Below are 57,671 nucleotides of genomic sequence, written 5' to 3'. Positions count from 1 at the left end.
GGATCGTTCGTCGCCGAACCGCGACCTGGGCTGGCAGCAGGATTCGGCGAACATCCTGCTCGATCTGCTCGGGCTGGCCATCCGCAGCTCGGCCAGGGGTGCGCCGAATGCGCAGCGATCGCTCGTCGAGCGGATGAAAACGATCGTCGAGGCGCGCATCTACGAAGACGATCTGAACGCGGCGACCATCGCCGATGAGCTTGGCGTCGCCGTGCGGACCGTGCAGCACTGGTTCGCCGGCCAGGCGATGACGCCCGGTACCTATATCCGGCAGCGCCGGCTGGAGCGGGCCGCCGAGCGGCTGGCCGTCGATGACGGCGAGTCGATCACCGACATCGCGCTCGAACACGGGTTCAACGATTCCTCCTATTTCACCCGCTGCTTCCGGGAAACCTTCGGGGTCGCGCCGAGCGCGTGGCGCAGGGGCGAACGGCACTAGGCACCTTTGCGTTCCGCTCCGGTCGCGTTGCGCAAATCTCCGGGCGGCGGCTGGCCCGTCTGCTAGGAAGGGTGCTTGTCCGGATCGTCGGACGGATCGCGCACCAGAAGGCCGACCGCTGGCGATTCCCAGGTGGAGGATGCCAAAAATGACCGAGATCCTGATGACCGCCCCGCCATCGACGGCGCGCAAGATCGTCGCCGTGCCCGAGCTGTTCCAGACGTTGATCGATGCCCGCGGGACCAAGGGAAAGTTCGTCGGCGCCGAAGAAACCGACAGCCCCTGGGTGCCGTTCGGGGAGAATGCGGCGATCAAGCATCTCGCCTTCGACGTGCGCAATAACATCTATTCGAACATCCTGTGGATGAAGGGTCCGAGCGTCATCGGCACGCACAAGCATCGCGGCACGGTCGTGATGGTGTGTCTCGAAGGCAGCGCCCGCTATCTCGAATATGATTGGGTCGCGACGCCGGGCTCCTTCATCTACGAAGTCCCGGGCGAAGCGCACACCCTGGTCACCGATCACCCGGAGGGCACGAAGCTGTTCGGCTGGATGCAGGGCGCGAACGAATTCTATGACGAGAATGCCGAATTCGTCATGACGGCCGATGTGTGGTGGTTCATGAACCACTACGAGACTTATTGCCGGGAGAACAATATCCCGATCAATCCGCAACTCTATATATAATTCCAAGTATATGGAGAGCCGCCATGAATGAAGCAGCTAAGAAATATCTGCGCAATACCTGGTATATGGCCGCATGGGCCAGCGATCTCGGTAGTGATCTTTCCGGCGTCACCATTTGCGAAGAGCCGATCCTGCTGTTTCGGAAGACGAACGGCGATGCGGCGGCGATCGGCGGCCTGTGTCCGCACCGTTTCGTGCCGCTCACCTTCGGCAAGAAGATCGGTGACGACGTACAGTGCGGTTATCACGGCATGGTCTTCGACAGCAGCGGGAAATGCGTGCTCAATCCTCATCATGGCGGCACCATCTCGCCGGGCATGAAGGTGCCGAGCTACCCGGTCGTCGAGCGATACGGCATCATCTGGCTGTGGATGGGTGTCGCGGAAGCGGCAGATGCGGAACTGATCCCCGATTTTTCCTGCTACGACGATCCGGCCTTCGAGACGCTGCACGGCGTGATCGACATGAAGGCGAATTACGAGCTCATCACGGACAATTTGCTCGACCTGACTCACGGGGAGTTCGTCCACGAAGGCCTGTTGTCGAGCGAGGCGATCACGATCAGCAAGCTCGAAACGCTCGAATCCGGATCGACCGTCTGGGCCAATCGCTGGTGCCCGAACGATCGCGCGCCGCCCGTCTGGGGACAGGTGCTGCGTGACGTGCTTGGGCTCGATCTCGATACGATCGTCGATCATTGGCTCTACATGCGCTGGGACGCGCCGGCCCATCTGTTGCTCGACGTCGGCATCACGCCGCTCGGCAAGACGCGGGACGATGGCATCTGGGTCTATGCCGCGCATCACATCACCCCGGTCGACGCCACCCGCAGCCTCTATCACTGGGCGATCGTGCGCGATCACGGCCTGGGCGATCCGGCGATCGACGCCTTCTGGCGCGCCTCGATCGACGCGGCGTTCGTCGGCCAGGATCAGCCCATCATCGAGGCGCAGCAGGCAGCGATCGGCCATCGCACGATCGAGGAAATGCGGCCTGTCGGCATTCCCGCGGATATTCCCGGCGGCAAGGCTCGCCGCGCGCTGCGGCGCCTGATGGCCAGCGAAGCGGGCGGCCAGCGGCCGGAACGGTCGATCAAGTCACTGCGCGCGATCCTCGCCGAAGGCGCGCAAAGCCGCGAGCCGGTGCTGCCGGCGGTGTGACCCGGCTGCGGGCGTGTGCCCGCGGTCTCGCCGTGTTTTCCCTCGTTCCGGTCATCGCTGACGGGCAGCGAGATGACGATTCTCGTCCCGGCGTTTGCCGGGGGACGCCGCTTCTCTTTTTCGACGCGCGATTGAAGGCGCACGGCCGGCGGCGGCCGTGCGTGATACGCCGTTTCCGCAAAATTCCAGATATGATGCAATGCAGGCGATTTGCCGCAGTGCAGAATAGTTTCGATTCCTGTTCTATTATCGCGCGGCAATAGCAAGTGTCCAAAACGGATATAACTTAGTGATATCTTGTGCGGGCACGTTCCTTGACGAAAATAGAGATAATGATTAAGGTTAAGCGACTCGACACCTCTTGCCGCTCGTACCAAACCTTGAGTAAACATGAGAGGAGTGAACCATGACGAAGCACATGCGCATTGATTCCCGGAATCAGAACTCCAATGTGACGACCAGCGCAAATCCCAAAGACTTTCTGTCGTCCATGGGAATCGAGATCGACGCCAATACGGAAGCATTGCTTCAGACGAAGCTCGCGGCGGCGACCAACGGTCAGCAGGCAGCGGCGATCATCCACGCGGATGGGTGAATAACCGTCCTCGCTAGGATGCTCACGTCTGGCTTTCGGAAAGGAAGTTCGAATGAAAGGCTCAATCACCGTGGACCTGGCGAAGGCCCAGGCGGCGGTCGACGCACATAAGGCCAATCCGCCCAGTGGTGACGAAGTCGCCAAGGATCCCCGCGCTTTTCTCGCTAGCCTGGGTATCGAAGTGGATGAAGATGCGCTGGCGCTCCTGAAGGCCAAGATGGCTTCGAATCCCGGCTTGGCGGACGCCCCGAAACAGGCCGCGATCCTCCACGTGGACGCGTGATTCCAGGCAGCATTTGATTCCAGACCGCATTGGTTTGCGAAAAGGCGCGTCCTGCAGGGACAGGACGAAGCGGCGGAGTGCCAGATATGGGACTATCTGTCGGCCCGTCCGGCACTGAAGTGCAACAGGTTCTGAACCCGCTGAAAACGCTGGTGCTGAACGTTACACTTCAGTGTCCCCTGCGATGCGCGCATTGCTGTTTTTCTTCCGACATGTTCAAGGGCGGATGCCTGTCCGCCGCTGACGTCGAACTCGCCATCACTCAGGCGAGCCGGACGCCCGCGCTCGATACCGTGTGCTTCGTCGGCGGAGATCCGCTGCTGCACCCCGCGCTGGTCGCTGACGGTATCGCCTTCGCTGCTTCGCTCGGGCTCAAGACGAGCATCACCACCAGCGCCTTCTGGGCGAAATCGCCTGTAAAGGCGCGGTCGGTATTGAGCGACTTGCGCGCTGCGGGCCTCACCGACGTGACGATCTCCTACGACGATGCTCACGCCGCCTTTGTGCGCGAATCCTATATCGCCAACGCCGTTGCCGAGGCGCGCGCGCTGGGCATCAAGGTCCGGGTCGCGGTCGTGGTCGAAACCGGTAGCATCATCACCGCCGACAGCCTCAGGAAATCGCTCGGGCTGGAAGGCGATCGCTCCGTGAAGGTCTATCAGACCGTGGCGAACTCCACCGGCCGGGCGGCTGAAACCGCGGCCGGTGCGGTCGATCGGCCGGTCGCGCATCCCGATGCGTATCGCGGGCCGTGCCAGTCGGTGCTGAACACGGTGGAGATCGATCATGAAGGCGGCATCCGGCCCTGTTGCGGCGTCCTGCCGCATCACGATGCGCTCGCCATCGGCCATATCCACGGCAACGGTATCGGCGAAGCCATCAGCGCCGCCGCCGCCGATCCCCTGTTTCGCTGGATCAGCCTCGAAGGACCCGTGGCGATCCTCGCGCAGGTGACGGCCGAGGACGAGACGCCGCTGCGGCGTGAGGATTTCGACGGCATCTGCACGGCCTGCGATCTCCTGTTCGGCAACCCCGCGTTGCTCGCGAGGGTCCGCGCCGCGGCCGAGCTGCGGCGCGAGCGGATCGGCCATATCGAATCTTTGCTGATGCGCGTGGCGCAGGGCCAGCGCGAGATGGTCGCGGCGGAATGACGATGGACGTCCTCCTGTGCTGCGCGCCGGTCATGTCGGTCGTCCGGCCGTCGCCGGCGCTGGGCCTGTTGCAGGCGACCTTTCGCGACCGGGACGTCAGCATCAGGTCGCTGTACCTGAACCTGATCTTCGCCGAGCGCATCGGGATCGACCTGAACGAAGCGCTCGCCGAGGATATCCCCACGCACCTCCTCACTGGCGACTGGCTGTTTGCGCCGCTGCTCGGCAAGGTGCCGCAACGCGCCGAGATCGCGCTGCACCGCGCCGAACTGGACGAGACATTGCGGCGCAAGGAGCTGGAGCGGCTTTTCGACGTTCGCGCGCAGATCGCAGCGCCGTTCGTGGAGGATGCAGTCGATCTGATCCTGGAGAACGATCCGCGGATCGTCGGCTTCACCACGATGTTCGAACAAACCGCAGCCTCGCTGGCGATCGCCGCCGGCGTTAAGCGGCGCGCGCCGGCGACCAGGATCGTCTTCGGCGGCGCCAATTGCCACGGGCCGATGGGCGCGACGCTGCTGCGGCACTATCCCCAGATCGATTATGTCTTCACCGGCGAGGCGGAGCTCGATTTCGCGCCCTTCGTCGAGGGTCTGTTGCGCGGGAGCGGGGATGCATCGCCCGTTCCGGGATGCATCGGCCGTGAAGCGCCGGCCGCGCTCGCCGCGGTTCCGGTCAACAATCTCGATGTGCTGCCCGTCCCCGACTATGCCGATTATTTCGATCAGCTCGCCTGCTTGTCCGAGCGGGAGCGTGTGCGGCCGTCGATCCCGTTCGAATCGTCGCGCGGCTGCTGGTGGGGCCAGAAGCATCACTGCACCTTTTGCGGCCTCAACCCGACCGGCATGGCCTATCGCGCCAAATCGGCGGAGCGGGTGGTCGACGAGATCGAGGCGCTCGGCGCCGCTCATGGGATCGATCGTTTCTTCGCGACCGACAATATTCTCAGCATCCCCCATATCGACGGCGTGATGCGCAAGCTGGTCGAGCGGGACGGTAACGCCAGGTCGCGCCGGCTATTCTATGAAATCAAGGCGAACATGGATGAAGCCCAGCTCACGGCCCTGGGCCGGGCGGGGGCGACCTGGTTGCAACCCGGCATCGAGAGCCTGTCCGACGCCGTCCTGAAGATCATGCGCAAGGGGGTGAGCGCGCTCACCAACCTCAAGCTGCTGCGCAACAGTCGCGAAATCGGCGTCGGCACCATCTGGTCGATCCTGTACGGCTTTCCGGGCGAGCCGCCGGAAGATTATGCGCGACTGGCGGTGCAATTGCCGCTGTTCGAGCATCTTACGCCGCCCAACAGCTGCCTGCGCATCCGGCTGGACCGTTTCAGCCCCAATTACGATCAGGCCGCGACGATCGGTTTCGACAACGTCGTTCCGATGCCCGCCTATGGCGCGCTGTTCGATATTCCCGAGGCCGATCTCGCCGATATGGCCTATTTCTTCCAGGGCAGCGCGCCGACCTCGGCAAGCGAAGCTGACCTGGCGCCGCTAAAGGCTGCCGTCGCGCTATGGCGCTCGCATTGGGAGCGCGGCCGTGTCACCCCGCAACTGACCATGGCCGAGGCAGTACACGGGAAGCTGATCCGCGATACGCGCAGTTGCGCCGATCAGGAGTATTTCTTCGCTGAAGGCGCTGATCTCGCAGTGCTCGATCTGCTGCGCGCGCCATTTTCCCGCGTGACCATCCATGAACGGCTTGATGGGCGGTACGGCGCCACCGACACCGAACGGGCGTTGTGGGAGATGCGCCGCCGCGGCTTCCTGATCGAGATCGACGGCGTGCTGATGACCCTCGTCACCGAGGGTGGCCGCGAGATCTTCGACGCCGATGGGCGTGCCGACATGCCGCATGGCTATCTCATCGCGATTGACGACGCGGCCGAGGCGAAGCGGGACGCCCTGCATCGTCCGCGCCACAATGCGATGAACGCAATGGCGGGACTATCGGCATGACGGTCGAGGTCCGTCCGCTCGGCGACAAGTGCAATATCAAATGCCGATATTGTTATCAGGAGAATGTCCGTACCGCCGGCAACATCCCCGCCGGCTACGATATCGATGCCGTGATCGAGCGGCTTGCCGATATCGGGCAGCCGTTCAGCCTGTTCGGCGGCGAGATCATGATGACGCCGCGCCGCGATATCGAGCGCCTGCTTGCCCTGGGGCTCGATCGCCACGGCGGCACCGGCCTGCAGACCAACGGCACGCTGGTCGAACCGGACGATATCGATCTGTTCCGCACCTACCATGTCCGCGTCGGCATTTCGATCGACGGGCCGGGCCCGCTCAACGATGCGCGGTGGGCGGGCACGCTCGCAGCGACTCGCCGCGCGACCGCGCGCACCGAAGCGCTGATCGAAACCCTGTGCCGCGAAGGCATGCCCCCGAACATCATCGTGACGCTGAACCGGATCAACGCTGGTGCCCGCCTGGACGAGCTGTGCGAGTGGCTCGAATTCCTGGACGGGCTCGGGATCAGGCGGGTCCGCCTGCACACGCTCGAGAAGGACGATACGGTGGCGGGCGATGGCCTGCCGCTCAGCGATGCCGAGAATATCGCGGTATTGCGCCGGATGCGGACGATCGAGCGCGGCTTCGGTTCGATCGCCTTCGACCTGTTCGGCGAGATGCGTGCGCTGCTGCTCGGCGACGACCGGGACGCATCGTGCATTTTCCACGCCTGCGATCCCTATGCCACCCAGGCAGTTGTCGGGGTCGAAGGCGACGGTTCGCTCGGCAATTGCGGGCGGACCACCAAGGACGGAGTCGGCCATCTCCAGGCGGCCAACCCGGGCTATGAACGGCAGCTCGGCCTGTACCGCACGCCGATGGCCGACGGGGGCTGCGCCGGATGTCGCTTCTTCCTGATGTGCAAGGGCAATTGCCCGGGCACTGCGCTCGCTGGCGACTGGCGCCTGCGATCGTCCGACTGCGCGGTTTGGTTCGCGCTGTTCGAGGATATCGAGAGCGAGATGACCGTGCAGGGCAAGAGCGCGCTCAGCCTGTCGCCCGCCCGCCCGGCGATCGAGCGGGCGCTGGTCGAGGCGTGGGAAATGGGGGCGAATCCGTCGCTGGCATCGCTCTGCGAGGTCCGGGCATCGGCATGACGACGCCCTGGCTGAGCTGGCCGCGGCCCCCGCTGTCGGCGACGCAGGCGGAAGCCGTCACGGCACAGGCCGTACGGCACCGGCTGTCCTATGCGAGTTCGCGCACCCGGACGATCTGGGAGCCGAGACTGGCCAGGCTCGCTGCGGCGGCAGTCGAGACCGAGCTGCACCTGATCGCCGCGGGCAGGATCGGGGCCGGCGTCATCTGGTGTTCCTATGCGGCCTTGCCCGGATTCGTCGAGCGGCTGCAGGCGCTCGGCCTTGCCCGAAAGGCAGGCCGGCCGACATTGCGCGCCATCGAAATCGGCGACGGCGCGGGGAATCGCGCCGATCCGCTCACGCAGATGACCTTCCCGTTCGTCGTGGCGAAGTCTGCATCCGAGGCGGCATGGCTGTCGCGGGAAGAGGATGCGTCGATCGCGGCGGCACTGGCCGGCGGCTATCCCCCCTGTTGCGCGCAGGCCTGGATCGCCCGGATTCGCGGCGGCGCATCGGATCCGCTGGCGGCGCTGCTGGCGGATCGGGCATGGGCGGATCATCCCGCCGCGACCGGCGTGATGATGGGCGCCATGGGGTTTGGACCCGTTCGTCACTTGCCCTGCGGCCCCGACTGCACCGCCTCGCACAAGCTGGCGGACGATTTTCTGGCGACGATGCGTGCGCTCGGGTGGCGTGACGAAGCGGACTGGCTAGCGGACATGGTCCAGTGGCGCGCCAGGGCCTCGGTTGCCGCTGGCGTGGCGCAGGTGGAAACCGGCGCGTTTCGCTTCATCCATTTGTCGGACTCGCAAAGCCCGCCGCCGCCTCCCGTCACCAGCGGCGCGCTCGTGCCCGAAGGGGCACCCGCCGGCCTGTCGTCGATCTTCGCCGCGCCGACGATGCCGGATCGGGTGCGCGCCCTGCCGGGCGCCGGCGACCTCGCAGTGGCGGACGACAGTCACGTCGCCGCGGGTTTCGCCACCCGGTTCGCGCAGCGGTCGCGCTGGAGCTGCATCCTGTGGGAGCAATCGGCGCTGATCCGGAAATCGAAAACGGCGATTCATCTCGGCTGCGGCAACGGACTCCTCCTTGAACTGCTGGCCCAGAGCAGGCCGTCGCTGCGCATCTGCGGGATGGAAGCTGATCGGGCCGCTGCCGCGCTTGCGCGGGACCGATTGGGCGAGGGGCGGGCCATGATCGTCGAGGCCGACTGGATGGCCGAGGCAAGCGGGTGGCGAGAGGCGGCCGATCGCTATGATCTCGTTCTGGTCGATCCCGAACCGCTGCTTGCCCTGTCCGGGGCGGCCCGCGACGCGATCGTCGCCGGCCTCACCGCGCTCGGGCGGTCGATCGTCCCGCTCGCCAGCGATCGCGCCCTCCGGCGCTTCGGGTCGCTCGAGGCGATGGCGACAATGCTCGGCATGACGCTCGAGCCGGGTCGTGCACATCGAATCTCCGCTGCCATGCTCGTGGCGGAACAGGCACCAGTGCCGCGCGTGGCGGCGGAATGAGCTCGGGCATCGACTGGGCCCGGATGAGCGAGCCACAGCCGGACGGCAAGGACACGGCGACTCTGCTGGCGCTCGATCGGGCCTCGCGCGCATCCACGACGTCGCCCGAACCGGGGCCGACGGTGTGCGACGGGCGGGTGACGTTGTCGTGCGAAGGCCCGCTTATGCCGTCGCCCCCCTATGTGGCGGTAGCCGGCACCCCCGAGGTGCTGGCGCGTGCCATCGATTATGTCGGGCGCTGGCCCCCCATGGCGGCGCAATGGCCGCAGATCGTGCGGGTCATCCAGCCATTCACCGATCCCGTCGGCGGTGGGCCGCTGCGGTCATCCAGCCATTCGGTCGATACCCGGCCCGGCGTCATCGCCCTTACGGTCGATTGCCCGCTGGCGACGGCACAGGCGATCGTTCACGAAACCGCCCATTTGAAACTCCGCATCATGGGCGTCCGCAACCAAGCCGCCGACCGGATCGTCATCAATCGGCCGGAACAATTGTATGAAAGCCCGGTGGTGATCGAGATGCTGCGGCCCATGACCGCCGTGCTGCATGCGCAATATTCGTTCATGCATATCCTGCAGCTGGATCTGGAAATGCTGCGGCAGGAGGAAGATGCCGCTGTGCGGCGGGACATCAAGTCTCTGCTGGCGCGCAACGTTCCGCGGATGACGAAGGGTCTGGCAACGTTGCGGCGTGACATTCAGTGCGACGAAGCGGGCGCGAAATTCTGCGAGGGCTTTTTTGGATGGTGCGAAACCGCGATCGCAAGCAGCCGGGCCGCCCTGGCGCAATCATGACCCGGTGAGGAAGGGCGTACCGACGATCAGGAGGCGTAAAGCGTAAGCGTCTGCGCTGCGATTGCGACCTGGGTCCGGTTGCGCACGTTGAGCTTGCGCATCAGCGCTGTCATATGCGCCTTCACCGTCGCTTCGGCGATGCCCAGGTCGAACGCGATCTGCTTGTTGAGCTGGCCCGAACGAACGCCGCGCATCACCTTGATCTGAGTCGGCGTAAGCCGCACCGGCGTGCTCGCGCGCTCGATCGCGCACGGTTTCACGGCTGGTGTCGCCGCCATCTGACGAGCTTGCTGGAAATCGCCCTTCATATCATCCTCCCTCGGCTCTTTGGCCCCGTCATTGTGGCGGATCGGTCTCGCCGCGCGTCCGGTCCATGTCCCGGTTGTGCCGGAATCGGTTGGACAGCTTTCAGTATGTTCTTCAAATGAGTGCTTGATCAAGCCTTTTTTGCGGCTGTGTTGCAAAAACCTGTCCTACAGATATGATACATGATCCGTGGGCGAAGACACCGCGGGAAAAGGGGAGGACGGGAATGCCCGTAACGATGAACGGCCGCACGACGCGGTGGGGACCCTGCCGATGACCGGCGCCGATATCCGGCTGGTGATGGCCGCCATCGCCGGTATTGCGCTCGCGATCGTGATGATCGTCCGGGGCCGCCTTCATCCCTTTATCGGCCTGTTGTGCGGGGCCTTCGCCGTCGGCATCCTGGCCGGCCTGCCGCTCGGGGATACCGCCAAGGCAGTGCAGAAGGGCGTCGGCGACATCGTCGGCGGCACCGGCCTGGTCGTCGCGCTGGGCCTGTCGCTTGGGGCGATGCTGCATCTGTCGGGCGCGGCGGCGTCGCTGGCCACCGGCGCGCTGCGGTTGACCGGGCCGAAGGCCGCGCCCTGGGCGACGCTCGGCATCGCCATCATCATCGGCCTGCCGCTCTTCTTCGAAACCGGGCTGGTGCTGCTGTTGCCGATCGTGGTGGCCGCGGCGGCGGCGATGCCCGACGATGGCGATCGGGACGCGGCCAAGCTGCGGCTGATCATGCCCGCCTTGGCCGGTCTCGGCGTGGTCCATGCACTGGTGCCCCCGCATCCCGGTCCGCTGCTTGCGGTCGAGGCGCTGAACGCCAGCCTCGGCCTCACCATGCTCTATGGCATCATTATCGCGATCCCTGTCGCCATTCTCGCCGGCCCGGTGCTGGCGAAGTTCACGACGCGCGGCGTGAAGCTGACCGAACCGGTGCTGAGCGATCACGCGCTTGATCTGACGCCCCCGCGGCGGGCCGTCTCGCTGTTCATCGTGCTGCTGCCGATCGTGCTGATCGCAGCGGGCGAACTCGGCAAGCTGGCGCCGGGGCTCAAGGACGCGGCCTGGCTGACCGCCGCGAGCAATCCGGTGCTGGCGCTGCTCGTCACCAATCTCCTCGCTTTGCCCTTGCTGTTTGGGCGCCGGCTGACGGACGCGGCGATCCAGGATGCGGTCTGGTTCGAGACGATGGGCCCGGCCGGGGCGATCCTGCTGGCGATCGGCGCCGGTGGCGCCCTGAAGCAGGTGCTGGTGAGCGCCGGCCTGTCGGATCTGCTCGCGCGGGTGGTGATGATGTATTCGATATCGCCGCTGCTGCTCGGCTGGCTGGTCGCGGTCGGCATCCGGCTCGCCGCCGGCTCGGCGACGGTGGCGACGATCACTGCGGTCGGCGTCATGCCCGGCGTGGTCGCGGCCTCCGGCGCGTCGCCCGAACTGGTCGTGCTGGCGATCGGGGCCGGCTCCGTGTTCTTCAGCCATGTCAACGATCCCGGCTTCTGGCTGGTCAAGGGCTATGTCGGCACCAGCACGGCCGACACCTTCCGCACCTGGTCGATGCTGGAGACGGTCATATCGGTGGCGGGGCTCGCCGCGGTCGTGGCGCTCAGCTACGTCATATGATCGTGGCAGGCACCCGCATCGGCATCGAAAGGCCCGTCGTGCAGGAGGGGAGGCTGGCGGATCGCGCCTACACCGCGATCGTCCAGATCATCAACGACGATGATCTGGTGGCCGGCGACCGCCTGCCGTCCGAGGCGCGGCTCGCCGAAATGTTCGGCATGTCGCGCACGATCGTGCGCGAGGCGCTGGTGCGGCTCGCTGCCGACGGCATTACGGAGGCGCGGCGCGGCGCAGGCTCCTATGTGAAACGCCGTCCCTCGGAACGGCTCGGCTCGCACATGCCGATGCACGGCCTGGCGGCGACGCTCGGCACTTTTGAAGTCCGTTTCGTGCTTGAGGCCGAAACCGCCCGGCTTGCCGCGCAACGCCGCTCGCACGAGCAGATGGAGGCGATCGAGGCCGCCCTCGCCGCCCTGCGCGCCGCACTCCTGTCCAGCGACCCGGCGCATGCTGAGGACTGGCTGCTGCACCGCGCCATTGCCGAGGCGACCGGCAACAGCGCGTTCGTTGCGACCTTCGATTGTTTGGAGGAGGAGGTGATCCTCATCCTGCGGGCCGGCGTCGATATCTCGCGCTCGCGTCCCCCGGAGGTGATCGGGACGATGATGGACGAGCACGACGCGATCGTCGATGCGATCCGCGCGGGGGATGCGGACGGTGCTGCGCTGGCGATGCGCTGGCATTTGTCGCAGGGCCGCAAGCGGCTGATGCCATAGCGAGACGGGGCCGCACGAAGGCGAGACACGCGGGAAGGGTTAGAAAAGTTTCGTTTTGATCGATTCAACCGCGATCGAGGTCGTTGCACGGCGGACTGGCCGGGTTTGGTGAAACCTCGGCTCGCTCTTTCCCATGGTGAAGCGTCGATTCCTCGCCCCCGACCCCGTGCAGAACTGTTCCCTAAGAGGCTCGTCTGCCCCGTTTTCACTGAGTTTTTCCCCTGTTATCCAATAACAGGGAAAAATGCTTTTAAGCTATTGATATTAATCAGGAAAATATCCAACAAAATTGACCATAACAGGGGAAAAAAATTTCGCTCCACCCACCGGCGGGAACGCGGCTAGCCAGCAGCCAGGATCACGCCGCTTCGTGCCCAGGCAAGGACGTCACGGCCAAGCTCCTCGACCGGCGCATAGCAATGCAATGTGAGGGCGCGCTCGTCGGCGGCCGGACGTTCCAGCACGGCGAACTGGCTGTCGAGCAGGCTTGGCGGCATGTAATGGCTCTTGCGCTCGGCGAGCCGCGCCGCGATTTCGGCACGATCGCCGTCGAGCAGCACGAACAGCAGCGGCACGCCCGCCGCCTGTTCGAGCCGTTCGCGATAGCATCGCTTGAGCGCCGAACAGGCCGCGACCACGATGCCGTCCTCGCGCACGGCCAGGCCGATCGCGGCGCCCAGCCGATCGAGCCAGGGCCAGCGGTCAGCATCGTCCAGCGGCTGCCCGATCCGCATCTTGGCGATGCTTGCTGCGGCATGGAAACCATCGCCTTCAAGGGCGAGGCAGGACAGAATGGCGGCGAGGTGGGTGACCAGCGTCGATTTGCCGCAACCGCTCACCCCCATCACGACAATCGCGCAGCGCGGCAATCCGGTCTTGTTCCGCTGTGATGGCACTGCTCGTCCTCAGCTTTCGTCACGTCGGCGCGAATTCGAGCCACGCGTCCGGATGCGATGCTATTGGGCGCGTCGCCGGCTTTGACCATTGCGACCTTTGTCGCGGTCGCGGCTAGGCCGGCACACGCTTATCGGGCTGGTAGCTGAAAATGGGTTCAGAGAAGGGTGGAGAGGCATGATGGCCAACGCAGCACGCGCGATCGCGCTATGCCTGATTGCCGCAGCGATGCAGATCGGCCCAGCCGCCGACGCTCAGCCCGTCCGCTCGGTCTCGGCGTTCTTGGTGGCGCCGACGGATCCGGGCGCGGTCACCGTCAAGGCGCGCGGCGACGGCCTGGCCGACGATAGCGCGGCGATCCAGGCGGCGATCGATGCGGCGGCGGCAAAGCCCGGCGGCGGCATCGTGTTCCTGCCCTCGGGCCGGCATCGGCTCACCCGCACCCTGTATATGTGGCCCGGCGTGCGCCTGTTCGGCGTGGGCAGGACGCGCCCGGTGCTCCTGCTCGCCCCGAACACGCCCGGCTTCCAGAACGGTGTGGGCAGCATGGTTTTCTTCACCGGCAACCAGCCCGGCGGCCGTGCCCCGGGGCCCGGTGGCGTGCCGCTGCGCGGCAAGGTGCCGGTGCCGCCGCCGACCAGCGTGCCCTTCGATCCGGACATTGCCGATGCCAATTCGGGCACCTTCTATTCGGCCATGGCCAATGTGGATTTCGAGATCGGCGCGGGCAATCCGGCGGCGACGGGCGTGCGCTTCCACACGGCGCAGCACACCTATCTCAGCCACATCGATTTTCATCTCGGTTCGGCGCTGGCGGGTATCTATCAGGTCGGCAATCTCGGCATGGACCTGCGTTTCTATGGCGGGCGCTACGGCATCCTCGCCGAGAAGACCTCGCCGGCCTGGCAATATACGCTGCTCGATTCGGTGTTCGAGGGCCAGCGCGACGCTGCGATCCGCGAGCATGAGGCCGGGCTGACGCTGGTCAATACCGTGTTCCGCAACGTGCCTGTCGGGATCGAGATCGATCGCGGCTATGGCGACTGGCTGTGGGGCAAGGATGTCCGCTTCGAGAATGTCTCGCGGGCCGGCGTGATCATCAGCAATGAAGGCAACAGCTACACCCAGATCGGTTTCGACAACGCTCTGGCCAGTGGCACCCCGGTCTTCGCGCGCTTCCGCGACAGCGGCAGGACCGTGGCGGGGCCGGCGGCGCGCTACCGGGTCAAGGAGTTCACGTACGGGCTGACCCTGCCGGGGCTGGGCCAGCCCGGCACCTATGCGACGCGCATCGACGCGGCGCCTTTGTCGTCCCTGCCGCGCCGCCGCGATCCGGCGATCCGCGCCTTTCCCGGGACCGCGGCCTGGACCAACGTCCGCGATCTCGGTGTGAAGGGTGACAATGCGACCGACGACACTGCGGCTCTCCAGCGCGCGATCGACTCGCACCGCGTGCTCTATTTCCCAACCGGCTTCTACCGCGTCACCGACACGCTGAAGCTGCGTCCGGACAGTGTGCTGATCGGCCTGCATCCCAGCCTGACTCAGATCGTGCTGGCGGACGATACACCCGCCTATCGCGGCGTGGGCCCGGCCAGGGCGCTGGTGGAGAGCGCCAGGGGCGGCGACGCGATCGTCTCCGGCCTTGGTCTCGCCACCGGCGGCATCAACCCGCGTGCGACGGCGCTGTTGTGGCGTGCGGGCGAACGCTCGCTGGTCGACGACGTGAAGTTCCAGGGCGGCCACGGCACCAATCTCGCCGATGGCAGCCGCTTCGATCCGTACAATGCCAACCACACGGCCGATGCCGATCCGAAGAAGCGCTGGGACGGGCAATATGCCAGCCTGTGGGTCACCGATGGCGGCGGCGGCACCTTCAACGGTCTGTGGACGCCCAATACCTACGCCCAGGCCGGGCTGTACGTGTCGGATACGGCAACGCCTGGTTATGTCTACGAGATGTCGGCCGAGCATCATGTACGCGCCGAGATCGTGCTCGATCGCGTGCGCAACTGGGAATTCCTCGCGCCGCAGACCGAGGAGGAGGCAGGCGAGGGCCGCAGCACCGTGGCGCTGGAAGTACGCAATTCGCGCGACATCCTGTTCGCCAATTTCCACGGCTACCGCGTCACCCGCTCGCTCCAGCCGGCACCGGCGGCGGTCAGGCTCTATGGCTCGACCAACATCCGGTTCCGCAATGTCCATGTGAACGCTGAGAGCGGTTTCTCGACCTGCGACGCCAATGGCTGCGGCACCTATCTGCGCGCGAGCAAATACCCTTATTCGAACGCGATCCAGGATTTGACGCGCGGTGCAGAGGTGCGCGAGCGCGAGTTCGCGGTGCTCGACGTGACCGACGCTGCGGTTCCCGCCGCGGCTCCCGCGCTGACACCCGTGAAGCGGCTTGCCGGAGACTTTTATGCGCTCGGCGGCGGCGCGGTGGACTCGGCCGGCAAGCTCTACTTCGTCGACCGGCAATATCACCGCATCCATGGCTGGTCGGAACAGGAGGGGCTGTCGATCGTCGCCGATGCGCCGCTCGATCCGATCAACCTCGCGGTCGATCGGTCTGGCAATCTGCTGGTACTGTCCTCGGACGGGCCGCAGGCGACCGTCTACAGCGTCAAGCCTGGCGCGCCCGACGCCGTCCGGGTGATCGCGCCGACTCCCGCTACCGACCGCTCGGGCGCGCGCATTGCGCTGCCCGGCAGCTATTGGAACAATGGCGAATTCCGCGACCAATATGATCCGGCCACCGATCACTTCACCACGCTCGCCGAGATGTTCGCGCGCGACATGGCCGTGCCAAAGCAGCGCGATTATGTGTCGCCCGACGGCAGCCTGGTCCTGCCCGCCTTCCGCGTCTGGCAGCAGGGGCCTGCCAACCACCTTGGCTGGCGCTTCTCCGATACGCTCGATACTTATGGCTGGGTCACCGGCAGGGTCGGCGAGCGAATCTATATTGCCAACGGCTCCGAAAACCGGACCTATTCCGGCCTGCTCGGCGCCGGCGGCGCGGTGACTGACCTGAAGCCCTTCGCGGCGCGCGGCGGAGAGAGCGTGGCGGCGGGTCCGGATGGGCGCGTCTATGTCGCGAACGGCCAGGTGTTCGTCTATGCGGCGGACGGCAGGGAAGTGGGCCGGATCGACGTACCCGAGCGGCCGCTGCAGTTGCTGTTCGGCGGCGCCGACGGGCGCACGCTGTTCATCCTCACTCATCACGCGCTCTATTCGGCGCTGCCGTGAGCGCAGCATCGGCACGATCGCGTCTGCGACCATGGTCGTAGATGATGGAGGCGGCCTGATCCGGTAAGCAGGGGCGCGTACCGGCGAAGTGCTTTGGCTGAATGCACGCGCCCATGACAACAAATAGGGGATGGATGATGGGGAATGTTTCGTTTGATCGTCGCACTTTGACGCTGATTCGTGGTAGCGCTACCAGCCTGGCGGCACTCGCCGCCGCGCTGGCGTTTGCTCCGGCTTCGGCGCAGACCGCGCCTGCTGCGCGGGACACGGTCGCGCCAGCCCCGCTCCAGTCCACCCCGCCCGCCGAAACGCCGGAGCGTGACATCATCGTCACCGGCTCGCGCATCATGTCGAGCGGCTTCAACGCGCCGACTCCGACGACGATGATCGGCGAAGAGCAAATCGCGAACAACGCGCAGCCCAACATCTTCAACACCATCGCCCAGCTGCCGTCGCTGCAGGGCTCGACTGGCGCCGCGACCGGCACGTTCAGCACCTCGAGTGGCCAGCAGGGGCTCAGTTCCTTCTCGCTGCGCGGCCTTGGGCCGATCCGCACGCTGACCTTGCTCGACGGCCAGCGGGTCGTCGGCGCCAACGTGACGGGTGTTCCTGATATCAGCATGTTCCCGCAGCTGCTGGTGAAGCGGGTCGACGTGGTGAACGGCGGTGCCTCGGCATCCTATGGTTCGGACGCGGTCGGCGGCGTGGTCAATTTCATCACCGACACGCGGTTCACCGGCTTCAAGGGCAACGTCCAGGGCGGCATCACCAACTATGGCGATGACGAGCAGGTGCTCGTCCAGGGCGCCTGGGGCGGGGCCTTCCTCGACAACCGCCTGCACGTGATCGTCAGCGGCGAGTTCGATCATGAAGACGGCGTCGGCCCGGGCGATTTCGGCACCGACCTGGCTGGCGGCCGCGACTGGTATCGCGCCACCACGCTGATGGATACCGGGCAGTCCAGTAATGGCCGGCCGCGGTTCAACTACCGCGACTATGCGCAGCCTTATCAATATGCCCGCTATGGCCTGATCAACAACGGCCCGCTCCAGGGCATCGCGTTCGACCAGAACGGCGCACCCTATAATTTCAATTACGGGTCGGGTGGTACGCCCACGGGCACCGGCACTGTCACGGGCTGCTTCGCCGGCAACGGCTTCTGCGTCGGCGGCGATCTGACGGGCGCGCCGGGTTCGGGCGCATCGCTGAAGTCGGCGCTCGAGCGCATCAACGGCTTTGGCCGGATCGGCTACGACTTCGCCGAAAACAACGAAATCTACCTGACCGTCAACGTTGCCAAGGTGACGACCAGCAATCAGCCAAGCCCGGGTTACAATCGGCAGAACCTGGCCGACGTCCAGTGTTCGAACGCGTTCCTGCCGCAGCTGGTGAAGGATCGGTGCGTCACTGCCGGCATCACGAAGTTCAACTTCGGCTCAAGCAACGGCTATTTCCCGGATCCCAAGGTCTCTACCGATCGCCGCCAATACCGCTTCGTCGGCGGTCTCAAGGGTGAGTTCGATGTGGGTGGGTCCGACTGGAAGTATGACGCTTATTACGAACACGGCACCACGATCTCGGACATCGAGGTCCATGATATCGTCATCCAGAACCGTTATCTGGCCGCGGCTAATGCGATCACGCTGAACGGCGCCATCGTCTGCGCCGATGCCGCAGCGCGGGCCGCGGGATGCCAGCCGATCAACATCTTCGGTGGCGTCCCATCGTCGGCAGCGCTTGCCTATATCACGCCCGCCAACGGGCCTTTCCAGCACACCAAGCTCACGCAGGATGTCGCCAGCCTCAACTTCTCCGGACAACCGGTCGACCTGTGGGCCGGTCCGTTGTCGGTAGCCTTTGGTGGTGAGTATCGCCGAGAATTCTACCGCGTGAATGCCGATCCGTACGGTGCCGGCGTTTCCGCCATCAGCCCGAACAGCGCTGCTTACCCTGCTGACCCGTTGCTCAATGCAGGCCAGGGGAGCAATTGGGCGGCCGGTAACTACAAGAACGGGCGCGGCAAATATGAGGTGTATGAAGGCTTCCTCGAACTCGATCTGCCGTTGTTCGACAATGAATCGATCGGTCGCGCAAACCTGAACGGTGCCGGTCGAGTGACTCACTACAGCACGTCCGGCACGGTCTGGGCGTGGAAGCTCGGCGGCACCTGGAATACACCGCTCGACGGTATCCGGTTGCGGGCGGTGACGTCGCGCGACGTCCGCGCGCCGAACCTGTCGGAGCTGTTCGCAGCACCGACCGTCACGACGCAGCCGAGCTTCACCAATCCGTTCGGCCCGCCGGTGCAGGCGTTCCAGAACACGGTCGGCAATCCCGATCTGAAGCCGGAAATCGCGCGCAACACCGAACTGGGCATCGTTCTGTCGCGTCCGTCCTGGCTGCCCGGGCTGAGCCTGTCGTTCGACTATTACAACATCAAGCTGAAGGGCGTGATCTCGACTCTGTCGGCGGCGCAGATCGTGCAATTCTGCGCGGACGGCATCCAGTCCTTCTGCAGCGCCTTCAAGCTGGACAATGTCAATCAGGCCGACAATTTCATCAACGTCCAGCCATTCAATCTCGCCTCGTGGAAAACCAGCGGTTTCGACATCGAGGCGAGCTACCAGTGGCAGAGGCCGCTCGGCCTGCCGGGCAGTTTCACCATCCGCGCGCTCGGCACGCACATTCGTGAATTCCTCGTCGATGCGGGCATCGCCAATGTCGACGTCGTGGACCAGGCCGGCGCCAACACCGGCAACACGCCTGACTGGAAATGGCTGGCGACCCAGAGCTACCGGAACGACCAGTTCAGCTTCACGGTCCAGGAGCGCTGGTTCAGCGACGGTGTGTTCGGCAACCAATATGTCGTTTGCAGCACCGCTTGCCCGACCTCGACCACCAACCATCCCACGATCGATTACAACAAGATGAAGGGCGCCTTCTATATCGATATCGGCGGTTCGCTGAAAGTGACCGAAGGAATCGAGACCTTCTTCAAGGTCGACAATCTCTTCGATCACGATCCGACAGCGTCCCCGCAGACCAATACCGGGCTCGACGTGAACCCGGCACTCTACGACACGCTCGGCCGGATCTATCGCATCGGCGTCCGCGCGAAGTTCTGATCCCTTTCGGATCGGTCGGGGCCGAGGAGATGAAAATCTCCTCGGCCTTGCGCTGTATGGGGCAGGCTGACTGGCCGCGTGCCGTCAGTCACGATGCAGGAACCCGTACGCGCGCCTGACCAGCCACAAAAAATGGGGCCGGCCAGGGAATAGCCGGCCCCCAGGGGAGCTCGATAGGGTGCGACGGATCAGAAGCGCCCGCGCAGGCCCACCATGACCTGACGGCCCGGATTGAAGTCCGTGTAGGTCGCGTTGGCGAACTGGAAATAGCTGCGCTGACGCTCCTTGAAGATGTTCTGGACGTCGAAGGTCAGCTCCGGGAGGCGCTCGTTGCCGAAGATCTCGCCGAGATCCACCGAGCTGCCGAAATCCCATTGCTGATATTTGTCGGTGTAGAGCGCTGCGGCGGGAATGCCGTTCTGGTTCGTTCCGGAGGCGACGAAGCCATCGGTGAACGTCGTCGACAGCCGTGCCGAGATGCCCCCGCGCTCATAATAGGCAGTGATGTTGTAGGTCGTCGGGGCGATGCCGGTCGCGATCGCTGGCGCCGCGCCGGATCCCTTCTGGTCGATCAGCGTGATGTTGGCGCTGAATCCGAAACCGTTGATGCCGAGATACCGGCCTAGCAGGAAATCGAGCGGCTGCACCCAATTGCCCTCGAGACCCTTGACCGTCAGCGTGCCGCTGGCGTTGACCTGTTGCGTCAGCACGACGCTCGCGGCGTTCGGGCCGCCGCGCGAATTGATCGCCAATTGCTGAGTCGGCGAGAGCGTCTCGAAGGTGACGCCATACGCGGACAGCGCGCTGAACGGCACGGTGACGTTGCCGTTCACGGTGAAACCGGTGACGTCCTTCTGGAATGCCGCGACGCCGATATAGCCTTCCTGGCCAGTATAATATTCGGCGCCGAAATCGATATTGGTCGACAGGAAAGGCTCGAGCGACGGGTTGCCGACGCTGCCGACATCGGCAGACGGGCTCGAGAAATTGAGGCCGGGCAGCATGGAGGACGGATTCGGCCGGGTCATGGTGCGCGATATGGCCATGCGCAGCACGGCCTTGTCGCCGACATGGAAGGCCGTCGTCACCGATGGCAGCCAGTTCTCGTATTTCGCGTCCGTGTAAACGAAGTTGAGCAGGTTCGGATAACAGGAGCCGTCGCGGGGATTGCCCGTGCCCGGGCATGCCGCGGGCAGCGGCCCCGCCCCGTCCGGATCGCGCGCGTTGCGCGGATCGGAGATCGATACATAGCCGCCGATCTGCTGGTCGGTCTTCACCCAGCGCACGCCCGCGTTGAAGGTGAGGCGGTTGTCCCCGATCGGCAGGTCGCCATTCATCTCGCCATAGATGCCGAGCGTCTTCTCGCGGACATAGCCGCCCGAGGCACCGGTGTTGGATCCGGTCGCCGGCGGCGAGGCGTCGTGGAAGGCGTCATAGTTGGACGCCTTTTTGAACTTGTCCCAGTCGACCGTGATGAAGCCGAGTGAACTGCTTGGCTGGAGGAATGATGCGACCGCCGAATTGGGAATCAGAGATCCGCCATAGGTCAGCGGGCCCAGCCCGGTCGAGAAGCCGGTGCCGAGCGTGGGATAGGTCGGATAGCCCGCGCCGGGGGTCGGCGTGTTCAGGCCTTCGCAGGGCGGCTGGGTGTTAGGGCTCGGCAGGAACACGCTCGGCCGATTGCCGCACACCGCGTTCTGGAAGGCCTGGCTGTTGTCCGTTGCCGTGATCGATCGTGACACGTCGTCATAGGCGCTGCCTACCTTGAGATTCAGATGGGTGTCGCCCCAGGTGAGGTCGCCGCGGACGCCCTTGGTCTTGGTCGTGCGATATTCGTCCTGAATATTCACCCGGCCGCCGGGCCAGCCGAAATTGGTCGGCTTGTTCAGATCGACATTGGAGGTGATGCTCGGAATGCCGCCGCCGGTGTTGTCGTAATTGACCGTGACGCCGGAATTGGCCGGCGTGATCACGAGCACGGTCGGCACCTCGCGGTGGAATTTGCTCTTCGTGTAATTGCCGTTGAAGTTCAGCTTCAGCGTGTCCGCAACGCTCCATTCCAGCCCGGGATTGACGCCCCAATAAGTGGTGTCCTCGATGAATGGGCGATATTCGAGGAAGAATTGCGCATTGTAATAGGTGCCCTTGGTCACGACGCAGCCGGCCGTGCAATCGCTGCGGTCATATTGTGTGTTGACCGGGATGACCGCGCCGTTGCGCCCGACCCAGTTCATGTCGATGCGGCGAAGATCGTTCTTCTTCTTCGAATACATGCCGTCGACATAGGCGTGCAGCGCATCGCCCTTATATTCGAGGCTGCCGATCAGGCTGATGCGATCCTTGGTGCCGGATTCGGTGACCGGACGGCCGAGCCGCGGCAGCAGGCCATTGTCGATCTGGCCGATATTCGCGCCGGGGTTCTGCGCCAGCAGGAAGTCCTGGTTGATCACGGTTCCCGCGGCCACACCGGGGATACCCGCGTTCGACGGCACCGTGCCGGGAATGGTGAAGTTGCCGCCGCCCGAGCCGTTGCAGGGCGCGGTGCGGCACTGCGCCGCTGCGATCTGCGCGAGGGTCGGCGTGTTGGGCACACCGTTGGTACTGCCGGCGATGCCCTGCGGTGTCGATAGGTTCGGGTTGGTCAGGCCGATGGTCTCGTACCCGTTGACGTTGACCTGGTTGCGCACCCCGGCAAACCCGACGAGCAGGCCGAAATCGCCCATCGTCGTGCTGGCCAGCACCGATCCGCGATAGCCCCATTTGCCGGTATTGCTGATGTTCGTCGCCTGGCCCGAATAGGTTACGCGTGTGCCTTCCTTGTCGAAGGGCCGTGCGCTGCGCAGATTGACGGTGCCCGCCGCGCCGCCTTCCAGCATGGCCGCGACTGAGCTCTTGTTGACGGTCAGGCTGGTGAACAGCTCGGTCGGGAACACGTCCAGATCGACCTCGCGATTGGTGCTCTGCGCGCCGTCGCGGCCGGTCGACGCGACCGCGATCGGCGCATTGTTGAGCAGCACGCGCGTGAAGTTCGTGCCCAGGCCGCGGATCGTCACCTGCAGACCTTCGCCGGTGATGTCGCGGCTGATCGTCACGCCTGGAACCCGGTTCAGCGATTCGGCGATATTGGTGTCAGGGAATTTGCCGATGTCCTCGGCGAAGATCGCGTCGGAAAAGCCGGTCGCATTCTTCTTCGCCTGGGTCGCGCTGCTCAGGCTGGCGCGATAGCCCTGGACGATGATTTCTTCGGGTTCTTCAGCCGCAATTCCGGTCGGCTGGTCCTGCGTGGTCGATTGCGCGGAAGCCGGGAGCGTTAACATCATCGCCGGGAGCGAACCTGCGGCGAGCAGCGCCGCGCGCACGCGCTTCGAGCGTATGTCGGACATCATTCAACCCCTCCTCATGGCCTCCGTTTCAACGCCGGATGGCCGGTTGCGCGCTTTATGGTAGCGCTATCATCATCGATTAATACGGCGGGCTATTGTTGTCAAGATGGGACCGGATCGGGCGGATAAGCCTGCATTGATAAGTGCAGATAAATTACTGTCCAGGCGTCCCCCCGCGTCCCGATTAACTGGAGAACAACTCTTTCGACCTACGCCGTTTCCGTTAAGAGGCAAACTGCGGAACTGATCCTCGTCGATGACAAGTAAGCGTCTGAAAGAATTTGCAGCCACGCTGCTCGTTATCTTGGGTTGGCTGTTCTTCGCGCCGGCTGCGGTGGCCGCTGGCTGCTCGATTGCAACCTCGCAGGGTACGACCGGGCCGTCCGGCTGGCAGACCTATTGCTGGATCGACTTCTCTTCCTACAACGACACTCTCGCGCGCTCGGGCTCAGGTCAGAACTTCAGCCTGACGCTTCAGGATGGCACAGTGATGACCTTCAATCTGAAGGTCGCATCGACGTCTGCACTTGATACGACGGCGGCGCCTTCCTGGTCGGGCGCGGCGATCGGCAACACTGCCTTTATCGGCATCGCCGGCCAACCGATCCTGTACCAGACCAATGACGGTACCTCGGCGACCATCACCATGTCGAACATCAAGCTGACTCCGCCGCCGGGGGCGACCGGCGGTACGCAATATATGATCGTGGCGGCTGACGGCGAATCCACCAACGGCGGCGAATCGGTGAGTTTTCAGACGAATGGCGGCAACTGGGTTCAACTCGATCAGGCCGGGCCGACCAGTGGTTCGATCTACCCCATTCTGTCGGGGGTCGGCACCAACACCTTAACCGCAACCGGCGTTGCCGGCACGGTGGGGGCCTATATCGGCGGCACCAGCACGCCGACCACCGTGACCATATCGCTGGTCGGCGCCGGCCTGGAGGGCGCGATGTTTGCAGTACGTTACGCCTCGGTCCGGCTCTATACCCAGATCTCGGGGGTCCGGCTGAACACGGCCGACCAATTCACCTTCTCGATCAACTCCACATTGACCGGAACGGCGCTCGCGGCCGGCGCGACCAGCGGCGGCGGTACAGGGCCGTTCACCGCCGCAGCGCTGACGCCCGCATCCGCGGTTCCCGTGACTCTGGTGCAAACGATGTCAGGCGGCAGTGTCAACGCCCTGTCGCATTATCGCTCCTCGCTGACCTGCACCAACAGCTTCGGTTCCCCCACCCCGCTACCGAGCGGGGTCATCACCTCATCCTACAGCTTCGGCCCGCTGCAATATGGCGATGTGGTGCAATGCACCTTCACCCAAGTGGCTTTTCCGCATCTGACATTGAGGAAAGCACTGGCCGCCAGCGGCCGCCAGTTTGCGGCCGACCAGTTCGAGCTCAATATAGATCAGGGGGCGACGAGCATTGCCACCATCACCACCACCGGCACCGGTGCGACGATCGCCAACGGCGCGACCGCACAGACCCAGCTAGTGCCCGGCACCGCCTATATGCTCTACGAGGATGGCGCGGGGACAACCGCTCTCAGTCAATATACCTCGACCATGGCCTGTACCAACGCCAACGGCGGATCGACGACGACACTGCCGACCACCCCTGGCGGCACGATCACACCGGCGGTGGGCGACATCGTCACCTGCACGATCACCAACACCAAGCGCGCCGCCAACGCGCTGCTGACGATCCTGAAGAGCTCGACCCTGGTGTCGGACCCGGTGAACGGCACCACCAACCCCAAATTCCTTCCCGGCGCGATCATCCGCTACACCTTCACCGTGGCCAATACCGGGCCCTCGACGGTAACCAACAACTCGGTATGGCTGATCGACGCCTTGCCCTCCCAAGTGCGGGTCGGGACGGCATCCTCTCCAATCTTCACACAAGGCTCACCCACCAGCGGGCTGACTTTCACCGCCGCGACCGGCATCAGATATTCGAGTTCGGCGACGGCGCCGACCACTTTTGCCGGCTGCACCTATACGCCGATATCGGCCTATGACGCTGCGGTGAAGTTCGTCTGCCTCAACCCCAGGGGCACGATGGCCGGATCCAGCGGCACCCCGCCCAGCTTCACGCTCAGCATCCAGGCCCAGCTTAACTGACGCGCCGCAATTTCCGCGAACAACTGCCGCCCATTGCGTGGCCTGCTTGACCGTTCGGGCACCCGTCGTTCGGCAATGACCGACGCTGGGGAAAGGGCGGCAACCTTGCATATCACGCCGCCCGACGGCCTCGATGCGCCAGCCCTGTCTCTGCGTAACCAACCGACCGCCGACTGGGTTGAGGATCGAGCCTGAGCGAGGGCGTTCGTGGCGCGATGCGCGCCCGCCCAAGCGCTGGCTGCCTTTCCTACCGCCGGCCGAGCCCCAGGAACCCGAAGGTGCTGGTGTCGAACTTGAGCTTCAGCGTTGCGAACACCCCCCGGTTGGTTGAGCGGTCGGCAGTGAAGTCACGGTCGCGGAAGCCAGTGACGTTGTAGCCCAGCGACAGCAGCATGTTCCTGGCGGGCACGACACTCGCCGATGGACCGATCGCAAAGTTGGTGGTGTGATCAGCGAGGTTGCCGCGCAGCGTGAAGCTGCCACCGACTGCGACGCGCCGGCCGATCGCGAGATGCGCATCGAGCCCGGTAAGCAGCGTGGTGCCGGCGAGGTTATAGCCATCATAACGGTCGAAATTGTAGCGGCCCGCGGCGAAGAAGCCGAATTCGGAGCGCTGCACGAACGCGCCATTGTCTCGGCTGCGCGGCGACCAGTTGGCGGAGAAGCTGCCGATCAGGCGGCGCGACCTGGCATCGCCCGTGACGATGAGCGCGGTTGTGCCCGTCGCGCCGCCGATCCCCGCCATCCCCGCGGTCGCCCCGACCACCATGTCGCTGCGATATCCGACCTTGGTGAGGAAGGCGAAGGTCGAATTCGCCGGGCGGTTCGCGACCGCGATCGCGCTGTCGAACACCTCGGTGATGCTGCCGTCGCTGCCATTGGCGTGAGTCCAGCTGACCCCCGACCCGACCATGCTGCCCTCGCCGAGCTGGCGGATCGCGCCAAGGGTCGCGCCCTTGCGGCGGGCGAACTCGCCGTCACGCCATTCGCCGCGCAGCGTCGCCGTCCATTGGCCAGCGCGCCAGCTCGCGCCGAGCGTCAGCGCAGTGTAATCCTCGGTGAGCGTGCCATTGCCGCCCAGCAGGCCGCCGCTGACGACCGGCTGGGCCGGATTGACGACCTTCGAAATATCGAAGCCACCCAGCACCTTGTTGGCGTCGATCGTCCCGTCGATCGTCAGGTGCCTGGTCACTTCGAACGACTGGGTGAGGCCAAAGGCGGCAAAGCTGCGCGGGCCATATTCGGCGATGTTTTGCTGCTCGACCGCGCTGATGATCCGCCCGCCGGTCCAGGGCTGCAGCTCGAAGCCGACCCGGGCGGTACGGGCGTCGATCGCCGCGCCGCTCGCGATCTCATAGCTGCCGATCAACTTGATGCGCGGCGACAGGGCGTAGCGCACCGAGAGCAGATGGCGGGCGGGCAGATCGATCGACTCGGTCTTGCCGAGGCCGAAACTGGTCGAGGCGTCCATCTGCAGCTTGTTGTCGAAAAGCCGCTTGGTCGCACCGACATCGAGCACCGTCGAGTCCGCATTGGTGCCGTCGGCGAGGTGGTCGAGGATCGTCGAGATGCCGAGGTGGAGGTCGGTGCCCTTCGTTCGGTATTCGCCCTTGACCTGAAGTGCCTCGCGGTGCGTGGGGTCGGTCAGGCTCTCGTCATACCAGGCGGTGGCGTTGATCGAGAGGGCCGCGGTCAGTTTCATCCTGGCATCGACGCCCATTTTGCGGCGGCCGATTTCGGGGCCATTCAACTGCCCGACGCCGAATTTCGCGTCGACCGAATGGGCATAAGCCAGCAGATCGATGCGCTTGTCATGATGCTCGGCCTCGGCCAGCCAGGCGACCGAATTGCTGCCGTTCCGCTGGCTGACAGAGGCTTCGGCACGAAGCTCGGTCGTCGCATTGGGCCGCGCCCGCAGGTCGATGGCAACCATGTTGGTGCGCGCCGCATCGCCCTTGTCGGTGATCGCGGTGGCGCCGATGCGCAGCCCGCCGTTGCGGGACGTCCAGTCGGTGCGCGCACCGCCGTTGAGCGATCCGTCGGTGTCCGTGGTCGGATCCACATCATAGTCGATGACGATGAATTGCGGGTTGAGCGACACGTCGCGGCTCAGGATCGGCTGCTTGAAGGAAATCGTCCCTGAAAGCATGTCGATGTCATAGTCGATGAAGCGAGTCAGCGTCGTGCTGTTGACGATGATCTCCGACCTGAACCGGTCGCGGACCTGAAGCACCACCGTTTCGCTGTTGGCGACGATCGCGCGCCCCGACAGGGCATAGGGCCCGGAAATCCCGCCGCCCTGGATCTCGTCATGGCGATGAGTCGATGAAACTCGGGCACCATAGGCCTCGGCGTGGAAGCCGCCCAAGCCGCCTTCTGCCTTCACGCCGGTTATCGTGCGCTGGTAACGGGCCAATTGGGTCTGGTTGAAATCGGTGCTGAAGTCGCCGAACAGGGCGTTGAACGCCCGCGCTTCGATGCGCACGTACAGCTTTTCCCGGCTGGCGGCGTCGAAACGGCGGTTCGATCCATCAGCGAAGACGGTGTAATAGGCCTTGGGATCGATCGCGCCGAGCAACTGCTGGTCGTCGCGCTGCTTGGCGCTGTCATAGGCGAGGGTGAGGATGTACCGCCCAAGCACGCGCCCCTTGGCGTAGAAGGCCACCCGGCCGCGCTTGCCGATGTCGCTGCTGAAATTGCCGGTCCGCTCCATGGCATCCGCGATCGTCCGCGCACCGACCGAGCCCTCGGCGAGCCCGACCAGGGTCCATTTCAGCTTGCCCGGCACCACCCATTCGTTGAGTGTCTGGCGACGCCGCTGCTGACCATCGATGAAGGTCAGATCGAGCTGAAGCGCGCCGCTGACCATGGTCGGCGCGAGCTCGACCAGGGCGATGCCGTCATCGCCCTTCACCGTCCAGTGCGGTGTCGCCCGACCGAGGCCCGACAAGGCGCGCGACTGCATCGCATCGACCGCCTCGGCGCTCTCATAGGGCGCGTTGAGCGAGATATCGCCGGAGATACCGGCATGGACCGGCCGGCCGTTGCGATCGAGCACGCGGAGCGCGATGACCGGCTTGGTACGACCATCGGCGACCAGCACGGTCTTCTCCCGCACGATCTGGACCTGGGCCGGAGTCTGCGTGAAGTGAACATCGCGCGCGAGAGTCGCTGCGACCGACCCGTCGGGATTGCGCACGATTGCCGTCAGGTGGGTGACGTCGCCGTCGAGCGGAATGCCGCGCCAGATGCCGACCGCCCAGGCATGGTTGGCCGCGACCTTGTCGCCGTCAAAGGCGATCTCCGCGACCGGCTTGCCGTTGGTAGCCAGCTCGACCTTCTGGCCGGGGCGATAGCGGATGACCACGCGGAGTGCCGGTGCCCGTGGGTTATAATCAACTACAGGGAACAGGAAATCGATCGGGCCGTCACCCAGGGCGAGCCAGTCAGTCTCGGCGCCCGCGGCAATCCGGTCCGAAACAGGCCCGTCGGGGTCTGCTGGTGCAGAGGCCTCGGACGCTGTCGAATGTGGATCAAGCGGCGGCATGTCCCCCGACACGCCGCCGCCGACCGGCTGAGCGCGATTACCCCTATCGGGACCCAGCTCCGGAATCTGTTTGCTCTCCAGCTCGGCGGCAGCTTGCTGTTCTTGCGGAAGTTCTGCGTAGAAGTCGGCAACGGCAAGGCTGCCGCCCCGCCCGCTGACGAAACGCGAAATGGCACTGCCGGCGCTGCGCGTCGATTGACTGCAATCAACGAACCGCCCGCCCTCGGGCAAGGTCATGTCCATCACCTGAGCGATATGCTCTCCCGGCACGAGCCCGTCGAAATGGTAGCGGCCCTCGTGATCGGTGACCGCGAAACTGCCATCCTCGAGCATGACGCGAACGCCGGGAATTCCGGCACGGCTCGCGTCGGCCGAGCAGCCATTGTCCGTGACGCGCCCGATCAGCGTCATGCGCGCGGTCAGGCCATCGGGCTCGATCCGGACCACGGCGCCGGCATAAGTGGTGGTGCCGCGATAATCGGTCGCGACCGCCTTGTTCAGCGCCTGCCCCGTGGCAGCGTTCGGCCGCACCGTCATGGCATAAGTGACGGTTCGGACGGTGCCGACCGGGATATTGCCGAGCCTGACGGTCAATGTCTTGCCATCGGGCGGGATCGTGATCTGGCCAGGACGGGAAACACCGTCGATCCGCACTGAACCGGGTCGCAACCGCAGCAGGGGCGACGGCGTATCGACGAGGGTGACGTCGCGTTTGGCGTGCAAGCGATCGGGATTGTTCACCGTAACCGTGTAGAATACCACGTCGCCCGGCTGGGCGACGACGCGCGAGGCGCTCTTGGTCATCGTGACCGCGGTTGGCGGGCGGTCAGCCGGAATATCCACCTTGATCGGCTGCGGATTCGAGATCGTGAACGCAGAGCCATAGGACGCGCCGCTTAGCATCAACGGGCTGCCATCAGGCCGGGTTAGCCCCGCGAGCCGGGCAATGTCGGCGGCCGAAGGCACGCGATAGGGATTGGGCGGCTCCACCACGATCCGGTATTGCCCGGGCGCGAGAAGCGGAAAGCAATATTCGCCCGGCGAGAGCTGATAGACGAGCCCGGCCCCGTCAGTAACGGACTGCCCGGTATAGACCGTCGATGGCCACGGCGTGACACCGTCGGCGGCGAACACCGTCGCTGGCTGGCCGGTTGCCACGTCGATGATGGAAACCTTGGCGCCACTCACCATCGTGCCGTCTTCGCTGTCGAAGACCAGGCCGAGGGCTGGCGTCGTCCCGCTCTGTCCATGGCCGATCGGTGGCGTATTTTTTTTGAGAACGACAAAGGACACGCTGTTCGACGCCGTCGAAAACGGCACGTCGGACTGCATCCAGTTGGCGTTGGCGGTGTTGGTGACGGTCTGCGCACGCAGCCCTGGAGCAAAGAGCACCATCAGGGCGCAGAGAAGCGCGACCGCTACCGCCCGCAAGGGATGGTTGCGACCCATAGGGTTCTCAATGATGAGGGCGGCAGCGGCTATCCGCCGCCGCCCTGGCTCATCAGTTGATCGTCACGCGGAAGCGGAGCGTTTCACTGCTGCCGGCCGAGAGGTCGGCAAGCCCACCTGATACGGTCGGTGTCGGCGTTGCCGAGTAGCTGCCGCCGGCTGCACCATCGCTGTTGCAGGTGCCGCCCGTAACCGTGCCGTTGACGAAGATGCCATAAGCCGAGTTATAGGTCACCGTCGTCGGTAGCGGATCGCTGATGCTGAGGCTGGTCGAGGTCGCACCACCGGTAGCGTTGGACACGATGATGCAATATTCCATCACTGCGCCCGGAATTGCCTTCGGATTGGTCGTGCCGCTGACCGGATCGCTGATCAGCACGCTGGTCTTGGTGACGGAGAGCAACGCCGCCGAAACGGTATAGTCGCCCTTGATCGAGAAAGCGCCGTCATTTGCAGAATCCGTCGCGCCGGCTGCGTCGGCGAAGACCGTATCGACACCGGCGGTGTTGGCACCGACCGTGGCGGTGAGCAACGCACCCTGCGTGCCGATGGTGCCGCTTGCTTCGGCGCGTGACGTCAGGACGATACCGGCAACCTGACCATTGGTCGCGCTGATCGGCACGTCGGAAACGACGAACACAGTCTTCGTCGTGTCGGCCGCGACTTCGTCGAGCCAGGTGATCTCGGTGTCGGTGCCAGGATTGTAGGCACCGTTATTGTTCGTATCGATGTAATATTTGAAATTGCTGACATCGATGGCATCGGTTCCGCCATGAGCGGCAACGCCGCCCGACTGGTTGAGCGCCGCCAGCGAGAGATCAAGCGTATCGTTGGACGAGTTGGTGATCTGGAACGTCGTCACCGCGGCAATCTGCCCCGGCGAGACCGATGTGGTGGAACCGAGGTTGACGATCGTCAGATTGACTTTGCGGTCGACCGTGACGCTGTTCGATGCGGTTTGTGCCGTCTGCGCGACATTGCCAACCTGGAAGTTGACGGTAACGGTGTTGGTGATTGTCGCACCTGCGGCGGTGCCGGCCGCATAAGCCGGAGTAGCACCCAGCGCGAAAAGCGCAGTGATGCTGGCCGCACATAGCAGCCGGTTGGCGTGTTTCATCAGTCGTACCCCCCCTTGAGTAAAAATGTGGCCCGCTCCCCCAATCGCCCGCGGACCTGGGCGAACTGGTCAGCGCACGATGGCGCGATATTCGAGACTGCCGGAAGCGCCCGGCGCGATGGCTGGGATGATCCAGCGCACATGGGTGACGTCAGTGGCCTGCGCCGCGCGCTGCCCACCCTTGCCGTCGGAGACAGTGAGCGTCGAGAGCTTCCCCCAGCCCTTGCCGCCATCTACCGAGACGTCGAAATTGCCAGAACCTTCACTGGCCAGCGTCACCGCCGAAGGCAGCGGATTGGTCACGATGAAATGCTGGATCGATTGCGCACCGTTGTTGCGATATTTGGTCGAGAAGATCAGATGATCGCCCGGCACGACCTTGGTCGGCGCGGTCAGAACATGCTTGCTCACCCCGTTGGTCACCACGACCCTGTCGAGCTTGACGTCGCTCGTCAGCGCAACCGGGCTGGCGGCTGTGGCTTGCGCCATCGCCGACGCCGGCATCAGCGCGGCGGCCGCCACGAAACCAGCACCCAACATAAAATGCTTCATATTCATGATGATAGCCTCAGTTGATCTTGACTTTGAAAGTAATCGTCTTGTCCGATGAACCCGCGGCGATATTGCCGAGTGAAACGTCGATGCCCGCGGCACCGGCAATGCCGACATCGCCATCGGCGGCATCGGTCAGCCCCGCGCTGTTCAGCGTCAGCGAGCCCGGCAGATAGGTCGTGGCAGCCGGAATGCCGTCGGTCACATGGACGCCGTCGGCCGTGCCGGTGCCGGTCGTGTGCGCGACCAGCGTGTAGGTCACGGTCGATCCGGGAACCGGCGTGGTGCCGCCGAACGGATCGGCGATCGTAACTGATTTGGTGAGCGACACGGTGGCGAGCGCAGCGATCAGCGATTCAAGCGCAGAGGCCTGAGCGGTGGACGCGCCAACCACTGCATCGACACCGCCGCTACCCCTGCCGGCGAAGACCGTGCCCGGCGTGCCGGTGCCGATCACCGACGCGGCGGTAAGCCGCACTTGGCTGGTCTGGGTATCCGAGAAATTGGCGGGAAGATTGACGAGAACGAAAATCCTGAGCGACCCGTCGGCGACGATGGCAGGGCTGGCGGCGCCGTTGGTGATGATCGCGTCGACGCCAGCATCATAGTCGCCATTGCCATTGGTATCGACGACGACCAGCTGGATCGCGCCATTGAAGCCATTGCCGGTTACATTCGGGTCGGCGGTCAAGTTAAAGGTGTCGGAACCGTTGCCGGTATTGGTTACCTGGTAGGTTAGAATTGTTGGCCCGCCGCTCGCTGCTGCGCCAAGCGAGTTGCTGAGTGCGGTGGTCGCGACGTTGAGCAAATGGTCGACTTTCACGACAACTGTGTTCGACCTAATTGTCTCGGTCGTGTTTCCGGACGAGTACGTCGCTGTCGCAGTGTTTTGAATCAGCGTGCCCGACGCTGTACCGTCGGCGAGTGCCGGCGTGGCGGAGAGGGCAGTTGCGAAGGCCAATGAACCGGTGGCGATTTGGATGCGCTTCTTCTTCATGGCGCAACATTTATAGCTGAACTGATTAAGGCGAAGTTTCTACTTGGGCCTTTCATGAAATATGTGCGAGAGAATTTAAGATGTAAGCTAAAGAAACATAGTAAATAGGAATCGAGAAGGACGTGTTGGGACCATCGTTGACTGGACGTGATCCCCGGGAGTCCTTCGCGAAGGAGGGTTTGATTTACGAGTTGAAGAAGGCGCTTTCGGACCGGATGCTGTCAGCGGAGTTGGACCATCAGCTCGGTCGGGCCGCGATGTTTGATGCGATCAACGCGGGTTCCGCGCATTTACCAACTGATCGCGACCGGCGACCTCGAGATTGCGAAGGATCGTCGCGGCACGCTCATCCTCGTGAGCAGCCTTCGCGATGTGGTGGCGGGCGATTCGAGCAGGCGGGGAGCTGGATACCGACCGCGGCACTATCCGGGGAAATCCGCCGGGATCCGAGGAGCTATTCCGGCCATATTCCAGCCAAATCGCCATCAAAATCGGAATTTTAGACCTAAGTCATTGAGATGACTTGGTGACCCCTACGGGAATCGAACCCGTGTTTCAGCCGTGAAAGTGACGGTTTCTGGACGCTGGCGGACGGCTATGGATATCAATAAAATCAATCAGTTAATGCGGTCCCGTGCTTCCGTGTCCGCATCAATTCGGGTATTTCCATGGACCATGTTTTGACGATGGATATGACATGGCCCGTGTTTCCGCCGACCTTCGGCTGCAGGATCGCAGCGCCCGCACACGCCTGCGCGTGCGCCAGAACCCCTATTGGCGCATGGTGTGCGAAGGCCAGCATCTCGGCTATTACAAGGGCGCTCGTGGCGGTACCTGGATCGCGCGCTACCGGCCACCCGGGACGGATGGTAACGGCTCCAAGCAGTCGCTCGGCGTCGCCGACGATTTTGGCGATGCAAATGGCGAGACCATCCTCAACTGGAAGCAGGCGCTCGACCGGGCGATGCACTGGTTCGAACTCCAGGAAAAAGGCGGCACCGAGACGGCACTCAACCCCGACATCACCGTCGCCGACGCAGTCCAGGCCTATATTGCGATCCGTAACAAAAGGCGCGCCTCACAGGCCGGGCGCGAGGTTCAGTCCGAGGCAGCGGGAGGCCTGACGCGGCACGTCCTCGGGACAGGCGACTCGCAGGGCTCACCCTCGCAAGGCTCACCGAAGCCGACCTCAAGGCATGGCAGGAAAGAACCCTGCGACGTCGCGCCACCATCCAGCGCATCGTCAACGACCTCAAGGCCGCCCTCAACCGTTCGTGGATCGAGCATCGCCGGGCGCTGCCCGGTGACCTGCCGGTCGTAATCAAGCACGGGCTGGCGATCGAGCCGCAGGATGTCCGCAGGGCGCATGCCCGGGAAAACCAGGTTCTTCCCGACGACGAGATCCGTCGCATCGTCGCGGCCGCTCTCGCCCTGGACGAAGACTTCGGGCGGCTGGTCGTGCTGCTCGCCGCGACCGGCGCCAGGTTCGCGCAGGTCCGGCGCATGCGCGTTGCCGACGTCCAGGTAGAACAGGGCAGGGTGATGGTCCCGGAGTCGTTCAAGGGAAAAAAGCAGGCGGCCGCCTATATTCGTGTCCAGGTCGGCAGCGACACGCTCGGTGTCCTAGCGCCTGCGGTCGAGGGTCGCGCAGCCGGCGCGCCACTGCTCGAGCGCTGGCGCCATGTGCAGGTTCGCACGGACGCGCGGCGAAACGCGACCCAGGTCTGGGAACGGGGCGGGCGTGGCCCCTGGATGACCGCCTCGGAAATGACCCGGATGTGGCAGCAGGCCTGCGAGAATGCGGGATTGCCGCCGACGACCATTCCTTATGCCCTTCGGCATTCGTCGATCGTGCGGGGCCTACGCGTAGGGCTTCCGATCCGGCTGGTCGCGGCGATCCACGACACGTCGGTCGCAATGATCGAGCGGCACTATTCGCGCTGGATTACCGAAGGCCTCGACGAGATGGCGGCGCGTGCGGTGGTGCCGTTGATCGCGGCTACGGCGTGAATTTGCGAGGAAGGACGGCACGTCAAGGCCCCGCCTGTACGTCGGCCTTTCCATTTCGGTGGTCTCTCCGTAGCCTTCCGAGCCCCAACGCGTGCGTTGTGGCCTCGATTCTGGCCTACTGAAATCGGCGGAAGGGCGTCCGCTACCTGCTGACGGCTGATTTGGGGGCTCGCCTCTCGTCGGCATATAAAATTGGCTATATTCTGGACCTTATCCGCGGGCGTCGCATTGAACACTGGAACCATGGAGACTTGCTCGATGCCGCCGTCCGCCCAATGTCGCCGACATCCCCGAGGCGGTGTGTGATGGTCCAGACGAGGGTGGGATCGCTCGAGCTGCCAAGCTTGCCCGGCATGGTTCGCGGCTATTGACCAGTCGAGGAGCGGGCAATGGCCAAATATGCCGTCAAGCGTGCTGCGCTGCTCGCGAAGTCCGAAACGGCGCCCCAATTGGTTCGCGCGTCAGAAAGCCAGCCTGAGTGTGACGATATTGACGGAAACGCAGATCGCAATCCGCGACGTGGTGCGCACTTTGCGCAGGAGCGAATACGCCCACAAGGCCAGCGTTTCGAGGCTAATGGCGGCTACGATCCCCAGTGAAGTCAGGTCTGCGCCATCTTCTCAAGTTTCGCCAGGAAGAAGCGGTCACTCCATAATTCCAATGACTTCGCCTCCGCTGGACGCAGAAAGCGTCTGACGTCGTCGGCGGCTGCCTTCCAATCGACAGTGGCAATTGTGCCTTGAAGCGTGTCCTCCAGCCATACCATATCGATTGCGATGTCTTCCTGCCCCGCCCATGGGCCTGCTTGGATCAGAGCGGCCTGCAGATGCCGCAGATTGGGAGACACTCCGTTCGAAACATACCAGGAAAAGTCGAACCAATCCCTTCCTTTCAGATAGCCTCGACAAAGAAGCGCATGGATTTTCAGCGCGAGGTTAGAAGGCAGATCCTGATGCCGCACCTCGTAGTCGGCGGGGAAATCGAGAAAGGTGGTCGCTTCGCCGGACCCCGGCGGCGGATTGGTGTCGATCTCCAGCTTGATCTTGATCGACCTGCGACGCCCCTTGCCCGCAAAGGTCAGATCGAGTTGGCTGGCGATGGAATCGTCCTTGAGCACCGCCTCCCGAACCGCCTTGTCCATCCTCTCCTTGGGCTGAGCATCAAGCTTCAATCCGAACTGGGCGAAAACCTCGACGAGGATTTTGAGATAGGGCCCCCAGTCGAACTCGGGGTTAGGTGACCGGAGCATAAAATCGAGATCTTCGGAAAATCTCGGCAGGCGGTGCAGAATGCGCAGGCTGGTACCGCCTTGAAAAAGCGCGACGTCGAAAAAATCGCCGCGCCAAAGCGCGTATAGCGCGATCTCCTGGATAATTTCCTTGGTCGCATTCTCTTCCTCGACTGCGTTGGTTGCTCCATATTGGCGGAGCTTCTCCTGAATAATCTCAATCATCCGAGGAACGTCCTTTGGTCGCGCCCCTGGTCGTCAGAATGGCGTCTTCGAGTGAGCGCAAGAAATCGTTGGCGGCCTTGTGCCTGTAAACTGGCCGGAGCGCGGCGAAATCCTTGCGTCTGAGCGATTGGAGCCGATCCTCGTCGATCCGCATGCCCTTGGTAAGCCAGTCCATGCCGGACCAATGCTTCTTCCGTAAAGCGACAAGATCGATCAGCGCTCGTAACGGTCGCGCTATAAATGCCGTGAGTTTGCCGAGCTTTTCGCGATCTACACTCGTCAGGAATTGGTATTCCCGTAGCGCGAGCGGTTGAAAGGTGAAATGACCGAGGACCGGCGTATCGTGGATGATCGTCTTGCGGCCCGGCGAAACACTCGCCGTGCTCACGACAGCCTCGGGAATCCAGCCATGATGGGCTAGGGCGGTTTCAAAGGAGACATAGCTCCCTGGCAGGAGAGCTTGGGCTGCGGCAAAGGGGTGAACACCCTCGCTGCGACTTCTCTGGCCGAGCATATAGGTGGCCCGTTTAAGCCGGATCAGTGAACCGTCTTTCACTGCCCTGTGAACAAGTGCATAGCGCCGGGCATCGCTGCCGCCCAGGAGCTCACCAAGCTGAGCTTCGTTGAAGATGCGATCAGCAAGGCCTGATTCTGCAACATGTTTGGCAAGCGTATTCATAAATACCAGATACTTTCAAATATTGAAAGTTTCAAGAATTTCTTAGAGCGCCGTAAGCGGCACTCGTCAGTCGAGCTTGACCTGACAAATCACCCGGGGCGGATATTATGCGCCGCGGGCGGCGGCCTATGATCCCAGGATCAAGGCGTGCGCCCTCTGGGGTGCGATTCCCTATCACACGAGCGTCGCGCTGTATCATCACATCGAATCCACCGCCGCCTCTTTGCCGGACTTCGTGGTTTACGGCATGTGGTCCTTCGGTATCGACGATCCCAACGCATATATTGAATATCTCGCGGGTGCAGTCTTGAGGGAATTCTGGAGCGGCTGACGCGCCCGCTGCACATCATTCATGGTGAGAATGATCGCCAGGCCAATGTCGATCTTGCGGCAAGGGCGGTTTTCGAGCACGCGAAGATGGATAATAAGAAGCTTAAGATCTTTACCAAGGATGACGGTGGCGTCGAACATTCTCAACTCGACAATCGTACTCTGGCGGCGGATACTCTTTCGGACTGGTTCGCTGACATATTCCATACGCATAAGTAAACGGCCCGGGACGCGACATTCGCTCAATCGGTACAGTACGCCGATATGCCGAAGGCTGCTGATTGAGCGATTACTGCTCCTGGATCAGAGGCGCTGGCCGCTCCGCTTGAAACCTTCGCGGCGATCATGTGCTGCAAAGGCGCAAGGTCCGCTGTCGCGGACTCCATTCCGCAGCCCGAGTCAGTCGCCTTGGACTGACCATCCTGATGGGACGCGGGCTGTGGCTCACGTCCTTGGGTGTTGCGTTCTCCGCGAGCGCACGCGCTTCATCGACGCTCAGGTTCGAAATACGCCGAGATGCTCGAGCAGGACGGCGGTTCCAGGTCCGATCAGCAGGCACCGCCGACAGCCGGAGCGGCACATGAGGCGCTGGTCTCGCCAGGCGGCGATTTCCGCTGAGCGAACCACGTGCGAGGGCAGGTAGGTTGACCCGTTCCCGGTTTGGTGCCGGAAGCTACTTCAGGGAGCCGGCCACTAGTCGACCTGGTCTAGGTTGGCACCTCAGGCGAGCTCAACTGGACGTCGCGTGATGCGTGCATCCGGCACAAAAAACAGCGACTGCACTGAGTGCTGAAACTCCCTGATAGCAACTGCGCCAAGATCCCCGTTCGTCGCGTGGTCGCGCGTGTTCAGGGAAGGGTGTGGGCGTGGCTACCAGCCTCCAGGATCAGTTCAGCTGGAAGGCGATACCCTCACCTCGGTCTGCTTGTCGCCGGCGTGGAATGGAAGATCACTCCTTGTCTTGCACGACGCTTGCGTCCCCGTCCGCTGCGAAGTCCATCATCATTCGCCCGTCGGGACTGAACGCCGGCCAGGCGGGCAACTCTGGGCCGTTGGGATTGCCGCGCTTCGCGAAGTTCAGGATGTAGCTGCTGATCGACCGGCCCATGGCAATGTCGCGGCTGGTGGTCCTGACCCCATATTTTATCCCTTGCGTATCCAGGAAGAACGGGATGTCCGTCGCATGACCTGCCCCGGCCCCGCGCTCGAGCGAGTCCGCGACGTAGGAGAAGCGATAATAGAAAGTAGGGACACCGCTCAACGCGAGCGTCTTTGCCAACTCCCGCGCTCCGGCGAGCATGTAGCCGTCGGGACCACCGATGTCCGCGCTGGTCGCGCCGATCATAATCGGGACATGGGCGAATTGCCCGGCACGATAGGCCTCGGCAACGGCGACGGCCATTTGGCCGTCCGGATAGGGGCTCGCGAAGGTGCGCGGCCCTGTCGCGCCGCTGAACAGCGTCCCCAGGTTGAGGTCGGCGGTCACTTTCAGGGCGGACAGGGAGCGCAGCCGCGCGGCACCATCGGCATCGTCCCGGGCGATCCCCTTGCCGTCGGCAAAGGCGATGCTTGCCTGCTCCGCCGCGGCGCGCGAGGCGCCCATCGCGGTGCCGTCCCCACCCGACATGACGACGGCGCGCTGGAACAGGCCGGCAGATTGGGGTGAGGTCACCAGCGTGTTGACGGACATGCCCCCCGCGCTCTCGCCCATGATAGTGACATTGCCCGGATCGCCGCCGAATGCCGCGATATTGGCCTTGACCCATCTGAGTGCGGCGAGCTGGTCCATCAAACCGAAATTTCCGGATTGCGGGCCGCCTGCGGCCCGGTCCAGCGCGGGATGGACGAAGGTGCCGAAGCGCCCGACGCGGTAGTTGAAGCTGACGAACACGACGCCCTTGCGCGCAAGGCTGGCGCCGGCATAGGTCGGGGGCGACGAACCGCCGTTGACGAAGCCTCCGCCATAGATCCACACCACCACGGGCAGCCGGGTGCGCGGCCCGGCGGTCCGCGGCGCCCAGACATTGAGGACCAGGCAATCCTCGGCCGGCTCGGTCCCGAGCGGGGCGGCGTCGCTGGGGAAGGGCTTCTGCATGCAGTCATGGCCATAAGCGGTCGCCGGACGCACGCCGGTCCATCCGGCGGCTGGCTGCGGCGCCCGCCAGCGATTGGCGCCGACTGGCGGTGCCGCGAAGGGAATGCCCAGCCATTCCTTCACGCCGTCGCGGACACGTCCCTCGACCGGACCGGAAGCTGTCCGTGCGATCGTGTCGGACACCGTGGCATGGGCCGCGAGCGGAACGCTGACGAGCAGGGCGGTCAGCGTGATAGCGGGCCGCATCGATACTCTCCTGGTGATCATTTCACGGTATAGGACGCGGTGAGGGGCGTGTCGCGGGACGATCGCCCGACAAAGATGTCGTAGCGTCCCTTCGGCTGGCGCCAGCGACGCGCAGCGGTGTCGAACACCGAGAGCGTCAGCGGCTCCATCGCGACAGTGATGATTCTGCTCTCGCCTGGCGCCAGGTCGATCCGCGACCAGCCTGCCAGCTGGCGCGGCGCATGGCGGTGGGCGACGGGCAGGGCGGCATAGACCTGCGCGATCTCGGTCCCGGCGCGACTGCCCGAATTGGTCACGGTAAAGCTCACTTGCCCGGCCCGCGCGCGCAGTCCGGCATAAGTGAAGCTTGTGTAGCTGAGGCCATGCCCGAACGCGAAGAGGGGGGTGGCGCCGCGTGCATCGAACCATTTATACCCGACCTGCGCGCCCTCGGCACGATAGTCGATATCGAACGCCGGCAAGGTCATGCGGCGCTTGCCGTTGGGCATGATGGAAAACGGCGTGCCCAGCGGCATCGGCTCCTCCTTCAGCGTGCTTCCCGCCACGACCGGGTGCGGCAGGTCCGCCTCGCGGCGCGGGAAGCTGATCGGCAGCTTGCCCGCGAAGTTCGCCTCTCCCAGCAGCAGGCGGGCGATCGCCTCGCCGCCACGCGCGCCTGGATACCACATCTCCGCGACCGCTCCCGCCTTGTCGAGCCAGGGCATGGTCACTGGGCCGCCAGTCTGCAGGACGACGACCGTGCCCACTTTGGCCGATACGACGGCGTCGATCAGCGTGTCCTGGCCATAGGGCAGCGACAATGTCGCCGAATCGCGGCCCTCGGTGGACGGTTGATAGGCAAAGACGATGGCTGCGTCCGACTTTGCTGCGAGCGCGGCCGCGCGACGCGCATCGCTGCCATCGTCCCAGACGAACCGCACATCCGGCGCAGTGGCCTGCAAGGCCTTTAGCGGGGACGAAGGATACCAGACGGGAATGCGCGAGAAGATGCCGGCCGGCCCCAGATCGTCCTTGCTCGTGTCGCCTTTGACCGCGTTGCCACCGGGCGGGTCGACCTGTCCCGATCCGCCACCGGTCAGCACGCCGACATCGGCATGGCCGCCGATTATCGCGACAGTGCGCCCCGGCGTGCGCGCAAGCGGCAACGCGCCGTCATTCTTCAACAACACCGCGCCCGCTTCGGCGACCCGCTGCGACAGGACGAAGCCGGCATAGATATCGACGACCTGTTGCTGCGGCGGGGAATCGACGATGCCATGGGCAAACATCGTGCGAAGGATGCGGCGCACCGATGCGTCGAGCCGGGCCTGCGGGATGCTGCCGTCGGAGATCGCCTTTTTCAGCGCTTCACCGAAGAAGCTGTCCTGCGGCTGCTCCTGGTCGAGTCCGGCGGCGATCGCCTTCGCAGTCGAATGGGTGCCGCCCCAGTCGGACAGCACCCAGCCCTTGAATCCCCATTCCTGTTTGAGCGTCTTGTTGAGCAGCTCGTTATTCTCGCACGCCCAGTCGCCCCACAGCTTGTTGTACGAGCACATGACCATGCCGGGCTCGCCTTCCTTCGCGGCGATCTCGAACGCCAGCAGGTCGCTTTCGCGCGCGGCCCGATAGTCGATCCGCACGTTGCCGACATTGCGCCCGGTTTCCTGGTCGTTGAGCGCATAATGCTTCAGATCGCCGATGACCTTCTGGTCCTGCAGCCCACGGATCGCCTGCGCGGTCAGCTTGCCGGTGAGTAGCGGATCCTCACCGCGATACTCAAAGGTGCGGCCGTTGCGCGGTTCGCGCATCAGGTTGGCGCCGCCGGCCAGGCTCACATTATAGCCTTGCGCGCGCAGCTCGCGGCCGATGAGCGCGCCATAGTCGTAGGAAAGCGCCGGGCTCCACGCTGCCGCCTCTCCGATTGATGCGGGCATGAGCGTGGAATAGCGGCTGCGCGCTGCACCGCGGGTAACCCCGACCGTGGAATCGGCCATGTTGAGGTCGGGCAGGCCGAGCCGCGCGATGCCCGGCACGAAACCGCCGCCGCCATTGCCCAGCGTGCCGCTCATGGCATACCCGCCGCCGTGGACCAGCTGGATCTTCTCCTCCAGCGTCATCCTCGTAAGGACCAGCTCAGCCCGGTCATCGGGCGACCTTTTCTCGTCCAGCCAAGGCATCGTCGCCCGGTCGATCTCCGGCTTCGAGGGCGCCGTCTGCGCGAGAACGGGTGCGGCTGTCGCCAGCATGGACGCAATCAGGAGGAGGCGGTTCATTCGCACGCGCAGCGGTCCTTGTTAGGAGAGGTCAGGGAACATCAGGGGATCGCGCGTCAGCGAAACAGCAGCGGCGCGAATTCGTGGAGGTTGTCGCGCCAGTTGCGCCAGTCATGCCCACCCGGCGTCTCGCGCGTCGTCAGCCGAACGCCCTTCGACCTGAAATAGTCAGTGATCTCGAGCGCGCCGGGGCGCGCGAAATCGGTGTAACCCCATCCCCACCAGAAAAGCTTCAGTTCGCTGTTCAGGCGCCCGATCACATCCTGCTTGTGGTCGTAGAACCATTGGCGGTCGGGCTGCAGGAACCACCCAGATCCGAAAATCCCGACATAGCGGAACGTGCCGAGATTGGAGAGGCTGGTGTTGAGCGTCTGGACGCCGCCCATCGACAGGCCCGCCATGGCGCGGTTGTCCGGGTCTGCAAGGGCGCGAAAATGACGTTCGACAAAGGGTATGATGTCGGCGGTCATCTCCCGGACGAACGGATCCTTGCCCGGGTCGGAGGTCATCACCTGGCCGGCATCGGGCGTGTAGCCGCCGGGCATCACCACGATCATCGGCTTCGCGCGACCCTCGGCGATCAGATTGTCGAGAATGTCGTTCATGCGACCCGCGGTCGACCATGAGGTCTCCGAATCGCCGCCGCCGTGCATCAGATAGAGGACGGGATAGTTGCCCGCGCCCTTCTCGTATCCCGGAGGCGTATAGATGATCAGGCGCCGGTCGACGCCGCCCAGCGTCGTCGAGAGGAAATGCTGTTCGAGCAGCGAGCCGTGCGGCACGGCCCGATGCTCCGAAAAGTCGCCCGGAACGACGAGAAGACTGTTCTGGCTCGCCCGCTGCGGCGACATCATGGTGTTGCGGGGATCGAGCGTGACCATGCCATCCACCACGAAATAATAACGATAGGCGCCCGGGCGGATCGGCGTGCTGGTCGTTCCGGTCCAGACGCCGTCGGCGCCCTTCGCCATGGTGACGGCGGGTCTGGGGCCTTCACTCATGTCGCCCGGCGGAACCTCGACCGCGTTGGCCTGGCGGAAGAACTCACCGTCGATGGTGACGCTGGTCGCCTGGGGCGCGCCGACGCGGAAGGTGACGCGGCGGTCCGGCAAGATCTCGGGGGACATCACGGCGGGGGCCTGGACACCGCGTTCGACGGTGATCGGCGGCGTGGGGCGCGACTGCGCGGATGCGGATGCCGGCGCCATGGCACAGGCGGCTAGCGCCAGGGCGGCAACGGGGCGGGACCTTCTCATCAATGATCGTCCTCTCCGGTCGGCGCCCGGTTCCGGCAGCGGACCGGGCGATAGATCAGTCCTGCGCACTTCCGGCGCGTTGGCAGCAGTACCTGCACGCGCCTTGTAACGTCCGTCAACGGGATTCTTCGATTCATTTCGTTTGTTTGGGCGCTGGCTTTCTTTTGTGTCTCAGCGAGACGCTGAGACACGCCGAAACGCTCTGACTTCTGCGTTGACAAGCAGGGATGTGGGGCGCAGTTCATGGCAAAGACAATCGAAGAAAAACGAAGAGAGGGTGCGGTATGACGAGACGCAGCGAGATTCTGGCGGCGGTTGCCATCCTCCTTTGCGGCACGGCGATGCCGGGCTTCGCGCAGCCACCGCCGCGCGCTGCCAAGCCGTTGCCGGTCTATCTGGAAACGCCGGACGGGCAGAAGCCGCGGGTCGTGATCACCGCGGACCCCGAGCTGGACGATTCGAATTCCCTCGTCCGCTACCTGCTCTACAGCACCGATTTCCGGACCGAAGGGCTGATCTATGCCAGCAGCCAGTTTCACTGGACAGGTGATAGCAAGGGAACCACGCAGTCCGTGCCCGGGCGCGAATATAACCGGTTCGGCAAGGACCTGTGCCCCTGTACTTCATGGCGCTGGCAGCCCGGCGAGCGCTTCATCGACGAAGCGGTCGAGCATTACGCCGAGGCGTATCCCAATCTGCGCGTCCACCACCGCGACTATCCGACGCCCGCGCTGCTCAAATCGAAGATTCGCTGGGGCAATGTCCAGTTCGACGGGGAGATGGCAAAGGACACGCCGGGCTCGAACCTGATCAAATCGCTCCTGCTCGATGACGAGGAAGCACCGATCTACCTCCATGCGTGGGGCGGCCAGAGCACGATCGCGCGAGCGCTCAAGTCGATTGAGGAACAATATCGCGGCACGCCGCGATGGGGGGCGATCCGCGCGAAGGTGATCCGCAAGGCCGTCATCCATCCTTCGGGCGATCAGGATGATACCTACGCCAGGTACATTCAGCCCAACTGGCCCGAAATCCGCTATCGCCAGCAGGCCGGCGGCGTTGGCATCAGCTACAATTCGCAGGAGCGCGTGAGCCTTGACGACGCTCAATATCTGGGCGCGGACTGGATCGCCCGGAACGTCACCAGTCGCGGCCCGCTCGGCGCGTTCATCCGGGTGTGGGGCGACGGCAGGCAGATGGTGAAGGGCGACAAGTTCGATTATTTCGGCATCGCCGGAAAATCGGCGGACGAGCTCAAACAGGAGGGCTATGTCGTATGGACGCCGCCGCGGCCCAAGGGCGATTATCTCGGCGAGGGTGACACCGGCACCTTCTTCAATCTGCTCGACAATGGCCTGGGCGGGTATCGTGGTGACAGATTCGGCGGCTGGGGCGGTTATGCGCGCAGCGGACCGGTCGGCGGTGGGTTTGCCGGATTTGGTGTCGAGTTGAGCCAGCAAGTGGCCGGAATGGGGACGGTGGCGCCCAATCCGGGCGCTCGCACGATGCCGCCGCGCGCCCCGACGCATCCCTTTTTCGCCGCGGCCCAGCGCGATTGGGCCGCGCGTTTCAAATGGGCCGTGACGCCCAACTACGGCGATGCCAACCACAATCCGGCGATCAAGTTGGTCGGTCCCGGGCGCCTGACTGCCCGGCCGGGGCAACGCATCGCATTGTCGGCCAAAACGTCCGATCCCGATGGCGATCGCGTCACCCTGACATGGTGGACCTGGAAGGGCGCCGGCACCTACGAGGGCGACGTGCCGATCGAGGCCGGTAGCGTCGTCGTCCCCGCCGACGCGCGGCCGGGGGATACCATCCAGGTGATCGGCGAGGCGACCGACAGCGGAACGCCATCGCTGTCCCACTATGCGAAGCTCATCGTTACGGTGCGCTGACCGCCAAGACGGGAACCTATGTTCCCGCCACCCAAGGGAAATCCGTCCCGGCCGGACAGGCATCGACCTGCGTCGCAGGCGATGCGGCTCTGACAGCCGCGCGGGTTAGGCAACGGGCATAGGTCTTCGCCAGGCTGGATCACGCCATTGCCCGGTCATCGTCGTGTCGCACAACCCGACCGACGACTACGCGCCTCTCCACGACCTACGCGCCCGCCGCCGGTCGCCCCCGCTCCAGTCCTCGCGGCGGGTTTGAGGCCGATCGCCGCGGCGCGCCGCCCACGCGCCGGTCGTCCCGGAAGTCCGCCACCCGGCGCGCACTAGATGCCCCTTTCAGGTGAGCCGGCCAACGGCATGCCGGCCCCTTTCACACCCGGCTCGCGACGCGCTCAGCGGCGCATCAATGTCCGCAGCTGCGTATGGGGATCGCTCTCGATCCGGCTTTGCAGGTTGAAGATCATCGTCTGACGCTGGGCAACGTCATATTGTGGCCAGGTCGGGATAGCAGTCGATTGCGGATTGCCGGTCTTTGCAAAGGCCACCCAGGCGGAGTGCATCTGCGCCGACATGCGGGCAGGGCCATCGCCCGGGCCGACGAATCCGCGGATATTGTCATAGGTCCCGAAGACGAACGACAGCTCGACCGCATGCCCGGCTTTAAGCTTCCCGCCCAGCATCGGCGTTTCCCAGTCCATCCGGTACATCCAGACGGGCGCCTTCTGACGAAGCTTGCGCTCGGCCAGCGTGACCGAATCGACCCAGAACATCGCATTGCCGTTCATCGCAGTGACGAGGTCGCCGGGGGTGTAGCCGGGATAGGCAGCGCGCAGGGCAGGGGCAAGCTTGTCCGCCGTCCTGGGATAGGTCTTGCGCACCGCAGCGTCGAAACCGGCGTCCGTCTCGGTTGCAAGAGCCTGGTTGCCCAGCGCGAACATCGTTCCCTCGTCCTTGTTGGTCCCGACGATCAGCGGGATGTCAGCCGCCATCGCCGCTGCTTCGGGCGTGAAGGGACCGCGCGGCAGGGCGTTCCCATCAATGCTGGGATTGAAGCCGCCCGCCAGGAAGCCGCCGCGATCAAGCTTCGCGACCTTGCTGGTCGCCGCCGCCTGGCTGTCGAAGATCTTCTGCGTGTCGATCGCGGCAAGGGCGGCGACGTCGCCCGGTTTCACGTCCAGAATCTCGGTCAGCGCGCCGCCCAGCGCTTGGGCATAGGCACGCGGCGTCGCGTCCAGCGCGGCGCCGCTCTGGATGATCGCCTTGTGATACAGCCCTTTCGCCGGCGGCATACCAAGCAGCAGCGACACTTTCGCCCCGCCGCCGCTTTCACCGAAGATGGTCACATTGTCGGGATCGCCGCCGAACAGCGCGATGTTCGCCTTCACCCATTTCAGCGCCTCGACGATATCGAGCATGCCGGCGATACCCGAGGAAGCATAGTCCGGGCCCCAGCTGCCTGGCAGCTGCGTGTAGCCGAACACATTGAGCCGGTGGTTGACCGACACCAGAACGATGCCGTCGCGCGCGAAATGATCGCCCCAATAGGTCGGCCGGCTTGAAGCGCCCGAGGAAAAGCCGCCGCCATGCAGCCATATCATGACGGGCTTCCTGCCCTTCAGGTCAGCGGTCCAGACGTTGAGAAAAAGACAATCCTCGCTCTGCTTCTCGTCGAACGGCGCATCCGCCTGGCCGGGACTCTGAATGGCCACGGTGCCGAACTGTGCGGCGTCGACCACCTCTGTCCAGCGGGCAAGCGGCTGCGGCGGCCTGAACCGGAGCGGGCCAACCGGAGGTGCGGCATAACGCAGCCCCTTGAACGATTGCACCAGCCCCTTCTCGAAGCGCCCGCGAACTGGACCGTTGCTGGTATCGACGATTGCTGTCGCTCCACCGAGATCGGCGGCGATGCCGCGGGTAGCGGCGAGCGCCCCCAATGTGGCCGCCGACGTCAGGAGGCCACGGCGTGTCAGATGCAGCGATATGTTCGTCATGAGAGTCCCCTCCGCCGATCGTGGTTCTGCTGTTCGTCGGCTATGGCGACGGAATATGAAAGTAAACGAAAGTAGTCAATTGCTATCCGCAGAATCAGACGTTATGCAAGTCGCAAGCAGCATCCACCGGTGCAGCGTCCAGATCGCTTTGCAAAGAGGCGGCTGGCCATTTCGGAGAGGGGAGTTTCGCGGTGATGAAATTCGCAATTAAGCGGTATATGCTTGGCTCGGCCAGCGCGCTCGTATTCGTCATGGGCTGCGTCGATGCAGCCTCGGCTCAAACGGCCGCCACGGACACGCCGGCAGGTCAGGCGGGGGGAGGCCAGGGCGCACCGCCGAGCGCCGCCGCACCGCAGACGGACGAGCAGGATGCCGCCGAGCAGACAGGCGCGGATATCGTCGTCACGGGCACCCTCTTTCGCGGCATCGCACCGGTCGGCACCAACGTCGTCAGCGTCTCGCAGGCCGATGTCATCGCGACGGGCGCTCAGTCGTCGAACGACCTCCTCGCAACGATCCCGCAGATCAGCAACTTCAACGCCATCCCGACCGGCACTGCCGGCTTCGGCCAGCCGATCGTGCAGACGAACCTGCGCGGGCTCGGCGCATCGGGCGGTACGACCACGCTGACGCTGCTCAACGGCCATCGGGTGGTCGGTTCGGGCATCCTCCAGACCTATGTCGATCCTCAGATCATTCCGCCCGGCCTGATTCAGCGCGTCGAGGTGATTCCCGACGGCGGCTCATCCATCTACGGGTCGGACGCGATCGGCGGCGTCATCAACTTCATCACACGCAAGCGGATGAACGGCATCGAGGCGACGGGCCGCTACGGCTTTGCGGACGGCTACCGGACCGCTGACGCCAATCTGACGGTCGGCAAGGACTGGGGGTCGGGGTCGCTGTTCCTGTCTTACGCTTATGCGTGGCACAATAACGTTCAGGGCTATGAGCGCGACTATGTCACGCAGAACTTCACCGCCCATGGCGGCAGCGACAATCGCAGCTTCAACTGCGAGCCGGGCAACGTCCGGATCGGGACGACCTATTATCCGTTGCCGGGACGCGCCGCGACGAACGCGGCCGGTGCCAATCGCTGCAGCACCACCGATTTTGCTGACATCTACCCGCGGGAGAACCGCCACTCGGTGTTTGCCACGCTCGATCAGCAGCTGAGCGCCTCGCTGTCCACCAACATCACTGCCTATTATTCGCGGCGGGTGACCAGTTCGATGCAGACGTCGCTCGCGGGCAGCGGCACCATCACCAGCGCCAACCCCTATTTCCGGCCGATCGGCACTGAAACCAGCCAGGTCGTCAACTTCGACTTCTCGTCGGTGTTCGGCCGCGGCATCGCCAGTCCCGCACGGTTTGATTCCTGGGGCGTGACGCCGACCTTCGACGCGGACCTTGGTGGGAACTGGCATCTTCGCGGCATGGCCAATTACGGTCACAGCTACAACCAGACGACCGAATACACGACCAATGCCGGCAACATCGCCGCCGGCCTCGCCGGCACGACGACCGCGACGGCGCTCAATCCCTATAACATCTCGGCGACCAACGCCGCGGTGCTTGCCTCGGTCCGGGACTACAGCAACTATTCGGAGGCCATGCAGGACCTCGCCGAAGGCCGCCTTGTTGCTGACGGCCGGCTGTTCTCGCTCCCGGGCGGTGATGTCCGGCTGGCGGTCGGCGGCGAATATCATTGGGAAAAGATCGACGCAGGCATCCGCTTCGGATCCTCGGCTTCACCTTTCCGGAACGCCGCCGCCGCGACCCGCAACGTCGCCTCTGCATTTGGCGAAGTTTTCGTGCCCGTGATCGGTGCGAGCAACGCGATGGGCGGTATCCAGGCACTCGATCTGACCGGCTCGATCCGCTACGATCATTATGACGATGTCGGCGGGACGACCAATCCGAAGATCGGCTTCAACTACAAGCCGATCGACGGCATAACGATCCGCGGCAACTGGGGCACGTCGTTCCACGCGCCGAGCCTTGCGGACACAGTCGGCGCAGTCGATTCGCGCATCTCCTTCACAACCGGCATCGGTTATGCCGCCGGCCGGCCGATCATCTGGATTTCGGGCGGCAGCCCAACGCTCAAACCAGAAAAGGCCCATACCTGGTCGCTCGGCGCGGACATCAATCCGTCGTTCTTCAAGGCGCTGACGCTGAGCGCGACCTATTACAATATCGACTTCACCGACATCATCAGCGTCAATGCAGGCGGTTTCGGCGGCACGGCCTGGTATGCGGATCCGCTGAACGCGCCCTTCTTCATCCTGAATCCAACCCAGGCGCAGGTGACGAGCTTCTCGGGCGGCGTTCGTCCGGACAATTTCCCCTCGCTAGATTTCCTCTACGCGAACCTGGGCACGCCCTATGCGATCCTCGATCTGCGTCGCTACAACCGGGGGCGGCTGTTGCAGGACGGCATCGACTTCAACGCCGTTCTGAACCAGCCGACGAGCTTCGGCTCGGTCAATGCGAGCTTTGGCGGAACCTATACGCTGCACCGCAAGTCGAGCCCGTCGAACAACGGCGTTTATACAGAACTGCTCGACAATGGTGTCGGTCGCTTCAACTTCATCGCCTCGCTGGGTGCTCAAATGGGCCCGGTGACCGGACGTGCGCAAATGACGCATAGCGCCGGCTATCCTATCCTGTTCGATGCGACCCAGAGCAGGGTCGGGCATTTCGATACCGTCGACCTGTTCTTCTCGCTCGACCTCGAGAAGCTGGGGGTGATCGACGGCGCATCGCTGACGCTCAACATCGACAATGTCGCCGACCAGGATCCGCCTTACCGGAACGCCGGATCCGGTTACGCCAACGGCTCCACGCTCGGCCGGCTCGTTTCCATCGGCGTCCGCACGAAGTTCTGAAGCCCCCCCTGAGCCCGCCATGGTACGCCATGGCGGGCGTTTTTTCCCAAGGGGTCCAGCGTCAGGGAGCATGGCAGGTGCGGATGAAGAACAAGCTTGGCTGGCTATCGGCCGCGACGTTGGCGCTGACACCGGTTCCGGCCTTGTCCGCCGATCCGGCACCCGCGCCGATACCGGCGAAGGTGCGCGTCCTGGTGCTGACGGACATCGGGAATGAACCCGATGACGCCGAATCGTTCGTCCGCTTTCTCCTCTATGCCAACGAATTCGATATCGAAGGCCTCGTCGCGACGACGTCGACCTGGCAGCGCGGCAGGGTTCAGCCGCAGCTGCTGGCTACGCGTATCGATGCCTATGCCGGCGTCCTCGCCAACCTGCGCCGTCACGCCGATGGCTATCCGGAGCCTGCGGCGCTGCGCGCGGTGCTGCGCAGCGGGACTTCCAGCTATGGCATGCAGGGCGTGGGCGACGGGAAGGACAGCGAGGGTTCGCGCCGGATCATCGAGGTCGTCGATCGCGCCGATCCGAGGCCGCTCTACATCCCGGCATGGGGCGGCGTGGCTGATCTTGCCCAGGCATTGTGGACGGTGCGACGGACGCGCACGCCCGAGGCCGTGAAGGCGTTCGTCGCGAAGCTCAGGGTCTACTCAATCTCCGATCAGGACGATGCCGGGCCGTGGGTCCGCCGCACCTTTCCCGACCTGTTCTGGGTCGCCAGCATCCATGGCTGGGGCCAGTACGGCATGGCGGCCTGGAGCGGGATTTCCGCAGATCTGCACCTGCCCGAGAAATGGCCCGGCGCGGAGATGGTCACGAATGACTGGCTCGAGAAGAATGTCCGGCGTGGACCGCTGGGCCAGACCTATCCGCCGCACCAGTTCATCATGGAAGGCGACACACCGTCCTTCCTGGGGCTGATCCGCAACGGGCTGAACGATCCCGAGCATCCCGAATGGGGCGGCTGGGGCGGTCGCTATCTGCCGTCCTATGAAGGCGCCGGGCATCGCGGCGACGCGCAGGACCGCTATACCGACGAGGCGGGAAAGACCTGGTCGGGAAACCAGACGACGATCTACCGGTGGCGCCGGGCGTTCCAGGACGACTTCGCCGCCCGCATAAGCTGGACGCTGTCCCCCGATCCGGGGCGGGCGAACCACAATCCCGACATCATGCTCAATGGCCAGGCAGGATCGGCGCCGCTGCGATTGACGGTCAAGGCGGGGTCGACCGTGCGATTGTCGGCAGCCGGCACGCGCGATCGCGACGGCAACGCGCTGCGGTTTCGCTGGTGGCAGTATCAGGAACCGAGCAGTGCGCCGGGCATCAACCCGCCGACGCTCGATATCGCCGGCGCAGACGGCCCGAGCGCCAGCTTCGCGGTCCCGTCTTTCACCACGACCGCACCGAACGTGCCGAAGCCCGATCACCCGCTCGCCTATCATGTCATCCTCGAGGTGACTGACGCGGGTACGCCGCCGCTGACCAGCTATCGCCGCGCCATCATCACGGTGACGCCCTGAGCGCGGGAGGACGACGCTAGAAGGAGCGTTCCTCGACAATGCGCAGGCCGAAGCCGCCAAGGCCGACGAGCTCGCGATGGCCGCTGGTCAGCAGCACCATGTCATGGATGCCGAGGTCGGCGAGGATCTGTGCGCCGATGCCATATTCCCGGATTGCCGCTTCGCGCATTTCGGTCTCCGCCGGATCGTCCCGGCCGGTCACCAGGACGAGCACGCCCTGTCCAGCCGCATCGATCGCCCGCATCGCGCGTTCGATCATGGTCCCGCCATCACCCTCCTGCGCGAGAACGTCGCCCAGCGGATCAAAGGCATGGACGCGCACAAGCGTGGGAGTGGCCGGGTCGATCCGTGCTTTCACGAGCGCGCGCGACACGATGCCGTCCAGCTTGTTGCGATAGCTGATCAGGCGCCAGGCGCCACCCCAGCGCGACACGAAGGGATCGTCGCCTATCCGCTGGATCAGATTGTCGTGGACATGCCGATAGGCAATCAGGTCGCGGATCGTGCCGATCTTGATGCCGTGCCGCTCGCCGAACAGGATGAGGTCGTCGAGGCGCGACATCGTGCCGTCGTCATTCACCACTTCGCAGATCACGCCGGACGCATTCAGACCGGCCAGCCGCGCGATATCGACTGCCGCCTCGGTGTGGCCAGCGCGCACCAGCACGCCACCGTCGCGCGCGATCAGCGGAAACATATGGCCGGGTGTGACGATGTCGTCCGGCCCGTTCAGCGCATCGATCGCCACCGCCACGGTGCGCGCGCGATCTGCCGCCGAAATGCCGGTGTCGATCCCCATGCGGGCCTCGATCGAGGTTGTGAAGGCCGTACCGTGACGAGTGCGGTTGGCCTTCACCATCGGTGTCAGGCCAAGCTCCTGCACGCGCCGCTCGGTCAGCGTCAGGCAGATCAGACCGCGGCCGTGCACTGCCATGAACGCGATCGTTTGCGGCGTGCAGAGCTGTGCCGGGATGATGAGATCGCCCTCATTCTCCCGGTCCTCGTCATCGACCAGGATGACCATCCGGCCGTTGCGGGCCTCGTCGATGATTTCCTCGGTCGAGGCGATGGCGCGGCGCGGCAGGGGAAAGCTGTTCATGGCAATGGCTCTAGTCATGCGGGGACGGCGTTGGCAATCGCGCTGCGCCAGCGGTGATGGATGCGCTCGCGCTCGGCCGGTGTCATGTGCGGCGTAAAGCGCTCCTGGACCGGAGACCGGGCGGCGGGTTCGGCGATCGCCAGTGCCTCGGCCGCCATGCGGGCGACGCCGAGCGCGCTCAACTCGGGATCGGGCCGGCGCGCGACCGGTGTCCCGAGCAGGTCGGCAAGCAGCTGCAGCAGAAAGGCGTTGCGGGTGGCGCCGCCATCGACTGACACCGTCGGTATCGCACGGCCCATATCGCTTTCGACGGCGCGGCACACATCCACGATCTGCATCGCGATCGCCTCGAACGTCGCACGCGCGACATGGGCCGGCCCCGTGCCGAGCGTCATCCCCGTGATGATGCCGCGGGCGCGATCGGCCCAGTGCGGGGCGCCGAGCCCGGCCAGCGCCGGCACGAAGGCGACGCCGCCGCTGTCCGCGACTGACTCGGCCAGAGTCGTGAGCGCGGTTTCGTCGGCCAGACCCAGCAACCGCGTCGCGAAAGCCGCTGCCTGGCCCGAGACGGTGATATTGCCCTCAAGCGCATGGGATATCCGCCCCTGCCGGCTCCAGGCGATGGTGGCCGAGAGGCCGTTCGCCGACACCACGGGGCCGTCGGTCAGAGTCATGACCGACGATCCGGTCCCGATCGTAACCTTCGCGGCGCCTGGCTCCGACAGGCCGTGGCCGAACAGCGCTGCATGCGAGTCTCCCATGATGGCATGGATCGGCACACCCGCGGCGAGCTTGGTGCGGCCGGCCGCAACGGTCCCGAAACAACTGTCCGAGGATCGCACCACCGGGAGGATCGCTAGCGGTACATCGAACAACGCAGCCATGTCCGGGTCCCAGGCGAGCGTATGCAGGTTCAGAAGCTGCGTGCGCGAAGCGTTGCCATGGTCGGTTGCATGGACTGCGCCGCTGGTCAGCTTCCAGAGCAGCCAGCTGTCGATCGTACCCGCGCGCAGCTCGCCCGCCGCCGCGCGGGTGCGTGCCGCGGGAACATTGTCCAGCAGCCAGGCGAGCTTCGCGCCGGGGAACAGCGGATCGAGGCCGAGCCCCGTCGCCGCGACGACCGCCGCCCCCTGGCCAGCGTCGCGCAGCGCCGCGCAGCGATCGGACGAGCGTCGACATTGCCAGCTGATGGCCGGGGCAACCGCGCGGCCGGAAACGGCGTCCCACAGCACGATCGTTTCGCGCTGGTTGCTGATCGCGAGCCCGGCGACGGCCGTCTCGGGCGCGGCGGCGACAAGCTCGTCGATCACCGCTACCACGCTCGTCCAGATCGCGTCAGCTGACTGTTCCGCCCAGCCGGACCGGGGATGCGTCAGCGTCATCGACCGGCTGGCGCGGGCCAGGATCGAGCCATCGGGAGCCACCAGCAACGCCTTGGTGTTGGTCGTCCCCTGGTCGATTGCGAGGACCGCTGACCGCGGCATCATCCCCGCTTCAAGCTCGCCAGTCCGCGCGCGGCGCTGGCAATGCCGGCCGCGGTCAGTCCGGCACGCTCCATCAGCCACTGCGCAGAACCGGTCGGCTGAAAGCCGTCAAAGCCGAGGATGCGCATCGCCACCGGCCGGCGGGTCGCGACGACCTCCGCCACCGCGCCGCCCAGCCCGCCCCGCACCACATGCTCCTCCGCGGTGACGATTCCACCGGTCTGCGCAGCCGCGAGGATCGCGTCCTCATCGAGCGGCGTGATGGTCGCCATGTTGATCACGCGAGCGGCGATACCCTCCGCGGCAAGCGTCGCCGCCGCATCGAGCGCGCGGTGAACGAGCGTGCCTGTGGCGATGATGGCGACGTCATCCCCCTCATGCAACACCTCCGCCTTGCCGATCGTGAACGGGCCGCGGTGCGACAGTTCGGGCACGGGCATCCGGCTGATGCGGATGAACATCGGTCCGTCGAACGCGACCGCCGCCCTGATTGCCTCCGCCGTTTCCCAGGGGTCCGAAGGGACGATCACCGTCATTTCGCGCATGGCCCGCAGCCAGGCGATATCCTCGATCGAATGATGCGTCGCGCCGAGTTCGCCATAGGCGACGCCGCTCGAAATACCGCAGAGCTTCACGTTCGCGCCGCTATAGGCGAGATCGGCCTTGATCTGTTCAAGCGCGCGCGCCGTCAGGAAACAGGCGGCGCCGCTGACGAACGGCACCTTGCCGCCATTGGCGAGGCCGGCCGCGACGCTGACCATATTCTGTTCGGCGATGCCCACGTTCACGAGCCGCTCGGGAAAACGGTCGCGAAATTTCCCGAGCTTGCTCGATCCGACGCTGTCATTGACCACCGCGACGATCCGGGAATCGTCCGCCGCGAGCAATTCCAACGTGCGCACATAGGCGTCCCGACAATCGAACAGCCCTGCAGCAGCGGGCGCGGCGGCGCTCATACCTCTTCCTCCGACAGCGCCAGTTCCTCGAGTGCCTGGGCATATTGTTCTTCGCTCGGCACCCCGTGGTGCCAGCTTGCCTGATCGCGCATGAAGGAGATGCCGAAGCCCTTGATCGTGTTCGCGATGATGCACAGCGGCTTGTCGCGCGGTACCGGCGGTGCGTCGAGCACGGCCAGCAGCGCGGCATGGTCGTGACCGTCGATCTCGGCGACGTCCCAGCCAAAGGCACGCCATTTGTCCGCGAGCGGCTCGAGCGCGTTGGTCTCTTCGGTGCCGGCGCCTTGCTGCAGGCGGTTGCGGTCGACGATCGCGGTGAGGTTGGCGAGCTTGCGATGGCCGGCAAACATCGCTGCCTCCCACATGCTGCCTTCCTGAAGCTCGCCGTCGCCGGTAAGCGCAAATGTCCGAAAGGCGGCCGCGTCGATCTGCCCGGCGACCGCGATCCCCACCGCGACCGGGAGGCCGTGACCAAGGGGGCCGGTATTGGTCTCGACACCAGGCAGGTAACGGCGGTTGGGATGTCCGTTCAGTCGCGACCCCGGCTGGAGATAGGTCGACAGTTCCGCTTCGGGAAAGAAGCCTGCAGCCGCGAGCGCGGTATAGAGCGCGCCGGTACAATGGCCCTTGCTCATCACGAACCGATCGCGCTGCGGGTCGAGCGGCTGTGCCGGGTCATAGCGCATGACGCCGAAATAGAGGGTCGCGAGGATGTCGGTCGCCGACATGTCGCCGCCCGGGTGTCCCTGACGCGCCTCGAAGATCATCTGGATGGCGCGTTGCCGCATCCAGTTCGCCTGACGCCGGATCTCTACGACGCGTGCCGCCCCCTCGTCGGTGGGCACGCCGATTGCATCCTGTTGCATTCACTCTCCCTAACGATGCGCGATGTACCGTCCCGTCAGTGGCCCGGCAAGCGAAACCTTCGAATGGTTTCGTTTTCTGCGCTTCCGGGTTTGCCGCATTTGACAGAAATTTGCCTTTTGGCGGTAGATGGGTTTGACAACGAAGGGGATGACCGGCATCTCTGCGCGGGCAAAGTGAAAAAGTTCGAAGCAAATGCGTCAATCCAATGGCGCTGGGAGGGATGTTGGGACGCAGCGCATATCGACGCGGGAAGACAGCGGCGGCTCTGTCGGCGTTCCTGGCCGGCGCGTGCCTGCTTGGCGGCTGCAAGGTGCTGACGATCGAAGAGGACCGCGCGCTGCGAGCACGGCGCGGCGCGGATTTCGACGCTGCAAGCTATGTGAAAGACATCTGGGCGCCCCGAGTGCTGCCCACCATCGTGCAGACCGCCGTGCCCATCGGAGCGCTGCTTCCCGCCGTGGATGCAGGCCTTGGCCGGGCCGGTACGAGGCTCGGGCGGCAAGTAGGCGACGGATCGGCCTGGACGTTCGTGGTGAAAGGCGTCGGTCAGGTTCGCTCGATCGACACAGCGACACGCCAGGGCGGAATCGATCTCACCCTGGATGGCGCCTCGGGCGACCGGACCGTCCGCTTGCAGGTCGGGCCGGTCGTGTCGGGTAGTGCGATCCGCGATGCGCTGCCATTCGTCGCGTTTGACGATTTTTCCGATCAGCTCGCCTTTGCCGATCTCGGTACCGCGCTGACGAACCGCGCGCTTGCCGCCATACGGCCGCAACTATCGCGCCTTCGCCCGGGTCAGCATATCCGCTTTGTCGGCGTCGTGAATTTGCGCGACGCCGGTGACCCGCTGGTCGTCACGCCCGTCGAGATCGGAGCGGGCGACAATGACTGACGGTCCGGCACCGGCGGTGTCCGTGCCGCTTCGCGCGGAGCGGATCGTCAAATCCTATGGCGTGACGCGCGCGTTGCGTGGCGTCGATTTCGACGTGCGCGCCGGCGCCGTCAACGTCCTGATCGGCGAAAACGGGGCGGGCAAATCCACGCTGATGCGCATCCTCGCCGGGGTCGAGCAGCCGGACGGCGGGCGGCTGCTGCTCGACGGGGTGCCTGTGGCCTTTGCGTCGGTCCGCGATGCGGCGAAGCGTGGCATCGGCATCGTGTTTCAGGAACTCAACCTCTGTCCCAACCTGTCAGTGGTGGAGAATATCTTTCTCGGCCGCAGTATCGTGCGGGGGCTGAGACTGGACCGGGAGGCAGAGCGTGTCCGCGCGTCGGCGGTGCTCGTCCGGCTCGGCGCGGCGATCGACCTGGACACACTGGTCGGCGACCTGCGCATCGGCCAGCAGCAGATCGTTGAGATCGCCCGCGCCCTGGCGGAGGATGCCCGCATCCTGATTCTCGACGAACCCACCTCCGCGCTCAGCGAGAGTGAGGTCTCGACGCTGTTCCAGGTGATTGCTGACCTGAAGCAAGGCGGCGTCGGCATCGTCTATATCTCCCACCGGCTGGAGGAGCTGATGCGGATCGGAGACCAGATAACGGTGATGCGAGACGGGGCCGTGGTCGCTTCCGTGTCTGCCCACGAAGCTTCAGTGCCGTGGATCGTCGAACAGATGCTGGGTGAGGCGGGCGTGCTCGCCGCGCGGCCGCGCATCGGGGTAGTCGGCGCGCCCGTCCTCGAGATCCAGGCCGTGTCAGTCCGCCGTCCCGACGGCTTTCCGCTCGTGGACAATGTGTCGCTCACCCTGCGCGCCGGAGAAGTCGTCGCGATCTACGGCTTGCTGGGCGCCGGACGGACCGAACTGTTCGAATATGTTCAAGGCGCGCGACGCGGGGAGGGGGCGGTCCGGCTGAACGGCGA

The 57,671-nt window shown here is 64.6% G+C and carries 41 protein-coding genes (2 of these 41 running past the window's edge); 23 read left to right on the top strand and 18 right to left on the bottom strand.

Annotated elements, in window-relative coordinates; genetic code table 11:
• The 10 genes from U1769_RS14500 to U1769_RS14455 form a co-directional block, all read left to right on the top strand.
• Nucleotides 1-439 carry the final stretch of a helix-turn-helix domain-containing protein gene (locus U1769_RS14500; RefSeq protein ID WP_332717253.1) on the top strand. 503 nt of this gene lie to the left of the window's left edge, so 439 of the gene's 942 nt are visible here — the last part of the coding sequence; its start codon lies beyond the left edge, outside the window; it ends in the stop codon at nt 437-439.
• Nucleotides 440-587: 148 nt separating this feature from the next.
• Nucleotides 588-1,127, top strand: a complete 540-nt coding sequence (locus U1769_RS14495; RefSeq protein WP_332717251.1) for a 2,4'-dihydroxyacetophenone dioxygenase family protein — start codon at nt 588-590, stop codon at nt 1,125-1,127.
• A 23-nt stretch (nt 1,128-1,150) separates the two neighbouring features.
• Nucleotides 1,151-2,287, top strand: a complete 1,137-nt coding sequence (locus tag U1769_RS14490; RefSeq protein WP_332717249.1) for a Rieske 2Fe-2S domain-containing protein — start codon at nt 1,151-1,153, stop codon at nt 2,285-2,287.
• A gap of 406 nt (nt 2,288-2,693) precedes the next feature.
• Nucleotides 2,694-2,882 carry a hypothetical protein gene (locus tag U1769_RS14485; RefSeq protein WP_332717245.1) on the top strand — a complete coding sequence of 63 codons (189 nt, stop codon included), beginning with the start codon at nt 2,694-2,696 and terminating at the stop codon, nt 2,880-2,882.
• Between the two features lie 52 nt (nt 2,883-2,934).
• On the top strand, nt 2,935-3,165 hold the full coding sequence (locus U1769_RS14480; RefSeq protein ID WP_332717243.1) for a hypothetical protein: 231 nt from the start codon (nt 2,935-2,937) through the stop codon (nt 3,163-3,165).
• An 86-nt stretch (nt 3,166-3,251) separates the two neighbouring features.
• Nucleotides 3,252-4,316 carry a radical SAM/SPASM domain-containing protein gene (locus U1769_RS14475; protein ID WP_332717240.1) on the top strand — a complete coding sequence of 355 codons (1,065 nt, stop codon included), beginning with the start codon at nt 3,252-3,254 and terminating at the stop codon, nt 4,314-4,316.
• A 2-nt stretch (nt 4,317-4,318) separates the two neighbouring features.
• The gene (locus U1769_RS14470; protein WP_332717238.1) at nt 4,319-6,277 is read left to right on the top strand and encodes a RiPP maturation radical SAM C-methyltransferase; all 1,959 of its coding nucleotides are present in this window, start codon (nt 4,319-4,321) and stop codon (nt 6,275-6,277) included.
• On the top strand, nt 6,274-7,431 hold the full coding sequence (locus U1769_RS14465) for a radical SAM protein (RefSeq protein WP_332717235.1): 1,158 nt from the start codon (nt 6,274-6,276) through the stop codon (nt 7,429-7,431). The genes U1769_RS14470 and U1769_RS14465 overlap by 4 nt, the downstream gene beginning before the upstream one ends.
• Nucleotides 7,428-8,921, top strand: coding sequence for a hypothetical protein (locus U1769_RS14460; protein ID WP_332717233.1), 1,494 nt, complete (start codon nt 7,428-7,430; stop codon nt 8,919-8,921). The genes U1769_RS14465 and U1769_RS14460 overlap by 4 nt, the downstream gene beginning before the upstream one ends.
• A gap of 23 nt (nt 8,922-8,944) precedes the next feature.
• Nucleotides 8,945-9,715, top strand: a complete 771-nt coding sequence (locus tag U1769_RS14455; protein WP_332717230.1) for an aKG-HExxH-type peptide beta-hydroxylase — start codon at nt 8,945-8,947, stop codon at nt 9,713-9,715.
• A gap of 26 nt (nt 9,716-9,741) precedes the next feature.
• Here U1769_RS14455 and U1769_RS14450 read toward each other — a convergent pair whose 3' ends face one another.
• Nucleotides 9,742-9,993, bottom strand: coding sequence for a helix-turn-helix domain-containing protein (locus U1769_RS14450; RefSeq protein WP_332717610.1), 252 nt, complete (start codon nt 9,991-9,993; stop codon nt 9,742-9,744).
• 301 nt (nt 9,994-10,294) lie between these two features.
• Here U1769_RS14450 and U1769_RS14445 point away from each other — a divergent pair, with 301 nt between their 5' ends.
• Complete coding sequence (locus U1769_RS14445) at nt 10,295-11,635, top strand: GntT/GntP/DsdX family permease (RefSeq protein WP_332717608.1); 1,341 nt, start codon at nt 10,295-10,297, stop codon at nt 11,633-11,635.
• Nucleotides 11,632-12,351 carry a FadR/GntR family transcriptional regulator gene (locus U1769_RS14440; RefSeq protein WP_443030355.1) on the top strand — a complete coding sequence of 240 codons (720 nt, stop codon included), beginning with the start codon at nt 11,632-11,634 and terminating at the stop codon, nt 12,349-12,351. The genes U1769_RS14445 and U1769_RS14440 overlap by 4 nt, the downstream gene beginning before the upstream one ends.
• Before the next feature lie 341 nt (nt 12,352-12,692).
• On the opposite strand, the gene U1769_RS14435 is transcribed toward U1769_RS14440, so the two are convergent.
• On the bottom strand, nt 12,693-13,247 hold the full coding sequence (locus U1769_RS14435) for a gluconokinase (RefSeq protein WP_443030354.1): 555 nt from the start codon (nt 13,245-13,247) through the stop codon (nt 12,693-12,695).
• Between the two features lie 178 nt (nt 13,248-13,425).
• On the opposite strand from U1769_RS14435, the gene U1769_RS14430 reads away from it, so the two are divergent.
• Together U1769_RS14430 and U1769_RS14425 are read left to right on the top strand one after the other, a co-directional pair.
• A complete protein-coding gene (locus U1769_RS14430; RefSeq protein ID WP_443030353.1) occupies nt 13,426-16,491 on the top strand; it encodes a glycosyl hydrolase family 28-related protein in 3,066 nt (1,021 codons plus the stop codon).
• Between the two features lie 137 nt (nt 16,492-16,628).
• On the top strand, nt 16,629-19,616 hold the full coding sequence (locus U1769_RS14425) for a TonB-dependent receptor plug domain-containing protein (RefSeq protein ID WP_443030352.1): 2,988 nt from the start codon (nt 16,629-16,631) through the stop codon (nt 19,614-19,616).
• A 188-nt stretch (nt 19,617-19,804) separates the two neighbouring features.
• Here the strand turns inward: U1769_RS14425 and U1769_RS14420 are convergent, their stop codons facing one another.
• Nucleotides 19,805-23,002: a TonB-dependent receptor gene (locus U1769_RS14420; protein ID WP_332717224.1), complete on the bottom strand. Its 3,198-nt coding sequence runs from the start codon at nt 23,000-23,002 to the stop codon at nt 19,805-19,807.
• A gap of 253 nt (nt 23,003-23,255) precedes the next feature.
• Between U1769_RS14420 and U1769_RS14415 the strand changes: the two genes are divergently transcribed.
• The gene (locus tag U1769_RS14415) at nt 23,256-25,124 is read left to right on the top strand and encodes a hypothetical protein (protein ID WP_332717222.1); all 1,869 of its coding nucleotides are present in this window, start codon (nt 23,256-23,258) and stop codon (nt 25,122-25,124) included.
• Nucleotides 25,125-25,371: 247 nt separating this feature from the next.
• On the opposite strand, the gene U1769_RS14410 is transcribed toward U1769_RS14415, so the two are convergent.
• The 4 genes from U1769_RS14410 to U1769_RS14395 all read right to left on the bottom strand — a co-directional run bounded on the left by U1769_RS14410 (nt 25,372) and on the right by U1769_RS14395 (nt 32,612).
• A complete protein-coding gene (locus tag U1769_RS14410) occupies nt 25,372-30,120 on the bottom strand; it encodes a hypothetical protein (protein ID WP_332717219.1) in 4,749 nt (1,582 codons plus the stop codon).
• 52 nt (nt 30,121-30,172) lie between these two features.
• On the bottom strand, nt 30,173-31,237 hold the full coding sequence (locus U1769_RS14405; protein WP_332717217.1) for a hypothetical protein: 1,065 nt from the start codon (nt 31,235-31,237) through the stop codon (nt 30,173-30,175).
• Between the two features lie 69 nt (nt 31,238-31,306).
• The gene (locus U1769_RS14400; protein WP_332717214.1) at nt 31,307-31,789 is read right to left on the bottom strand and encodes a hypothetical protein; all 483 of its coding nucleotides are present in this window, start codon (nt 31,787-31,789) and stop codon (nt 31,307-31,309) included.
• A 16-nt stretch (nt 31,790-31,805) separates the two neighbouring features.
• A complete protein-coding gene (locus tag U1769_RS14395; RefSeq protein WP_332717212.1) occupies nt 31,806-32,612 on the bottom strand; it encodes a hypothetical protein in 807 nt (268 codons plus the stop codon).
• An 871-nt stretch (nt 32,613-33,483) separates the two neighbouring features.
• Here U1769_RS14395 and U1769_RS14385 point away from each other — a divergent pair.
• The 3 genes from U1769_RS14385 to U1769_RS14375 all read left to right on the top strand — a co-directional run bounded on the left by U1769_RS14385 (nt 33,484) and on the right by U1769_RS14375 (nt 35,395).
• On the top strand, nt 33,484-34,107 hold the full coding sequence (locus tag U1769_RS14385; RefSeq protein WP_332717207.1) for a hypothetical protein: 624 nt from the start codon (nt 33,484-33,486) through the stop codon (nt 34,105-34,107).
• A complete protein-coding gene (locus U1769_RS14380) occupies nt 33,999-34,796 on the top strand; it encodes a tyrosine-type recombinase/integrase (RefSeq protein ID WP_332717600.1) in 798 nt (265 codons plus the stop codon). Before U1769_RS14385 ends, U1769_RS14380 begins: the two co-directional genes overlap by 109 nt.
• Before the next feature lie 389 nt (nt 34,797-35,185).
• Nucleotides 35,186-35,395, top strand: a complete 210-nt coding sequence (locus U1769_RS14375; protein ID WP_332717204.1) for a hypothetical protein — start codon at nt 35,186-35,188, stop codon at nt 35,393-35,395.
• 2 nt (nt 35,396-35,397) lie between these two features.
• On the opposite strand, the gene U1769_RS14370 is transcribed toward U1769_RS14375, so the two are convergent.
• The 6 genes from U1769_RS14370 to U1769_RS14345 all read right to left on the bottom strand — a co-directional run bounded on the left by U1769_RS14370 (nt 35,398) and on the right by U1769_RS14345 (nt 43,107).
• Complete coding sequence (locus tag U1769_RS14370) at nt 35,398-36,249, bottom strand: nucleotidyl transferase AbiEii/AbiGii toxin family protein (protein ID WP_332717201.1); 852 nt, start codon at nt 36,247-36,249, stop codon at nt 35,398-35,400.
• Nucleotides 36,242-36,928, bottom strand: coding sequence for a type IV toxin-antitoxin system AbiEi family antitoxin domain-containing protein (locus tag U1769_RS14365; RefSeq protein WP_332717198.1), 687 nt, complete (start codon nt 36,926-36,928; stop codon nt 36,242-36,244). The genes U1769_RS14370 and U1769_RS14365 overlap by 8 nt, the downstream gene beginning before the upstream one ends.
• 240 nt (nt 36,929-37,168) lie before the next feature.
• Nucleotides 37,169-37,399 (bottom strand): hypothetical protein, encoded by a 231-nt coding sequence (locus U1769_RS14360; RefSeq protein WP_332717195.1) that lies wholly within the window; start codon nt 37,397-37,399, stop codon nt 37,169-37,171.
• Nucleotides 37,400-38,207: 808 nt separating this feature from the next.
• Nucleotides 38,208-39,599: a carboxylesterase/lipase family protein gene (locus U1769_RS14355; RefSeq protein ID WP_332717193.1), complete on the bottom strand. Its 1,392-nt coding sequence runs from the start codon at nt 39,597-39,599 to the stop codon at nt 38,208-38,210.
• A 17-nt stretch (nt 39,600-39,616) separates the two neighbouring features.
• Entirely contained in the window at nt 39,617-41,851 is a 2,235-nt protein-coding gene (locus U1769_RS14350; protein WP_332717190.1) for a glycoside hydrolase family 3 C-terminal domain-containing protein, read from the bottom strand.
• Nucleotides 41,852-41,907: 56 nt separating this feature from the next.
• Nucleotides 41,908-43,107 (bottom strand): alpha/beta hydrolase-fold protein, encoded by a 1,200-nt coding sequence (locus tag U1769_RS14345; protein WP_332717187.1) that lies wholly within the window; start codon nt 43,105-43,107, stop codon nt 41,908-41,910.
• Nucleotides 43,108-43,391: 284 nt separating this feature from the next.
• On the opposite strand from U1769_RS14345, the gene U1769_RS14340 reads away from it, so the two are divergent.
• Nucleotides 43,392-45,005, top strand: coding sequence for a DUF1593 domain-containing protein (locus U1769_RS14340; RefSeq protein WP_332717184.1), 1,614 nt, complete (start codon nt 43,392-43,394; stop codon nt 45,003-45,005).
• 389 nt (nt 45,006-45,394) lie between these two features.
• Here the strand turns inward: U1769_RS14340 and U1769_RS14335 are convergent, their stop codons facing one another.
• Nucleotides 45,395-46,993 (bottom strand): carboxylesterase/lipase family protein, encoded by a 1,599-nt coding sequence (locus U1769_RS14335; RefSeq protein WP_332717181.1) that lies wholly within the window; start codon nt 46,991-46,993, stop codon nt 45,395-45,397.
• 194 nt (nt 46,994-47,187) lie between these two features.
• Here U1769_RS14335 and U1769_RS14330 point away from each other — a divergent pair, with 194 nt between their 5' ends.
• Nucleotides 47,188-49,884: a TonB-dependent receptor plug domain-containing protein gene (locus tag U1769_RS14330; RefSeq protein ID WP_332717178.1), complete on the top strand. Its 2,697-nt coding sequence runs from the start codon at nt 47,188-47,190 to the stop codon at nt 49,882-49,884.
• Between the two features lie 83 nt (nt 49,885-49,967).
• Nucleotides 49,968-51,404, top strand: a complete 1,437-nt coding sequence (locus U1769_RS14325; protein ID WP_332717175.1) for a DUF1593 domain-containing protein — start codon at nt 49,968-49,970, stop codon at nt 51,402-51,404.
• 16 nt (nt 51,405-51,420) lie between these two features.
• Here the strand turns inward: U1769_RS14325 and ribB are convergent, their stop codons facing one another.
• From ribB to U1769_RS14305, 4 genes are read right to left on the bottom strand one after another with little or no spacing between them, the layout of a single operon-like run.
• Complete coding sequence (gene ribB / locus U1769_RS14320; RefSeq protein ID WP_332717172.1) at nt 51,421-52,503, bottom strand: 3,4-dihydroxy-2-butanone-4-phosphate synthase; 1,083 nt, start codon at nt 52,501-52,503, stop codon at nt 51,421-51,423.
• A 14-nt stretch (nt 52,504-52,517) separates the two neighbouring features.
• Nucleotides 52,518-53,990: an FGGY family carbohydrate kinase gene (locus U1769_RS14315; protein WP_332717169.1), complete on the bottom strand. Its 1,473-nt coding sequence runs from the start codon at nt 53,988-53,990 to the stop codon at nt 52,518-52,520.
• Nucleotides 53,987-54,943, bottom strand: coding sequence for a transketolase family protein (locus tag U1769_RS14310; protein ID WP_332717166.1), 957 nt, complete (start codon nt 54,941-54,943; stop codon nt 53,987-53,989). The genes U1769_RS14315 and U1769_RS14310 overlap by 4 nt, the downstream gene beginning before the upstream one ends.
• Nucleotides 54,940-55,809: a transketolase gene (locus U1769_RS14305; RefSeq protein WP_332717163.1), complete on the bottom strand. Its 870-nt coding sequence runs from the start codon at nt 55,807-55,809 to the stop codon at nt 54,940-54,942. Before U1769_RS14305 ends, U1769_RS14310 begins: the two co-directional genes overlap by 4 nt.
• Before the next feature lie 224 nt (nt 55,810-56,033).
• Between U1769_RS14305 and U1769_RS14300 the strand changes: the two genes are divergently transcribed.
• Nucleotides 56,034-56,702, top strand: coding sequence for a DUF2291 family protein (locus U1769_RS14300; RefSeq protein ID WP_332717160.1), 669 nt, complete (start codon nt 56,034-56,036; stop codon nt 56,700-56,702).
• Nucleotides 56,695-57,671: the 5' portion of a sugar ABC transporter ATP-binding protein gene (locus U1769_RS14295; protein WP_332717157.1), read on the top strand. Its footprint extends 580 nt past the window's final position; only the first 977 of its 1,557 coding nucleotides appear in the window; it begins with the start codon at nt 56,695-56,697; its stop codon lies off the right edge, out of view. Before U1769_RS14300 ends, U1769_RS14295 begins: the two co-directional genes overlap by 8 nt.

It is taken from the genome of Parasphingomonas zepuensis (genome assembly GCF_036663735.1).
Lineage (GTDB): Bacteria > Pseudomonadota > Alphaproteobacteria > Sphingomonadales > Sphingomonadaceae > Sphingomonas.
The sequence above is the reverse complement of the archived record's forward strand: the minus strand, read 5'-3'. Positions and strand labels throughout refer to the sequence as shown.

Bases quoted from the DNA above. Each gene is read 5' to 3' on its own strand.
- U1769_RS14475 (WP_332717240.1), top strand. From the start codon at position 3,252: ATGGGACTATCTGTCGGCCCGTCCGGCACTGAAGTGCAACAGGTTCTG.
- U1769_RS14340 (WP_332717184.1), top strand. From the start codon at position 43,392: ATGACGAGACGCAGCGAGATTCTGGCGGCGGTTGCCATCCTCCTTTGC.
- U1769_RS14480 (WP_332717243.1), top strand. From the start codon at position 2,935: ATGAAAGGCTCAATCACCGTGGACCTGGCGAAGGCCCAGGCGGCGGTC.
- U1769_RS14485 (WP_332717245.1), top strand. From the start codon at position 2,694: ATGACGAAGCACATGCGCATTGATTCCCGGAATCAGAACTCCAATGTG.
- U1769_RS14465 (WP_332717235.1), top strand. From the start codon at position 6,274: ATGACGGTCGAGGTCCGTCCGCTCGGCGACAAGTGCAATATCAAATGC.
- U1769_RS14405 (WP_332717217.1), bottom strand. From the start codon at position 31,237: ATGAAACACGCCAACCGGCTGCTATGTGCGGCCAGCATCACTGCGCTT.
- U1769_RS14440 (WP_443030355.1), top strand. From the start codon at position 11,632: ATGATCGTGGCAGGCACCCGCATCGGCATCGAAAGGCCCGTCGTGCAG.
- U1769_RS14415 (WP_332717222.1), top strand. From the start codon at position 23,256: ATGACAAGTAAGCGTCTGAAAGAATTTGCAGCCACGCTGCTCGTTATC.
- U1769_RS14455 (WP_332717230.1), top strand. From the start codon at position 8,945: ATGAGCGAGCCACAGCCGGACGGCAAGGACACGGCGACTCTGCTGGCG.
- U1769_RS14350 (WP_332717190.1), bottom strand. From the start codon at position 41,851: ATGAACCGCCTCCTCCTGATTGCGTCCATGCTGGCGACAGCCGCACCC.
- U1769_RS14420 (WP_332717224.1), bottom strand. From the start codon at position 23,002: ATGATGTCCGACATACGCTCGAAGCGCGTGCGCGCGGCGCTGCTCGCC.
- U1769_RS14460 (WP_332717233.1), top strand. From the start codon at position 7,428: ATGACGACGCCCTGGCTGAGCTGGCCGCGGCCCCCGCTGTCGGCGACG.
- U1769_RS14385 (WP_332717207.1), top strand. From the start codon at position 33,484: ATGGCCCGTGTTTCCGCCGACCTTCGGCTGCAGGATCGCAGCGCCCGC.
- U1769_RS14335 (WP_332717181.1), bottom strand. From the start codon at position 46,993: ATGACGAACATATCGCTGCATCTGACACGCCGTGGCCTCCTGACGTCG.
- U1769_RS14330 (WP_332717178.1), top strand. From the start codon at position 47,188: ATGAAATTCGCAATTAAGCGGTATATGCTTGGCTCGGCCAGCGCGCTC.
- U1769_RS14425 (WP_443030352.1), top strand. From the start codon at position 16,629: ATGGGGAATGTTTCGTTTGATCGTCGCACTTTGACGCTGATTCGTGGT.
- U1769_RS14305 (WP_332717163.1), bottom strand. From the start codon at position 55,809: ATGCAACAGGATGCAATCGGCGTGCCCACCGACGAGGGGGCGGCACGC.
- U1769_RS14495 (WP_332717251.1), top strand. From the start codon at position 588: ATGACCGAGATCCTGATGACCGCCCCGCCATCGACGGCGCGCAAGATC.
- U1769_RS14410 (WP_332717219.1), bottom strand. From the start codon at position 30,120: ATGGGTCGCAACCATCCCTTGCGGGCGGTAGCGGTCGCGCTTCTCTGC.
- U1769_RS14430 (WP_443030353.1), top strand. From the start codon at position 13,426: ATGGCCAACGCAGCACGCGCGATCGCGCTATGCCTGATTGCCGCAGCG.
- U1769_RS14445 (WP_332717608.1), top strand. From the start codon at position 10,295: ATGACCGGCGCCGATATCCGGCTGGTGATGGCCGCCATCGCCGGTATT.
- U1769_RS14325 (WP_332717175.1), top strand. From the start codon at position 49,968: ATGAAGAACAAGCTTGGCTGGCTATCGGCCGCGACGTTGGCGCTGACA.
- U1769_RS14315 (WP_332717169.1), bottom strand. From the start codon at position 53,990: ATGATGCCGCGGTCAGCGGTCCTCGCAATCGACCAGGGGACGACCAAC.
- U1769_RS14490 (WP_332717249.1), top strand. From the start codon at position 1,151: ATGAATGAAGCAGCTAAGAAATATCTGCGCAATACCTGGTATATGGCC.
- U1769_RS14470 (WP_332717238.1), top strand. From the start codon at position 4,319: ATGGACGTCCTCCTGTGCTGCGCGCCGGTCATGTCGGTCGTCCGGCCG.
- ribB (WP_332717172.1), bottom strand. From the start codon at position 52,503: ATGAACAGCTTTCCCCTGCCGCGCCGCGCCATCGCCTCGACCGAGGAA.
- U1769_RS14345 (WP_332717187.1), bottom strand. From the start codon at position 43,107: ATGAGAAGGTCCCGCCCCGTTGCCGCCCTGGCGCTAGCCGCCTGTGCC.
- U1769_RS14355 (WP_332717193.1), bottom strand. From the start codon at position 39,599: ATGCGGCCCGCTATCACGCTGACCGCCCTGCTCGTCAGCGTTCCGCTC.
- U1769_RS14400 (WP_332717214.1), bottom strand. From the start codon at position 31,789: ATGAAGCATTTTATGTTGGGTGCTGGTTTCGTGGCGGCCGCCGCGCTG.
- U1769_RS14370 (WP_332717201.1), bottom strand. From the start codon at position 36,249: ATGATTGAGATTATTCAGGAGAAGCTCCGCCAATATGGAGCAACCAAC.
- U1769_RS14360 (WP_332717195.1), bottom strand. From the start codon at position 37,399: ATGTTCGACGCCACCGTCATCCTTGGTAAAGATCTTAAGCTTCTTATT.
- U1769_RS14365 (WP_332717198.1), bottom strand. From the start codon at position 36,928: ATGAATACGCTTGCCAAACATGTTGCAGAATCAGGCCTTGCTGATCGC.
- U1769_RS14375 (WP_332717204.1), top strand. From the start codon at position 35,186: ATGGCCAAATATGCCGTCAAGCGTGCTGCGCTGCTCGCGAAGTCCGAA.
- U1769_RS14450 (WP_332717610.1), bottom strand. From the start codon at position 9,993: ATGGCGGCGACACCAGCCGTGAAACCGTGCGCGATCGAGCGCGCGAGC.
- U1769_RS14310 (WP_332717166.1), bottom strand. From the start codon at position 54,943: ATGAGCGCCGCCGCGCCCGCTGCTGCAGGGCTGTTCGATTGTCGGGAC.